Origin of the sequence: Gluconobacter japonicus, assembly GCF_015244665.1 — a bacterium.
Classification (GTDB): domain Bacteria; phylum Pseudomonadota; class Alphaproteobacteria; order Acetobacterales; family Acetobacteraceae; genus Gluconobacter; species Gluconobacter japonicus.
This window is the reverse complement of record NZ_JABCQN010000002.1, coordinates 342,191-399,541: the sequence shown is the minus strand read 5'-3', so window position 1 is coordinate 399,541 and position 57,351 is coordinate 342,191. Positions and strand designations below refer to the sequence as shown.

Sequence of the window (57,351 nt, the reverse complement as noted above, 5' to 3'; positions counted from 1 at the left end):
GGCAGAGTAGAATAGGCGATCGTGGAGATCGGCACGAACAGGAACGCGAGTGAGGCCGTCTGGGTGATGCGATAGAAAACCAGATGTCTGAAATCAATCCCGGCATACAGGTTGGCCGCCTGGAACATGGCCATGCCCATGAAGAAAAATCCAAATGCGATCAAATAACGCAACTGGATGAACTTCATCAGTCGTCCCACAAAGGGGATGAGAATAATGATCGCCACGCCGCCCGGTGCAAGCAGAAGCCCTGACGTTGTCGCCGTGTAGCCCAGAACCTGCTGCGCAAACTGCGGAACAATGATCGCAGAGGAATAAAGCGTCGCACCGACCATCGAGATCAGGAACATGCCTGTCGCGAAGTTACGATCTTTCAAAACCGTCAACTTCACCAGCGGGTCCTTGGCATAACAAAGCCAGACGATCGCACCGAGAACGCCGATCACGCCCAGAACAGCCATGGTGATGATGAAGTTCGATCCGAACCAATCATCATCCTCGCCACGATCGACCATGACTTCGAGACAGCCCAGCCCCAGCGTAATGAGACTGATACCAATCACGTCGATTTTCTCGCGCTTCTGTTTCTCCCATGGCGGATCTTCCACGAAAGCCGTAACCGCCATGACCGTCAGGATACCGAACGGAACGTTGACGAAGAAAATCCAGCGCCAGGAGAAATTGTCCGTCAGATAGCCACCCAACATCGGACCGAGAACCGGACCAACGATGGTCGCAATAGCCGTCATGCCAAACGCTGCGCCGCGTTTTTCGGGCGGGAAGGTATCCAGAATGATGGACTGCTGGCTCGGCTGTAGCCCGCCACCAAAAAATCCCTGCATCAGACGGAAAACGACGAGCATGGGCAGCGATGTCGCCAATCCACACAGGAAGGACGACACCGTGAACATGGTGATACAGATGAGGAAGTATCGTTTCCGCCCGAACAGCCGGGAGAGCCAGCCGGAAATCGTCAGAACGATACCGTTTGCCACCAGATAGGACGTCAGCGCCCAGGTGGCATCGTCATAGGAACTGCCGAGCGATCCCGCGATGTGTGGCAGCGCCACGTTGACGATGGTGGTGTCCAGCACCTCCATGAAGGCCGCCAGCGTGACCGTAATGGCCACAAGCCACGGATTATGACTGGGTTTCCAGTCCTGATGCCCGGCAGTATCGCTCATTTTACGTAGACCGTGGGAACAACAGACATACCAAGAGCCAGCGGCAGATGAGGATCAAGACCACTGTCGATCAGGATCTTCACCGGAATACGCTGAACCGTCTTCACAAAGTTACCCGTCGCATTTTCCGGCGGGAACGTGCTGAAGGATTCACCCGAGCCAAGCTGAATGGAATCCACATGGCCCTGAAGCTTGAGCTGCGGATAGGCATCGACTTCGATATCCACCTTCTGGCCCGGACGCATATGCGTCAGCTGCGTTTCCTTGTAGTTGGCGACAACCCAGACTTCCGGCTCAACAATAGAGAACATCTGCTGCCCGGTCTGGACGAAGTTGCCACGCTCGACGCTACGCTGGGATACCCAGCCATCGTTCGGCGCGCGAACCTGCGTCCATTCCATGTTGAGCTCAGCCTGCTCCAGAGACGCCTGGGCAGACTTAAGATTGGCCTGCTCCTGTGATACGTGAGCATCAGCATTCGCCACATTAGCCTTGACCGGCTCAGCCTGCGTCAACTGGCCCTGAGCCTGAACCACGCGGGCCCGGGCTTCTTCAAGAGCCGCACGCGCATAGTCGATATCCTGCTGGGACGTTGCCGCGCGGGCAACGCTGCGCTGGCGCTTGTAATCCGCTTCGGCTTTCGTCAACTGAGCCTGCGCTGCTGAAAGATTACCCTGTGCCGTCACAAGTTGGCCGGGATAATTCTTGTGCGCGACCTCAACCATCAACTGATAGGCCTGCATGTTGGCTTCGGCCTGCTGGATAGCTGCCTGAGCCTTATGCAGGGATGCCGCGTAGTCGCGGTCATCGATGGTCAGAAGCAGATCGCCACGATGAACATACTGGTTGTCGTTCACCAGAAGCTGGGTGACATACCCGTTCACATGCGGGGCAATGGCAACCTTGCGGCCTGCCGTATAGGCGTCGTCCGTCTCAATATTATTGCGGGTCAGGAAAAGGTAGAGACCAATTCCGACCAGAACCAGAACAACCACCAGAATCAGAATAATCCTGACAAGTGGATTGCGCTTTTTCTGCGGTTTTCCGGACGCTCCGGACTGCTGGTCGGCCTGCGCCTGGTCGCCTTGCGCCATTATCGTCTCTCTCGCTTTAACGGGTCTGTCCGAAGTGACCGGCTGGAAGAGTACCCTGTAACGGGCCCATTGACCGATCGGTTCGGTCATCCATGACATATCGTCTCTCAGCCTTCAAGCCGGAAAAAACTGATGCGTTTCCTTTCTGGAGGGAACGCTTTTTCTTTTTCGTCGCAGCCTCACAAAAAGAAATTTTTCGCTCTTCAAGAAAGGATCAGCGCAATCCTCTGACAATGTGCCTTTCTCAGAGAACACCCCTGATCTTACTCAGTCCGACAATCAGGGCCTGACGCTCCCGCTCCGCCTGGTCTGTCGGTCCGAGACGGAGAATCCACGAAGGGTGGGCCAGAGTGAGATGCGCCCACCCCTCGCCTGCATGCTGTCGCAAGATACCACGCACGTCTTTCAACCGATCTGAGGGACCACTCACCGCTCGCAGAGCCGTTGCCCCAAGTGAGACAATCAGTCTCGGCTTCACCAGGGCAATTTCCCGCTTGAGCCATGGCTGACAGGCAGAAATATGCTCGACCCCAGGTGCCTGGTGGATGCGTCGTCGACCGTTGACCATAAATCGGAAATGCTTGACGGCATTCGTCAGGTAAAGCGCCTCGCGGGCGACGCCGGCTTCTTCCAGACATCCCATTAGAAGCTGCCCGGCTGGTCCCACGAACGGACGACCTGCCAGATCTTCCTGATCTCCAGGCTGCTCCCCTACAATCATCACCTTCGCCGTTTCCGGCCCTTCTCCCACCACTGCCTGTGTAGCGTGACACTGCAAAGAACAGGCCCGGCAGTCCCGAATATCCTGTGCAAGCTCCGTCATACTCCCGGGAACATGGGCCTGAATGGTGATAGCACTCTGTCTAGCCTGAATGACTTGATGAAATTTTGGCGCAGGCAACGCTTCTCTCGCAGCCATTTCCGCAACACGCTTTTCAGCTTCCGCCACGAGCTGAGGAATCAGGGCGGCTTCTGGCAGATTCTTCCAGTACCGGCGTGGCATCTCATTTCGCATGGCTTTTGTGCGAACACGGGCCGGATTGAAAGTCGAGGCATAATAGGTCTGCCACAACTGTTCGACATCATCCTCAAGAGCCTGCTTTTCACACGGCTTGAACGAACAGTTCAGCGTGGTGCCATCCCAACTTATGGAACCTCTCGGCGTCAGGATAAGCCAGTCCATGTCCGCAAAACGCTTGGCAAAAAAGGACGAGACTTTCTCCAGAACATGATGATCCGGCTCAAACCATGACAGGAATCGTCGTCGACCGTTTTCGGTTGGGTCCTGCTCCCGGAAACGGACAAATGCTGTCATTTTATGCGCGGCCCGGCGAACCTGTTGCACCATGCGCCGGGCCTGACCCACGTCCGGGTCAGTGGGAACGGACAGAAGATCCGGATCCTCCTGCAAACGCCAGAGCAGGCGATACGCCAGCGCGAACCGCTCCGGGCTTGAATGGCACAGGACATCTTTCAGAACAGGCAGATTGGCGGCTTTCAACCTGACGTCCCGCTTGATCTCTCCTGCAAAAGACGTCGTCTCCGCACAAGAGAAAAGATCTGCGTCCTTCCCCTGCAACCGCCAGACAATCTGTTCAGGAGGAACATCACGCTGGAGGGCAGCCCGCGCAGTCTGCCGCCAGGGTTCGAACGCGCTGGTGTCTGCCAGAGTAACAACAACAGACATCAGAGAAGGCTCATCTGCTGCGGCGCGGGCAGAAAAAGAGTTCGCAAATCCTGTCGATCTGTCAGGCGCGCCGGACTCCATCCGATTGCCTTCACAAACGGGCGCACCTTTTTAATAGACACGTTCAGGCGCGCCAGGTCTTCCAGACGGATTGCCCTGTGCTTCCGCGCCATCAGAAGAGCCTGAACGGTTTTCACACCTAGACCGGGCACCCGGAGCAGCATTTCTTTGGAAGCCCGATTCAAATCCACAGGAAACTGCGCACGGTTATCCAAAGCCCAGGCAAGCTTTGGGTCGATTTCCAGATCCAGCATTCCACCGGGCCGGAATGCCGTCAGTTCCCCAAACTCAAAACCATAGAACCGAAACAACCAGTCGGCCTGATAAAGCCGATGCTCGCGCTGAAGCGGAGGACTACGAACCGGTAGAATGGCGGATGCGTCCGGAATAGGACTGAACGCCGAGTAATACACCCGGCGCAATCCGTAAGAGCCATACAGACCGGAACTGCTGGCCAGAACGTCCCGATCCGTCGCAGCATCGGCTCCGATAATCATCTGGGTGCTCTGACCGCCGGGTGAAAACCGCGCTGCCCGTCGACCAGTGTGCGTTTTTTCCTTTGCCGCATCGATCTTGAGTCGCATGTCCCCCATAGCGCGACGGATGCCGCCTGCATCCTTTTCAGGCGCATAATTCTTGAGGCCCGTTTCTGTCGGCATCTCGACATTGATGGAAAGGCGATCTGCGTAAAGACCTGCTTCTTCCAAAAGCTTGGGAGACGCATCCGGAATAGTTTTGAGATGAATATATCCCCGGAACCCATGCTTCAATCGTAGATCACGCGCGACCTGAACAAGCTGTTCCATGGTGTGATCGGAGGACTGAATGATTCCCGAGGACAGGAACAGACCCTCGATACAATTGCGCCGATAGAACTCCAACGTCAGCCAGATCACCTCGTCCGGAGTGAAGCGGGCACGTTCCACGTTTGAGGAGGACCGATTGATGCAATAGGCGCAATCATACACACAGAAGTTGGTCAGCAGGATTTTGAGAAGCGAAATGCAGCGGCCGTCTGGCGTATAAGCATGGCAGATTCCGTTACCGGTTGTGGACCCAAGACCACCCGTTTTGGCAGAGTCCCGGCGCGTGGAACCACTGGATGCACAGGACGCATCATACTTCGCGGCATCGGACAGAATCGCGAGACGTTCGGACAGAGATTTCTTCATGCCATGTTCTTATTTCGTTCTTATGCATAAAATGCAAGAACTGCATGAAATTTACCGGTTGTTTGCCATTTTCCCGTCAGACCTCGTCATCGTTTTTTAACGATGCAGATTCAGGTTCCCTTAACCATTCAAAGACTATCGTGAAGGGGCAAAACTGCACCGACGGAGAATATCTCGATGTCCATGTCCATCAATACAAATACAGCCGCCATGTCGGCTCTTCAGGTCCTGAACCAGACGACGGACCAGCTGAGCAAGACGCAGAATGCTGTCTCCACAGGCAAGAGCGTCAGCTCCGCTTCTGACAGCCCGGCCATCTACGCCATTTCCCAGACGATGAACTCCCAGATCTCGGCTCTGTCCGGCGTCTCCACGGGTCTTCAGTTCGCTGGTCAGGTGCTCAGCACCGCCACGAAACAGGCATCCTCTATCTCTGACGTCCTGAGCAGCATGTCCGAAACGGTCACGAATGCTGCCAACAACGGCGAGAACCAGGACACGCTGAACTCCCAGCTCACGAGCTACCTGTCCCAGATCGACGTCGCCACGTCGAACTCCACCTTCCAGGGCGTGAACCTGCTGTCCGGTTCTACCAGCAACAGCGTCAAGTACACGCAGATTTCCGCAGCGCAGGACATCAACGGCAACCTGTTCACGCTGAACGGTGCTGACGCCACGTCGACGGGTCTGGGCCTTCAGGGCCTGAGCACGGACATGAAGGGCGTCACGATTTCCACGAGCGGCATCACGGCGCTGGCTGGCACAGGTGCGACCGCTACGACGCTGACTCTGAAGAACCAGTCTTCCGCCGACAGCGCAAATGCAACCGCTTCCAACCCTGCCATCACGACATCTTTCGTGCTTGATTCCAAGCCGGGTGATGCCACGAATGGCGCCGCAACATCCATTGGAACTGCCATCGCAGCAGGCCTCACAGATAACACGACCTCGGTAACCGTCGGCTCCAACGGAGCACTGACCATTACTGGCGCCACGTCCAAGACGGCTTCTGACGGCACGACAACTTATTCTCTGACCAATGGCGACAGCATTACAGCCAAGGCTGATGCCAGCGGCAACATGACCTACAACATCGCCAAGGTTGGTGATCTGGATGCCAACGGCAATGCCAAGACGCTGACGCAGGTTGTCGATGTTGACGTCTCCGGCGCGTCTTCCACCACCACGAAGAACGATCAGCTCTCCACGCTGGTAACAGCTCTTGGTAACGCTGGTTATGGTGCCCAGATGGCCAATGATGGCACCCTGACGATTGCTGGTGGCAACCTCGACGCAGCAGACGCAACGGCAACCACGCCGTCTGTCAGCCTGACAAACGCCACGGGAACCTCCACTGTTGCCACGACCTCCGGCACGGATGTCGTTCAGCTGGCGGTAACAGGCGCCATCAACAAGATGAGCCGTATTTCTTCCAGCATCGGTGTGGCCTCCAACACCGTTACACAGCTTCAGACGTCCAACAGCACCCTGTCCGACGCCCTGACGACCGGCGTTGGCGCTCTGACGGACGCTGACCTTGCAGCGGAAAGCGCCAAGCTGACCTCCCTACAGACGAAGCAGCAGCTGGCCATCCAGTCCCTGTCGATTGCGAACTCGCAGTCTTCCAACATCATGTCGCTCTTCCGCGGCTGATGATGGTGGGGCATCGGTCCTTCCGATGCCCCTCTTCGGACTGCTTCAGACGTTTTCCGGATGCATTCAGTTCTCTCACCGGGAAACATCTGAAACCGTCCTTTTGAAAAGGAGCCTCTTTTCGTGACCTATGGCATGTCACAGTACCAGAACCAGTCCGGCACTTATCTGCCTCCCCGTGAAGTGGAAGCCATGGCGTTCAGACACGTCAACGATCTGCTTTCCAAAGCCAAGACTCACTCTGACCGGCAGTCTGCCCTCTCTGCAAACCTCAAGCTTTGGGGAATTCTGTTGCAAGGCGTGCAGCGCGTTGATTGCCCTCTGGACGAGATCCTGCGCAAGGACCTGACAACTGTTGGCACCTGGTCCATGCGCTACGCCAACGTAGCTCTGAATTCGGACACGTCTCTCAAGGCACTGATCGACATTAACGAGGACATGATTGAAGGTCTCTCGGCCCCAACACCAATGACGGCCACTCCTTACGGAGCCCCTGTCCCTACCGAAAGGCATATGGCCATTCAAATGGTTGGCTGAACGATCCAAGCACTTTTGTAAAGAAACCCCCTTCGCCATTTGACGAAGGGGGTTTCTTTATTGTGGCCCTGATACGCTTACCACATCAGGGCCTGTCAAACTTCACTTCCGGTTATCAGCCCGGTCGATGTCCGGAATAACGTGATCCGGATCCAGTGTTATGGCCTTCACCGCACCGTGCGGTTCAAACGTCACCTTGAGATCGCTGGTCTGGCGCCATGCTTCCGTCGGGATACGACGGTCCACCACTGTACCATCCTGATATTCAACACGCAGAACAACCGGAAGAGGCAAGGTTCCGTAGTTGAAGACCTGAACGGATACGGGATCATTTCCATGCTGTTCAACCGCCCCTACAGCATAATCTGGGGCCGCATTGGTGAAATACCATCCACGCCAGAACCAGGAGAGATCCTCGCCTGCTTCGCTGCTCATCAGGCGGAAGAAATCTGACGGTGACGGATGATGGTAAGCCCAGACAGCAATATATCGACGAAAGGCCGCATCGAAGCGCACTGGCCCCAAAATCTGCTCGCGCAGCAGTTTCAGACCATATGCGCCTTTGAAATACGTCACGCTGTGGCGGTATTTCTCGGAAATTTCGTCAGCACCCGTCATCAGGTTGGGCGCCCCCGGATCTGTCAGGACAGGAACAATATCCTGCGCAGGGTTACCCGTTTTCGGTGCAAACTCGGGGTCACGCTTGGGCGCAAACTCACCATTATGAAAATGATCTGAGGCGTAAGCGTCAATGAAAGTATTGAAACCTTCATCCATGAACGGATTCCGGCGCTCATCAGACCCGACGATCATCGGGAACCAGTCATGACCCAGCTCGTGCGTCGTGATCCAAAAGAGCTGCGGGTCACGGTCGCTCATGCCATCAAACACGATGCCCGGATATTCCATACCTGCACCGTGACCACCAAGATTGATGGCGTTCGGCCAAGGATATTCATACCATTGGGACGAAAAGTACTCGATGGCGTGTTTCACATAATCCGTCGAACGATCCCAGCCATGCGGACCAATACCTTCACGCGGATAGACGGACATCGCCAGACGCGGAACTGCATGATAATTCGCCCAAGGCACGACGGGCGGAAGGTTGATGCGGGCGGCGTCCCACAGAAACGCGGGAGAGGCCGTAAAAGCCACATCGCGGCTGTTGCGCATGACATAATGCCAGGTCACTTCGCCGGACTGCTTCAGATGACTCTTCGGGTCCGTAACGTCATCAATGGTGCGGATCATGACACGACTGTCACTTTGTGCAGCCTGAGCCAGACGGGAGCGTTCTGTAGCAGTCAGCGTCTGCTCAGGGTTCAGAAGAGCACCTGACCCGACAAGCGTGAAGTTCCATGGCACCGTAACCGAGTAATCGAAGTTCCCATATTCTAAATAAAACTCCTGCCCCAGATATGGCAGCGTGTTCCATCCCGCACGATCATCATAAACGCTCAGCCGCGGATACCACTGGGCGATTTCATAGATTTCACCTTCGCGGGACGGCGTGACAGCCGTGCGGCCACCCCATTCGCCTGGGATGGTGTAATGCCAGTCGATCTTGACGAACGCGACGCCGTGGGAGTCCAGCATCCGGGGCAAACGAAGCTGCATGCGGGTATCGGATACCAGCGGTGTCACGTCGACTTCGCGTCCACCCTGCACAATCGATACATGCTCGATTTCCATCCCGGATGTATGTCCGCCGGACGAAAACCTGCCGGCAAACGAGCCGCGAGCATCTTGCCGGTAAATGTTCTGGTCAAGCTGAACCCACAGGACGTCCAGAGCTTCGGGACTATTGTTTGTGTAGGTGATGGTTTCTGAACCATGCAGGACATGCGCCTGCGTATCGATCCGGGATCGAATCGTATAGTCCGTGCGGTTCTGCCAGTATTGCGGACCCGGCAGACCGGAGCCCGACCGATAGACATTCGGAGCGTCTGGCAGGGTGAGCGGGGCAAAGACTGGAGCTGGATCAGAGAGGGTTTTAGCGGAAAGAGCGGCTGGAACCAGCACGCCTCCCAAAAGCGGCAAGAGGAAAAGGCGTGCGTGCATCCGGGCTATGATCTCCGCTCTCGTTAGTTCTTACCCCGTTATAATATCACTCAGTCCACCCAGATAGGACGCAAGATCAACTTTCAGAGGCATCAGATAAGTATTGTCATTCTTTTCGCGCACCAGCGTCAGCATCTGGCGGGCGAGATGAATGTTGCCTTCCAGCGTGTCATCATAGTCTTTCGGGAACACGACATGGTTAACGCGTTCCCAATATCGGCGGGACCGTTCACCCAGAACGGGTGAAACTCCCCAGAACACCGTGTCATCACGCAACCAGTCCATGGACAACTGAAGCATGTGCAGATCAAACAGGGGCTGCGTGAAGAACCCGCAGGCACCTGCATCTTTCTTGCGCGCAACGTCTTCCAGTTCCTGCCAGGGGGCACGTCGATAAGGATCGAAGACCGCATAGACATCCAGATGCGGTGCTTCGCGACGATACCGTTCGATAATCTGTGCAGACGTGTTTGGATAAGCCACCCGATCGCTTCCGGCAGGGAGCGGATCACCTGCGACAACGAGAACTGCTTTCAGTTCCGGTCGGTCAGCGCCCGGTAGCGGCGCACCGGGGGCAATGTCGATGGCGCGGATATGCGGGATAACGTCCAGACCAGACGCCCGATTGACGCGCGCTGCGGCATCATCACTGCGCAGATCAAACCGGAGCAGGTCCGGAATATTCAGCAGATCAACTGATGGCAGCACCTTGCGGACCACCGACACATCTTCAAACAACGCATCTTCCGAGCGTGGAACAAGTTCAACGGAAACGCGCATCAGAAAACGTTACCCTTTCCCAAACCCTGCGATGCGCGGGCGGCCTGAAGTGTGTTGTGCAGCAGGCAGGCAATGGTCATCGGACCTACACCGCCCGGAACAGGCGTAATATGCCCAGCGATGGGAAGCGCTTCTTCAAACGCGACGTCTCCCACAAGGCGTGTCTTGCCTTCAGGGGTCGGAATACGCGTGATGCCCACGTCGATCACGGTCGCACCCGGCTTGATCCAGTCCCCGCGGACAAGACCATGCTTGCCTGTCGCAACGACGAGAATGTCCGCTTCACGGGCCAGTTCGCGCGTATTGCGTGTATGGATATGGGCGATCGAAACCGTGCAGTTCTCTTTCAGAAGAAGCTGCGCCATGGGCTTACCCACCAGGCTGGACGCCCCGATGACGACTGCATTCATGCCCGTCATGCCTTTGTGCACGGACTGAAGCAGCATCAGGCAGCCAAGCGGTGTGCAGGGAACGATGCCCTCAATGCCTAGCGACAAACGACCTGCGTTCACTTCCCCCAGACCGTCCACATCCTTGTGAGGAGCAATGGCATTCGTCACTACAACCGGATCGATCTGCGGCGGCAACGGAAGCTGCACGAGAATGCCATGGATCTGCGGGTTGGCATTCAGTTGCGCAATTAAATCCAGCAACTCCCCCTGCGACGTGCTCTGCGGAAGCATGTGCATGAAGGACCGCATTCCGGCGCGATGCGTCTGGATAGCCTTGTTCTTCACATAGACTTCCGATGCCGGATCGTTTCCGACCAGCACAACGGCGAGACCTGGGAGGGTATTGCCCTGTTCGATGAAGCTGGACACTTCACGGCCAACGCGATCTGTCAGGGACCGGGCAATACCTTTGCCATCAATGAGTTTGCCGGCCAGTTCAGGGGGAAACGTGCTCATGGGCTCTCCGGATGACAACAGGCTGCGGTTTCAGTTACGCTTTACGCCAGCCCGCGTTGTGCGCAGGAAAAAGGATGGTTTCGTGTCCGAGGAAATACGCAAGAACTTCGCCAGTGACAATGTCACACCGATCTGCCCTGAAGTCATGGTCGCCCTGATCGCGGCCAATGAAGGGAGTGTCGGGTCCTATGGAGAAGACGATCTGACCCGTTCCCTGAACGAACGGTTCGGGGAAGTTTTTGAAACCGAGGTCGCTGTTTTCCCGATCGCTACAGGAACAGCCGCTAACAGTGTGGCCCTGTCAGCACTTGTTTCCCCTTATGGTGCCGTCCTGTGTGATGAAAGCGCGCATATCAATACCGATGAAGGTGGCGCGCCCGAATTTTATACACATGGGGCCAAGCTCGTCTGCATTCCCTCTGCCGAAGGACGAATGGACCCGGCGACATTGACGCCTGCTCTCAAAAGCAATGCGGAAAGCGGAATTCTCAGCCCCGTCATTCAGGCCCTGTCCCTGACGCAGGCCAATGAATGGGGTACCGTTTACAGCACGGATACTCTGGCCAAACTGTCCCGCATCGCACATGACCATGATCTCACGGTACATCTGGATGGGGCCCGTCTGGGCAATGCCCTCGCCCATCTGGACTGCACCCCGGCGGAAGGAACGTGGAAAGCGGGTGTGGACGTTCTCAGCTTCGGGGGCACCAAAGCAGGCGCCATGGCCGCCGAAGCCGTGGTATTTTTCCTCAATGACCGCACCCGACCGCTAGTAAAAAACTTCCTGCGGCGCATCAAGCGTAGCGGAAATCTGTGGTCCAAACATCGCTTCCTGAGCGCCCAGCTTCTGGCACTCTTGCAGAACGATGTCTGGCTGAAGAATGCCGCCCATGCCAACGATATGGCGCAACGGCTCGTAGACGGGCTGCGCCGTCATGCCGCAGCCCAAATGCCTTATGAACGGCAGAGCAACGAAGTGTTCGTCATTCTTCCAGATCTTCTTCTGAAGGATCTGGAAGAGGCAGGGTACGGTTTTTACCGGTGGCCGACGCCGGAAGGGGTTTCCGGCACACTGATCCGTCTGGTGACCAGCTATTACACACGCCCGGAAGACGTAGACGCGCTTCTGGCCGAAATCGCTGCCTGAGCAGAATGGTTGATCCGGTCAAATCCCGGATTAACCCTTTCAATCAGTTGCCAGCCTTGAGAGATGCATCAATCTCCAACGCCAGACGCGCCATCTTCAGGGCCCCTTCACGGCTCCCTGCCCCACAGATGAAACGGGCCGGGTGAGCGAAAACTGCGTCCGGCACGCCGGAAATCTCGGCCAGTGCCTTCTTTTCCAGACCACCCCAGGCCTCCGGCAGGGAAACCCGCTGACCGAAATCCCCGCGCACGGGCGGAATGGCCTTCACATTCCACTGCTCCGGCCCCGCGGGTGACACGACATACACAACCGGAAGATCACGCTCGAAAATAACCTTCTCGGTCGGCATTCCCGTTTCCATAAGCAGGATGCGCTTGTCTTCCGCAGCTTCGTAAGCTTCCACGACACGATTGGCAGCCTTCAGGCTGGCGCGAACGCGATCCACCATGTTGACCAGATGCGCCGCAACAGCCGTGGCAGCGTTCGCAAAGCCGAGAGATTCCTGCTTTTTGGCTTCTTCCGCACCATAAAGTTCGGCTGTATCCCAAGGCGGGCTACAGGCTGACACGATATCGGCCAGCGACAGCTTGCCCATCTTGGCAACGCCATTGTCGTCCTGATCCACCGGGATGATCAGGGACTTGTCCAGAGACTGCCAGATGGCGGTCAGGGTTGCCTCATCCACCGGCGTTTTGACGATATTGCGGACCGCAGCGAGCCCGTAGTCCTTCCACAGCAGACCAGCAGCGCTATACGGCGTTCCGTCTTCACGCAGCGGCTTGTCCTTCATGTGGTGATCGTAGCGACCTTTGGTCGGGTCAAAGATGCCACCTACATCGAAGACGATATCCGCTCCAGCGATACGGTCTGGCGAGCGGGTGCGCACAAATGTCAGACGGTCCGTGCCAGCCTCTCCGAGAACACGTCCACGCAGATCGCCTTCTGGTGCCAGCGCATAATGCAGGATGGCGTAGCCCAGCGTTTCATCAGCATGGAAATTGCCGGAATGAGTGAGCGCCTTGACGGCTCGGGTCTCGTTTTCGAGACCGATAGGAGTGTGTTCTGACATCTGGAAGACCTGCTGACAGCGAAGGAGAGTTTCTGAGTGTGCCCCCTCATGCCGCAGGGACTACGGCCAGACAACACGCTTCCTCAGGAAAATGCAGCCACTTTCTCTTTCTGCCGCCTCTTGATGACGTCCATAAAGCAGGTTTGGTGGCATCCCGCGCAGCCCTGCAGGATTAGCGCGTCACTGCCGGAATTCATGCTATGAGCTGCCGGATGGAAACCGCATCCCCTACCCCGCTCGCCGTCCTTGTCGGCATCCAGACTCCAGACGTCGATGACATCGCCCATGAGGCAAGCCTTGAAGAGCTGGGGCGACTGGTCAAAACGCTTGGATACGAGGTTGTCGGCTCTGTCTCGCAGAAGCGGGAAGGCACTGGCTCGGCCTCCCTTCTGGGCGCTGGCAAGTTGGAAGAACTGGCCGACATCACGGGTGGTCGGGGGATCATCACGCCCATCGTCAAAACACCGATGACGAAAGCGCGGAAACGGTTTGAAGGTGCGGCAAGCTCTCATGAAGACGCTGAGGAAGAGACGGACGATCTCCGCCGTCCTGAGTTCGTCATCGTCGATCATGAGCTGACCCCCAGCCAGATCCGCAATCTGGAGCGGGCGACCGGCGCGCAGGTGCTGGATCGAACGGGCGTCATCGTTGAGATTTTCCACCGTCATGCCAACACCCGTGAGGCAAAGCTTCAGGTCGAGATGGCACGCCTGCGTTATGTCGCGCCACGCCTGCGGGAGTCATCGAATGGCGGCGGCAGGCAGCAGGGACCAGGCGCCGGTGAAAGCAACCTCTCCCTGGACCGCCGCAAGATTCGGGACCGGCTGGCCGAACTCAAAACCCAGCTTGAAGCCGTGCAACGGGACAGCGATCATCGGCGTTCTGCCAGAAAAGACCAGCTTCGCGTTGCGCTCGTCGGCTATACCAATGCAGGCAAATCTTCGCTGATGCGGGCCCTGACAGGCAGTCAGGTTCTCGTTCAGGACAAGCTGTTTGCGACCCTCGACACGACTGTCCGCACGCTCCAGCCGGAAACACGGCCCCGTATTCTGATTTCAGACACGGTGGGCTTCATCAAGCAGCTTCCGCATGATCTGGTTGCATCCTTCCGCTCCACGCTGTCCGAAGCACTGGAAGCCTCCTTGCTGCTGTTCGTCGTGGATGCGTCGGACCCAACATACGAAGCGCAGCTTGAGGTCAGCCGCAGCGTTCTGCACGAAATCGGCGCGGATGTGGTCCCTTCCCGACTTGTTCTGAACAAAATGGATCGCATTGATGAGGTCAGACGGGCCGAGCTTCTGGAAAAACACCCGGATGCCATTCCGCTGTCCGCACATCGCCCGGAAGATGTGAGCGCCCTGCGGGAAACGCTGATTGCGTTCTTCGAGGCAGACATGGTGGAAGACGTTCTGGTGCTGCCCTATGCAAAACAGGGCCTGATTGGCGAAATCTATGAGAGTGCCCGTGTCCTGTCAGAAGATCATGACGAAACGGGCAGGATTCTGACAGTTCGCGGTCTTCCCGGCGCACTTGCCCGCCTGAAGCGCAGTCTGGCCGGTTAAAACGCCATAGAAAATAGCCCGTCATTCCCATTCGGTGAATGACGGGCCCGACTGCTTTTCAGCAGAAATGCTTCAGCGTTACGATGCGAAGACCCTCGAAATCGCGGCCTGCGCCTCGTCCTGAATGGCCTTCAGGTGCTCTGGGCTTTTGAAGCTCTCGGCATAGATCTTGTAAACATCTTCCGTGCCGGACGGACGGGCTGCGAACCAGCCGTTTTCCGTCACAACCTTCAGACCGCCGATCACAGCGCCATTGCCCGGTGCCTTCGTCAGCTTGGCAATGATCTTATCGCCGGCAAGTTCTTCAAGCGGGAACTGCTCCGGCGCCAGCTTGCTGAGCTTGGCCTTCTGCTCCGGGTTCGCTGCCGCGTCGATCCGCGCATAATACGGCGTTCCGAGACGGGCGATGATCTCATGGTAATGCTGGCTCGGGTTCTTGCCCGTCTTGGCGGTGATTTCCGCCGCAAGAAGGCCGAGAATGAGGCCATCCTTGTCGGTCGTCCAGACAGAACCATCACGACGCAGGAAGGTCGCGCCTGCGCTTTCCTCACCGCCAAAGCCCAGCGAGCCATCCATCAGGCCCGGCACGAACCATTTCAGGCCAACCGGCACTTCGACCAGCTTGCGGCCCATATCCGCAACAACACGGTCGATCAGACCACTGCTCACCAGCGTCTTGCCGACACCAAGATCCGGCTTCCAGTCCGGGCGGTTCTGGAACAGATACGACACAGCCACCGCCAGATAGTGGTTCGGGTTCATCAGGCCATCCGGCATGGCAACGATGCCGTGACGGTCTGCGTCCGTGTCATTGGCGAACGCGACGTCAAACTCCTCGCCCATCTTGATAAGTCGCGCCATGGCGTAGGGCGAAGAGCAGTCCATACGGATCTGACCGTCCCAGTCTGCCGTCATGAACGCAAACTGCGGGTCCACAACGTCGCTCACGATCGTAGCGTTCAGGCCGTACTTCTCAACGATGGGCTTCCAGTAACCAACAGCAGCGCCACCCAGCGGATCAATACCAATCTTCACGCCCGCATCACGGATGGCCGCCATGTCGATGACGTTTTCCAGATCGGCCACATACGGCGTGACGTAATCATAACGCTTGATGGACGGTACGTTTCTGGCTTCGTCGTAAGGCAGGCGCTTTACGTCCTTCAGGCCATCCACTAGCAGCTCATTCGCCATGTCCTGAATGGCTTTCGTCACGGCTGTATCCGCCGGACCACCATTTGTCGGATTATACTTGAAGCCACCATCCGTCGGCGGGTTATGGGACGGCGTGACAACCACACCATCGGCCAGACCGGTCGTGCGGCCTTTGTTGTAGGTCAGAATGGCGTGGGAAATGACAGGGGTGGGCGTGTAGCCGTCGTTCTGGTCGATGCGGACGTCAAGGCCATGCGCGGCGAAGACTTCAATGGCGGAGCGCTGTGCCGGAGCGGACAGAGCGTGCGAGTCAATGCCGATGAAGAGCGGGCCATCAATGCCTTCTGCCTTGCGATAACGGCAGATGGCTTCGCAGATGGCGAGGATATGCCCTTCATTGAAGCTCGTATGGAACGAGGAGCCACGATGACCTGAAGTCCCGAACGAAACACGCTGAGTCGGGATGGAGACGTCCGGCTTGCGATCGTAATAGGCGGCTACCAGAGCCGGTATGTCCGTCAGTTGTGACTGATCGAGCGTTTTCCCGGCGAGTGGGCTGATATTGGCCATTGATCTAAAAATCCTTAGACAGATCCGCGTTTTAAGCGACCGTAACGCACGAACGCTTCAGCGGATCACAAAAACTTATCCAGACAGGTCTGTCCAGTTACAGAACTCTTACTTCGCTCCGTAAAGCAGGCATGAAAAAGGCGGAGAGACATCATCTCTCCGCCTTGGCGCTATCAGATCAGGCTGGGATCTTACGGTGCGTCGTCCGAACTGCTGTCATCGGAGCCATCTGGCGAGACTGCGACGAAGAGTTGCTGGCCATCGCGCAGGATCCGCAGAAGTGGCGGCTGCTTGCGGCTCAGAGCCTCCTTAACCTGCGCCACAACGGCCTTGGGTGTTGGTGTAATGTGGTTTCCAACGCCCACGATGATGTCACCCGGACGAATACCTGACTGGTCAGCAGGCGAGCCCTGCGCCACATCCGCGACAACCGCGCCCTGAACACTGTCATCAAGGCCCAGTTCCTGACGGGCACGCGGCGTCAGGGATGCAAGAGACACACCCAGCTTGCCAGCCCCGGCAGACTGGCTGCTATCCGCGCCATCACCGCCATGATCCTGATTGGCGAGATTGCCCACCGTGAACTTCACGTCCATCGGTTTACCATCACGTAGCAGGTTGACCGTAGCGTCAGTGCCCGGTGCGATCGCAACGACCTTGACCGCCAGATCATGACCGTTCTTCACAGGATGACCATTCAGCGTCAGGATCACGTCACCGCTCTTGATGCCAGCTTTTTCAGCCGGGCTTCCCTTGGACACGGACGCCACCAGCGTTCCATGCGGAGGAGCGCCCGGTTCCGGAGACTTCAGGTTAAGAGCCTGCGCCATCGTCGGGGAAATGTCCTGCCCTTCGATGCCGAAATACCCCCGTGTGACGTGACCGGTCTTCTCAAGCTGCTCGACGACAGACTTCACGGTGTTGGACGGAATAGCGAAGCCAATACCAATCGAACCGCCACCGTTTGGCGAGATAATCATGGAGTTGATGCCAACAACCTTGCCGTCCTGTGTGAACAGCGGACCGCCGGAATTGCCATGATTGATCGGCGCATCAACCTGAATGAAGTCGTTATACGCACCAGAATGGAGATCACGCCCCAGAGCGGAGACGATACCTGCCGTGACGGTTCCGCCCAGACCATAGGGGTTACCCACTGCGATAACCCATTCACCCGGCTGAACGTCATCAGAATCGCCCAGATCAATGAACGGCAGCTTGCCGGTCGGCTTCACGCGAAGCAGTGCAACGTCCGTCTTTGGGTCACGGCCAATGATCTTGGCCTGAAGCGTAGTGCCATCGTCCAGTGTGACCGTAACCTTGGTGGCGCCATTCACAACATGGTTGTTGGTGACGACATAGCCATCAGCCGAGATGATAAAGCCGGACCCGCGAGCTTCGACCGTACGGTTCGGCTGCTGTTGCTGCGGCATCATCTGGAACGGGAAGGGGAACGGAAAGGGCGAGCCCTGCATGCCGCCGCCGTCGCCGCCCGGGCCGTTTTCTTCCTGCTCGGCAACGTCGGCCTTGATATGGGCCGTGATGGAAACAACGGCAGGCTTCACCTGCTTCACGAGCGTGACGAAATTTGGCAGCGCCTGAACGTTGGTCTGCGGCTTGATGGCCCCATTGTCCGCCATGGCGGCGGGAGCGGCAACCAGAAAGGTCGTCGCAGCGAGAGCAGCAAGGGAGGCGCGGAAACGTGTGGTCATGTCAGTCCCGATTGTTACAGAGGAACGGTTCGGTCGTTATACGTCAGACTATGAACTGTGTTCCCGTTCACCAAGCTGACCGGGACGTGAAACATCCGTAAGTCTTTGTTTGTTACGCTCTCCTGAGACGCCGAAAAAAAGCCCGGAGTTGCTCCGCCGCCTCCCGTTCCCGTACGCCACCAATGACTTCCGGCCGATGCAGACAATTCGGACGTTCAAACAGGCGAGGGCCATGATCCACGCCACCACCTTTGGGATCGTAAGCCCCGAACACCACACGCTCGCAGCGGAAATGTACGATCGCCCCCGCACACATCGGGCATGGCTCCAGTGTGACGACCAATGTGCATCCGGTCAGCCGAGGGGACCCAAGTTTCCGCGCGGCTTCCCGCATGGCCAGGAGTTCAGCATGCGCTGACCCATCATGGAGTTCTTCCACACGATTACGGGCCACGGCGAGAATCTTTCCCTCCGCATCAAGCACGACAGCTCCCACGGGTACCTCTCCATGACGGGCAGCCTCATCCGCTGCATCAAGCGCCATCTGCATGGCGCGGCTTGTATCGGCCTGAATCATGATGCGATGATGCGGTGCATGACCCTGTCACGTCCATCCCGCTTTCAGAATTCTGCCCCCCTCATCGGCCTGACACTGGATCATGAGCCCGGCGGCGACGGAAAATTCTCGCGTTATCCTTTTCACGCGCTGCGCGAAAATTACCTGACGGCTCTCAGTGAGGCTGGCGGATTACCGGTCTGCCTGGGCTACACGGCCGATGCTGAAGCCATGGTGGCGCGGCTGGATGCGCTGGTCATTACGGGTGGGGCTTTTGACGTTGATCCCGCGCTTTATAACGAAGACCCTCATCCCCTGACGAGCCCGCGCCCCGCCCGGACATCGGCGGAACTCGCGCTCCTGCGGGCCGCATTGAAACGGGATATTCCCATCCTCGGGATCTGTGGAGGCATGCAACTGATGGCCGTAAACGCGGGTGGCACGCTGATCCAGCATCTTCCGCCGGAGCTGGAACACGAACAGCCCAATCCACGACACGAACCGGGCCATGCCGTGTCCATCGTGCCAGACACCCGATTAGCGGAAATTGTCGGCATGCCCACAATGATGGTAAACTCTTCCCACCATCAGGCCGTCCGCAGCTCTGGTGAGGCACGGATTTCGGCTCTCGCACCGGATGGTGTGATCGAAGCGATTGAACTGGACGACCCGAAATTCGCCATTGGTGTACAATGGCATCCCGAATTCACCCTCGACCCCGGCGACCGTCGCCTGTATGCGGCGCTGGTGGAGGCAGCAGCACGATGACCGAAGATTTTACCCCGACCCCTGAAGAAACATCCGACGCACCAAGAGGCGAACGCATTGCCAAGTTCCTGGCCCGCGCTGGCGTAGCAAGTCGCCGGGATGTGGAACGCATGATTGAAGACAATCGCATCAAGCTTGGTGGGCAGCCCGTCACGCATCCGGCGACCTTTGTTCAGCCGGGCGACATTGTGCTGGTGGATGGCAAGCCCGTGGATAACCCGGAGCGCACCCGCCTGTGGCGTTATCACAAGCCGGACGGCCTCCTGACCACGCATCGTGATCCGCAGGAACGCAAGACGGTTTTTGATTCCCTTCCCGAAGGTATGCCCCGCGTCATCAGTGTTGGCCGGCTGGATATCAACTCCGAAGGGCTTCTGCTGCTGACCAATGACGGCGAACTGGCCCGCCGTCTGGAGCTGCCAGGCAATGCCTGGGTGCGCCGTTACCGTGTCCGCGTGTTTGGCGTGGTGGATGAGAAGCGTCTGGCATCGCTGGTGAACGGCTTTGAATATGAGGGCGTGAAATACGGCTCCATCGAAGCGGAACTGGATTCCAAAAAGGGCGATAACTCCTGGCTGACAGTCTCTCTGCGTGAAGGCAAGAACCGTGAGATCCGTCGTGTGATGCAGGGCCTGAACCTGCATGTGAGCCGTTTGATCCGTCTGTCTTACGGACCATTCCAGCTTGGTTCCCTGAAAGCGCGTGAGCTTGAGGAAGTGAACGGCAAGACGCTGCGTGAGCAGATCCCCGACCTGCCTGCCCCTACCCGTAAGCGGACCCGCTGATCCATGCGGATTGTTGGCGGAGAGAACAAGGGCCGCGCGCTCGTAGCCCCAACCGGCGAGCGGACACGCCCAACCTCGGACCGGACGCGTCAGGCCATTTTCGACATGCTGGCCCATGCGCCATGGTACGGTCAGGAAGAGCTGGAACATGCCATCGTGCTGGATGGATATGCTGGAACAGGCGCACTCGGCCTGGAAGCTCTGTCCCGTGGAGCACAGCGTGCGGCCTTCATCGAGCGGGACCGCAACGCGCTGAATGCCCTGCGCACCAATCTGGATATCTGCCGGGCCCGTGACCGTTCACGCGTATTGAGTTGCAGCGTTACGCATCCGCCAAAAGCCGCGGAGCCTCACACGCTGATCTTTCTTGATCCGCCTTACGGGAAAACGCTGGTCGAATCGGGTCTGCGCGCACTGGCCCGAAACGGCTGGATTGCCGAAGGAGCGCTGATCGTTGCCGAGACAGGTGCGACCGAAGATTTTGCCCCGTTTGTGCCACCTTCCGAACACTTTTCACCCACACTTCCGGCCGAACCGCTTTCAATCCGGAAATTCGGCGCGGCGAAGGTGACAATCTGGCGACATTCCTCCACTGTTCCTTAATTTTCCTACTGTATTCAGTGGCCTGTCAGGTATAATTCAGACGTAATCTGAAAGCCGTAATTCAAAAAACCGACGGGGTGACGAGACTTGGCCGTGTTCAGCCGATCGACCAGCACAGTGCGCAACATTGTCCGTGAGGCACACGACCGTCACATGACACCCAAACTCCGGAGCGCGCTGAACGCGCGTCTGCTGGAGTTGCTGGGTCTTGGGTTCCTGATCGCAGCAGTGGCTATCGGCATCGCGCTGTGGAGCTTCAATCCGCACGATCCGTCCTTCAACACCTCGACAGGTACGGAACCCACAAACCTTCTTGGCCGTACGGGCGCAACCATTTCCGATGGTCTGGTGCAGTGGCTTGGCTTGGGTAGTGGTCTGCCGATTGTTGTTCTGCTGGCTTGGGCGTGGCGCATGGTCCGCCATCACGGCATGAGCGCGCCAATCCTCCGCATCGCGGCGGCTCTCCTGCTGCTTCCAGCGGGAGCGACCTTTATTGGTACGCTTCAGTTGCTCATTCCGGGACTTGAAGTCGCATGGCCCACGGCGGCTGGTCTTGGGGGCGAGATGGGCGTTTCCTTTGCTCACCGCCTTCTGGATGCAGCCCATGCCGAAGCCGGGTCCGCCGGAAGCGCACTGGCTGTGTTTCTGGTTCTGCTGTTGATGGGCATTCTGATGCCGCTGGCCATGGGGCTTCAGTGGCGCGAGTGGCGCGCCATGGGTCAGGGTGCAGCGCTTCTGGCCCGTCAGCCCGTGCGTCTGGCACGCCGCATGAATGGCCCGCAGACTTCTGATCGCCCGGCACCTGATCCGCGCCAGTACGAATTTCAACCCGGTAGTGCGGGAGGCGTGCCAGCTCCTGATGCAGCCCCGCTTTCCTTCCTGCGTCGAAGCTTTGGAAAGAGCGATCCGCGAACGCGCCCATCTCCGTTCGTGCCGCAAAATACAGGGTGGATGCAGCCCCCTATGGAGACGACGGAAGACCCGTACGAGCACCCTACGGCACTGCGTAAGGAACCAGCCGCCCCTGCTCCACAGTTGGCGGAAGAAGAAGAGGCGCCGTCCAACCCCTATGCAGAACGGCTGGCGCAGATTGCACGACAGCGGAATGTTCAGACGATCCAGCGCTCGCATGTTGAAGACGATGCGGAAGATGATGTTCCACAGAGCAGCATCGAGCCCCCTGAGCCGGAGCCCGAACAGCGCCGCAGCCTGTTCGGGATGCGCCGCCCGGAGCGCCCGGCACAGCCTCAACCGGTGACACGCCCCATGCCGGCCCGCACTCCTGCCGCGACGGGTTGGGTCCTGCCTCCCCTGTCGCTGCTGAACCCGCCACCGGCCCACGCAACGACAGGTCCTTCACAGGAAACGCTGCAATCCAATGCGCGCCTTCTGGAAAGTGTGCTGGCTGACTATGGTGTTCAGGGCACAATCGGAGACATTCATGCGGGCCCGGTCGTCACCCTGTACGAACTGGAGCCCGCTCCCGGCATCCGCTCGTCCCGCGTTATCGGTCTTGCGGATGACGTAGCACGCTCCCTGTCCGTGCTGAGCGTCCGTATCGCGACTGTACCGGGACGTAATGTCATTGGTATCGAAGTCCCGAACGCCAAGCGCGAAACCGTTTACTTCTCCGAACTCCTGCTGACGCCGGAATGGACCAACGGAACGGGCCGCCTTCAGATTGCGCTCGGCAAGGATATTGCAGGCGTGCCGGTCTATACGGATCTGGCCAAGATGCCGCATCTTCTGGTGGCTGGTACGACAGGCTCCGGTAAGTCGGTCGGCGTGAACGCAATGATCCTGTCACTGCTCTACCGCCTCAGCCCGGAAGAGTGCCGCCTGATCATGATTGATCCGAAGATTCTGGAACTGTCGATCTATGACGGCATTCCGCATCTTCTGACCCCAGTTGTGACGGAGCCAACCAAGGCCGTCAGCGCCCTCAAATGGACGGTACAGGAAATGGACCGCCGTTATCGTCTGATGGCACAGCTTCAGGTCCGTAACATCAACGGCTACAATGAACGCGTCAGCCAGCTTCGGGCCTCCGGCGAGATGGTCACGCGTCGCGTGCAGACCGGCTTTGACCCTGAAACGGGCAAACCCGTCTTCGATGAACAGCAGGTCCCGCTGGAAAACCTGCCGTATATCGTCGTCGTCATCGACGAAATGGCCGACCTGATGATGGTCGCAGGCAAGGAAATCGAGACCGCCGTGCAGCGACTGGCTCAGAAAGCCCGTGCCGCTGGTATTCACGTCATCATGGCAACGCAGCGTCCATCCGTTGACGTCATCACCGGGACCATCAAGGCCAACTTCCCAACCCGTATTTCCTTCCAGGTCATCAGCAAGTTCGACAGTCGCACCATTCTTCAGGAACAGGGCGCCGAGCAGCTTCTGGGCCAGGGTGACATGCTATTCATGCAGGGTGGTGGCCGCATCACGCGTGTCCACGGTCCGTTTGTGGCGGATGAGGAAGTCGAAGAAGTCGTGGCGGATCTGCGCTCCAAGGGCGACCCGATCTACAATGACGATGTGGTGTCTGGTGAAGATGAGGAAGGCGGCTCGTCCGGCGGAAGCATGGGCGGCGGCGGAAGCGGTGGCGACGGAGAAGGCAGCCTGTTCGAGCAGGCTGTGGATATCGTCATGACCGAAGGCCGCGCCTCAACCAGCTTCATCCAGCGTCATCTGTCGATTGGGTATAACCGTGCCGCGAAGCTGATCGACCAGATGGAAAAGGAAGGCATCATCGGGCCGGCCAACCATGTGGGCAAACGCGAAATTCTGGCCCGTCGTCCGTCTTCCCATGAAGACTGATCGACGGCGCCAGCGGCCTGTCAGACAGGACGCGGCCCCCTCCCCTGCCCCACGAGGCCTTTTCTATCTGGGGCAGGATCTTCCGGTCCTGCTGGAAACGCCACGCTTTCTGGTTCTGAACAAGCCCGCGGGGTTGGCGGTTCATCCCGGTCCATCAACGCAGGATTCCGTTGAAACACGCCTGGTCACGCATCCGCGCGGTGGTCCATGGCTGGCCCATCGACTGGATGCGGATACGTCGGGCTGCCTCCTGGTCGCACGCCGCAAAACCGCGCTGCTCGAAGCACAGGCAGCCTTTCAGAACAGGCAGGTTCGAAAACTTTACTGGACCGTTGTTGACGGCACACCAACGGAAGATGAGGGCGAAATTTCCGCCTCCCTTTTGCGCGAGTCCAATCCATCAGGATGGCGGATGATCGTGAATCCGAAAGGCGATGCCGCAATAACCCGCTGGCGCGTTCTTGGTCGCGCAGAGGGGCGGAGTTGGCTGGAACTGGAGCTTCTCACTGGCCGAACGCATCAGGCCCGAATTCATTGTGCATCTCTTGGCACACCGATCGTCGGTGATTGGGTGTATGGCAAAAGCAATGCAAACGGCCTGCACCTTCTGGCACGCAGTCTGCAGGTCACTTTGCCAGAAGGCGACCTGGAAGCCATTGCTCCACCACCCCCTGCTATGGCGGAGGCGCTGAAGCGTCTGGGATGGCAGGATCAGTCCTGAAGAATTCGCACCTTCCCGGAAACACTCTGGATCGTGACATGGTCCCGACCATTTCCAACAGTACCGGTTGCTGTGATTCTCCTGCTTTCGCTGAATAGCAAACCCTGCTTCTCCCAAGGACCAAACTGTACAGTCAGACCGAGAGACTGCTCTAGTGGAACAGCGCTTTGCTGACGGCTCTGACGAAGCGTAATATCGAACGTGCCGCCAAAATCATGCGGCAGATGAAGTGTCACGTCGCCTGAGACGGTTTCAAGAATGATCTTCCGTGCGCTTCCAGTAGAAACCAGCGTGACGTCCTGATCTCCACTGGTGCTTTTAGCCGTCACATCCCCTGCAGCCCCGCCCAACTGCGTGTCGCCACTGACTGTCATAAGGGCCGCTCCACCTGCCGCATGGGCGACGGAAATGTCTCCGCTGACAGTCTTGATCTGCACAGCCCCAAGGCCCTGATCAATCTGGGCATCGCCACTCACTGTCGTCAGAGAGGTTGGTCCCTCGTTTTTTAATATTTTGATATCGCCACTCACCCCACGAATGGAGAGAGGGCCATTGGAGGTCTGGATCTGCACATCACCACTCATGCTGGAGATGACACCCCCTTCTGGCAGCGTGGTATAAGACAGATCATCAGACGTGACGCTCTGGTTGAGCGGTGCCGCCAACGCTCCTGAAGAAGACAGGCAGGTTGCGACCAGAAGGGCGGGAAGGATCATACGAAAAGAAGACATCGGTGGAGCTTTCTCTGACATCAGAATGATGAGGAAGACACAACGGAACGATTCATGAGCGCGGCATGGATGCCTCGGACAATCGCCCAGGCTGTCAGGATCCCCCACGTCAGAGTCAGCCCCCAGGGAATGACCATGAAGACCAGACCCAGACCACCCGTAATCGCGCCCAACCCGGCCACCATGAGATGGATCATCCCAATCGCAGCCAGCGCCAAAAAGCCATACCAGAACAGCCTGATCTGCCAGTCCAACTGGGCTCGCTTGAGACCCGTAGCGGAACGGCGACTCATGTGAGCAAGTGTCACACCGACGAAAGCGGTAATGCCGGTGAAAAACCCGGCCAGATACAACGCATAGATCAGCAGAACGTAATCCCGTCCTGTATCCTGATAAACCCGGCCGTAACCCGGCATTGCTGTAGTGTACATGACTGAACTCCTCTGGAGGAAGACCCTCGACAAAGGAATTCATGCAGAAACCGTGCCATTTTAGGTTTTCAGGACAAATCCGGAAAAACAGGATCGTCAGAAAACGATCAAATGGCGGATTTCACCAGTTTATTCGCCCAATGTACGAAAACGGTCGGGAAGTGGTCCTTTGCCCTGCGTCAGGGAACGCACGCCGTACAGCAACGAGACGAGAAGGGCGATGTTCCAGAGCGCAAAAATGCCGATCGGAATAAGGAACAGAAGCTGACCTGGCCCTGAACTGCCCGGTGGCTCCGTGATGAAACACGCTCCGAACAGAACCGCACACCCAATGATAAAGGCGACGTCATACCAGAACAGGCGAATGAGCCAGCTCAGATGAGACCGCACCAGCCCGGCGCTCGACCCTTTAAGGATATAGGCCAGAATCACCCCGGCCAGCAGGGAAATCCCTGTGAAAAAACGGGCAATATACAGGCCGTAGACCAGAAAAACCCCGCCGCGGCTTGGCCCTTCGGACGAAAGAGAAAAATTGCTCATGACAGCCTCCTTAAGCTGACAGTGTATAACAGAAACGCCCAGCCCAAGGGGCTGGACGCTTTGTCAGACAAAATTCATTCAGATGGGTTAGCGACCGAGTTTACGCAGCTTCACGCCCTGCATCAGACGCTTTTCAATCACATGCAGAGACATGCTCTTTGTCTCGGGAACAAACAGGATGGTGAGCAGCAGAAAGAGTGCGTTCAATCCAGCGAAGAGCCAGAATGTACCGCCTGTCCCGATGGTGTTCATCAAAGAGAGGAAGCTCACACCCACCAGAAGATTGGTTATCCAGTTGGTGAAAGTGGACATGGCAATCCCGAAATCCCGACCACCGAGAGGCTGGATTTCAGCACACAAGACCCACATGAGCGGCCCGGCGGACATCGCAAACCCTGCACAGAAGATCATAAGCAGAAAGACAGCCGCAATCTGCGAAGACTGCGTTGTCATGCCCCCCTGAAGCAGAATGGCAAGAATGCCCATTCCAAGTGCCATAACCGTAAACCCTGCGTAGAGGATGGGTTTACGACCCCAGCGATCCACAAGCCCGACAGCCACAAATGTCGCGAGCATGTTCACAAGGCCAATGATGGCCGTACACCACATCTGGGCGTGAGCATCGAAATGAGCAGCGGCCAGAATGTTTGGTGCGTAGTACATGACGATATTGATACCCGCGAGCTGCTGCATCGCCTGAAGCATGATGCCCAGCGCAACCGAACGGCGGAAATTGCTGTTCGTGCGGAAGAGCTTGAAGCCTTCCTGCTTGGTTTCAAGCTGCTCGCGGATCGCACGGATCTCCTTGGCGGCTTCCAGCGGGTCGTTTCGCAGGTCTACAAGGATTTCACGGGCTTCCTTGTGCCGTCCCTGCATAATCAGCCAGCGTGGGCTGTATGGCAGAAAAAGAACACCGATCAGGAACAGGACTGCAGGAATACCTGCGACACCAAACATCCAGCGCCAGTTTTCGCTATAGGAAAAATAGGTGTCCGACAGGAAAGCCACGAAAATGCCGACTGTCACCATGAGCTGGTAAGTCGAGACCATCGCGCCACGAGACTCTTCGCTGGCGATTTCGGACAGATAAAGCGGCGCGGTAAATGCCGAAATACCAACCGCGATTCCCATGATGACGCGGAAGACAATGATGGATGGAATAGACCACCCCATTGCACAGCCCAGCGTCCCGACGACGAACACCGCCGCACCGAGGATCAGGGACCGCTTGCGCCCTAGGTGATGGGACAGCCACCCCGCGCCCAGAGCGCCAGCCGCCGCACCAGCCATCATGGAACTGACAACCCATTCAAGGGCCAGCGTGGACGCATGATATTCCTTGCCGATCAGGTCCAGCGCTCCAGCCACAACACCAATATCCAGACCGGACATCAATCCCGCGAGGGCCGCGATCACACCGATGGCAATAATCTTGAAGCGTGTTGCGTCAAAAACGGACGTCGCACTGTCATCTGTCTGAGGGGGTTCTACGGTCCTGCCCTGATCTGTCATGCTGGTGCACACTCCTTTCCAAAAAATAACATCCACCTGTCTGGTGGATGTCAGAACTGTAATCTTTATAACACGATCGCACTCAGATCGTGAGGGCAGCCCGGATTTCGCCCACCGTCACGCCCTGCCAGTTCCGCAGCGTCTGACGCGCCGTATCCGTCAGGACGGCATGATCCTGAGGCGTCCGGCAGAGTGCCTCGCCACCAAAATGGTGAAGCAGAGCAGACATCGCGACTTCCGCGGCCCTGTTAGCACCGTCATCCGTCTTGATAGCAAAACCCAGACCCTGCTCCGGCAAGGCCGCGATCATGACGCCTTCGGCGCCCATTTTAATGAACGCACGAGTTTCGAAATTGTTCATGACCGTTGTGTCATATCGTCCCGTCCCCGCGACCATGAACGGATTGGCGGCCACAGCTTCACGCAAACGCTTTGCAGCGCCAGCGCGGCCCGCGGAGAGGCCGACCCCACTTCCGAACCGCGCAAACCCATGCGCCAAAGCCTTAAGCGGGACAGCGTAGGTCGGCATGGAACAGCCATCCGTTCCACGATTAGCGTCCGTATGCGGCGTTCCGGTCATGGCTGCCAGAACATCCGTGACACGACGCTGGATCTCATGCGACGGGTCGATATAGCCCGTCGGGTCCACGCCCTGATCACAGGCGAGGCAGATCAATCCAGCATGTTTGCCCGAACAGTTATTGTGAAGCGGACACGCCGTTTGATGAGCAGCAGCGAGCGCCCGAGCTGCTGGCTCATAGGTAGGCCAGTGTGTTCCGCACTCCAGAGCCTCCACATCACGCCCCGCCGCAGCCAGCATGGAGGCAGCAACTTTTGCATGAGGCTCCTCTCCTCCATGGGAGGCACAGGCCAACGCCAGGGCTTCAGCCGTCAGGCCCAGCCGATCGGCAGCACCACTTTCCACAAGTTCAATGGCCAAAAGGGATTTGACGGTAGACCGTGGGAAAACGGGCGTTTCCACGTCCCCACAGGACCAGACAATCGCACCGTCCGCATCCACAACGACGGCGCGCCCCAGATGTCGCGATTCAACCTGGCTGCCACGCGTCACTTCTGCGAGCAGACCTGAGCCTGTCTGTACTGTCATTCATTTTACCCTTTGCTATCAGCCCGATGAAGGCTGTTTTGAGACCAGCACATAGCATGGCTTCCCGCCGTCGCGATGTGTCTCCAGCCAGGCCTGGATCAACCTGCGGCGTACGCGAAGGATGCCGATTTCCTGTTCTGGCGGCAGTTCCGCAAGTTCATTGACGGCGTCCTTGCCTTCGAGAAAGACCAACTGATCTTCAAGAGGCAAACCCTGTTCCATCAAGGTCTGCGCGTAAGAGAGGTCCAGAAGGGCATAGAGAAACGCTTCCCCCGAAGCCGGACGAAACCCTACAGCCTCCAGAATGTGAGCATCAGTTTCCTGGACAGACAGATGCGTCTGCGGGGGCTGCCAATCCAGCAGATCCGGCTGAACGCTCTCAGGAGAAAGCGTACGATTTCGGCGAGAAGAAAGCGATTTGGCAGCACGCTGCTGCGGAAGATCAGTGAACGGAAGGGCGGGCGGAGGAAAACGTCGCACGCCCATTGCCGTTAGTGCCCGCCGCTAAGAGCAGCTTTCTGGCACCCGGCGCAAACACCTTCAATTTCGACCGTGGCAGCTTCAGCACGGAAGCCAACAGCTTTCGCCGCAAGCATCAGGGCAGGCACAATGGTCTCCTGCTCCAACTCCCAAGCCCGCCCACATGACTTGCAAATCAGGAACTGCGCGCGGTGAACACCCCATTCCCCATGATCACAGCCATGATGGCAATCTGTCGCGTGTGAACAGGCAACGAAAGCGCTCAGTCGCTCCAAACGGTGAATCAAACCCTGTTCGAGAAGAAAATCTATCGCACGATAAACCGTAGGCGGGGCAGCGTTCGGATGCGCCGGTCGCAGACGGGCCAGCAGATCGTAGGCCCCGGAAGGCTTTTCTGAAGAGAGGATCAGCCCCAAAACCTGACGTCGCGTTTCCGTCAGGCGTTGCCCACGGTGGCGACACCAGTCCCCAGCCCGTTCAAGACGGGCTGTAATGGATGGGGAAAAAGACAGGCTCTCCGCGGGGGAGGTCTCATAAGGCGAATCCGGCATGATCTCTCTTATATGGCATCGAGCGGCAGTTTTTTCGAGAGAGACCGTCCAGAACGACTGGTCAGAGCGAGAAATCCCGGATCAGGGACTGAATGGTTGCAGGATCTGTTTCCACCATGATCTGTCGTCGCAAATGATCGCAGTCTTCCATCTTAAGGGTGCGGATCAGGCGTTTTACGCGCGGTAGAGACGCCGAGTTCATGGAAAAAGACCGAAGGCCAAAACCGATCAGAAGTGCAACCACTCTGGGGTCAGACGCCATTTCTCCACAGACGGAGATGGGTCGATGAGTGCGCAAAGCCGCTTCAGCCGTAGCTTCGATGAGTTGAAGAACCGCCGGGTGAAGAGGGCTGTATCGATCAGCCACCATCGAATCCGCCCGATCTACAGCCAGCGTGTACATCGTCAGATCATTGGTGCCGAGCGCCATGAAATCAGCGTGTTGCGCCATCGTGCTTGCCGTCAGAGCGGCTGCCGGCGTTTCCACCATGATCCCGAGAGGGGGAAGCACATCAGGCAGCGGAACCTGTTTGCGTTTGAGACGACGCGCCACCTTCTCGTAAATTTCTCGCGCCTCCAACACTTCGTCCGGAGACGTGACCATCGGAAGAAGAATACGGACCGGACCGATTGCCGTATTGCCCTCTTCGGGCGCAGCAGCCCTTAAAATCGCAGCAAACTGGGTCTCCAGAACATCCGGAACACGGAGGAGAAGACGAATACCCCGCAGGCCAAGGGCTGGGTTATCGCCATCCGCGACCTGTTCCGCCAGACCGAGACGGCGCATACACGCACGGCCTTTTTCGCCCCCCCAGTCCAGAACACGGATCGTGACCTGCCGCCCGTCCATGCCTTCGATAATGGACCGGTAGGTGGCAGTCTGGCCGTCCTCATCAGGCAGATCATCCCGTTCGCCAAACAGGAACTCGCTTCGCAGCAGGCCAATCCCCCTAGCGCCATTGCGAAGCAACATGGGGAGTTCGGCGGGAAGCTCCAGATTGGCCAGAAGTTCAATCGGCTCGCCGCCCTGCAACTGGGCCGGGAGCTTTTTCAGACGGCCAAAAGCGCGCTTTTCCTTGGCTTCCTTCTGGGCAGCCTCACGGGCCAGACGCAGTTCGGTCTCGTTCGGGGAAAGCGTAATCGTGCCAAGATGCCCGTCCACGACGAGCATATCGCCCTCATTCACTTGTGCCATCAGATTGGGCACAGCCAGAATCGCAGGAATATCAAGCGCGCGTAATAGAATAGCGGTGTGATCTGCACCGCCACCGCCCTCGGTTACGACAGCCGCAATCCGCGCCGGATCGATCATTGCGACATCGGCAGGCCGCAACTGTTCAGCAACAAGAACCGAGCCAGGAGGCAGGCTGGAGAATGCCCTGTAAGACACGCCCGTGAGGTTACGGATCAACCGGCGGCCGATTTCCTCAAACTCTCCGGCAAGCCTGAAATTGGCATCCTGTTCCTGTGCGCCATGGTCACCCGCCATGGCTTCAGCAGTCCTAAGGACCTGAAGGGCCAGCGCCTCACTGACGTCTGACACGGCTGCTTCGGCACAGAGTCGGTCTTCGTTGATCCGCGCCCGAACCTGACGCGTCAGGCGGGACGGGCCGAGCATGCGCTCATAAACCGTAAGCAGGGTTGCGATTTCTTCGCGCCCTTCTTCCGGCAAACCCACCAGACGGTCCCGCATTTTCTCGATCTGGCGAAGCGCCCGCGTAATGGCCGCATCCAGCCGGACAAGTTCAGCTTCTGGGCCGATCTTGCTATATCGCTCCGTAATGTCTGGAAGAGGCAGTTCCTCAACACGCCCAGCAGGTCCCAGCCCGATAGACTGGGTGATGGCCTTACCGTGCAGGGTCGTGGAACTGGGAGGCGTCTTGCGTGAACGGGACGCTCTGGGCCGACTGGAACGGGAAGGCTGCTCAGTCACGCTCACCAAATCCGTCCGAAATCAAAGCTTCCACAGCGTCGAGCGCCTCAGCAGCCTGTGGGCCGTGTGAATGCAGGGTCACCGTCTCCCCTTCCCCGGCACCCAGCATCATAAGCCCCATAATCGAAAGGGCAGAAACGACGTTTCCCCCCCGCTCTACCGTCGTTTCTGCATCAAAGCGCTCTGCTGTCGTGACCAGCTTGGCTGCGGCACGAGCATGAAGGCCCAGCCGATTGACGATGGTCAGGGTGCGGGGGGCAAGGGCTGTTTCGCTCATCAGGGGACCGGTATGACACAGGGGCGCGGCCCCCCGTGAAGACAGGGATCAGGAAGCTGGGACGCAACCGCGATATATTTGCGCCCGGCCATTGTTGCTTTTTCAATGCAGCCTTCAAGATCCAGTCCTGCCCGCGTTTTCGCGAGCTTGACCAGCATGGGTACATTCACGCCAGAAACGATTTCAACGTGTCCCGGTTTCCGAAGGGACAGCGCCAGATTGGACGGTGAACTTCCGAAAATATCCGTCAGAACAAGAACACCGTCGCCCGTGTCCAGCTGATGCAATAGTCTATCTGCTTCAGGGTGCAGAAGAGCCGGGTCGTCATCGTCGCCGACACCCACGATTCCAATCTGGGCTTGTGGCCCCACGACATGCACCATGGTTTCAAGCAGGACTTCGCCCAGCCTGCCATGCGTGACCAGCATCAGTCCGATCATGCAGATTTATCCTGCCCGGACAGATTATGCGGCGGAACGGCCCAACGCCAGGAGGAGAGACCTTTCCGGGCCAATTCACGATGCAGCACCATCATCGGGCCGACAGGCGCCGTTTTTGGAAGCAGGCGCGCCAGTTCCTCAATGATGGTGACGGAACGATGACGCCCACCACTGCATCCCACAGCGATGGTGGCGTATTTCTTACCTTCTTCGACAAAGCGCGGAAGCACGAGATCGAGAAGACCATGTACATGATTAAAGAAGGCCGGATAAGCCGGGTCCTGCTTGACGTGTTGCACGACAGCCTGATCAAGGCCCGTCATGGGCTGGAGGGTTGGATCGTAATGAGGGTTCCGCAGGAAGCGTGCGTCGAACACCATGTCCGCTTCTCTGGGCAGGCCAGATGGATAAGCGAAAGACATCAAGGCAACCGTCAACCCATCTTCCGCGCCACTACCAAAGCGCGTCTCGATCAATTGCCGCAGTTCAGGCGCTGGCAGGTCAGACGTATCGATGACGAAATCCGCATGAGCCCGCAAAGGAGCCAGAAGCCGGGTCTCCTGCTCAATTCCGGGCAGAATCGTACCACTGGTCACAAGGGGATGGCGGCGGCGCGTGGCTGTAAAGCGGCGAAGAAGGATTTCCGGCTCTGCCGTGGCATAGAGAAGCTGGACCTGACTGCCAGGCAAAGCTTTCAGCCGGTCCATTTCCTCCAGCACCCGGGACGCCTCGAACCCGCGACTGCGAACATCAATTCCAATCGCAAGACGGGACCCACCTCGTGCAGCCAGAGCTTCAAGAAGATGCAAAGGCGGATTGTCCACGACTTCGTGGCCGAGATCTTCAAGCACTCGTAGAATGGATGATTTTCCGGCGCCGGAAAGCCCTGTAACAATCAGGATCTGTCTGGAACCAGGACCATATCCTGCCGAAAGTTCGGACTCGGGAATATTCGCCGGTGTCATGCACCCTACTCTAGCCCTTTTTCGAGCGATAAGGAACTATTTCGCCGCTTCAGAGTCCCGCCCCCTTACCACCCGCTCCAGCATACCATTCATAGTCCCCGCAGCAGGCTTTGAAGGCGGCAATAATACGGTTCAAATCTCCCGGAAAACCACCATTAAGACGCAGAACGACCACCCCCGTCCGTGGATCTCGTTCGGGTATCGGCAAGCGAGCGCCCTCCTCCCCAAGAAAGACTTTCAGAATGACTCGCGCATTCGTGACAAAAGATGTCCTGAGAATGCCGACGCCCCGCACCTCCAGCAGCCCCGCCAGTTGCGGCGGAGGACTGGCATAAGCCCCTCGCATCACAACGCGATCATCCGCCACAAGAGAAAAACCCGCGTCCATCAACTGCAGAGCCAGAGTCGATTTTCCCGTCCCGGACGCTCCGCAAAGCAGAATGGCTTTTCCGTTCCGGACAACACAGGACGCATAAATATTTTCGCTATCAGGAAACCGTTGCCGAGATGACACGGATTGCGACCCTTCCAAGTCCGGTTTAGAAGGCTGGGGAACGGACTGCGCTGCATCGCCGCCAGCGCCTTTGTCCGGAGAGGAATTTGCAACCTCTGACGACAGATCGGGAATACGGATCATATGGGCGAACTTTCCAGACACGAGACTGTCACTGTCTACGGTGACGAAGTGACATGCACGGATTTTAATGGCCTCGGGCCAGCAGGCGAGCGTCCTCAACGTCTTTCGGAAGAATGCCAGGCCGCGCTAGACGCTATTTCCGAAGAACTGGCCAAGCACGATCTGACACTGGATCAGACACGCCATGTTGCAGCAATGCTTCGGGAAGGTGATGGCTTCAGTCAATGTCAAAGCACACTCGGCGATGCTCTTGCTGGAGCCCGCCCCACGCTCACGCTCCGGATTGTGCAGGGTTTTCCAGATACCAACCAACGTATTGCCTTAAGCCTGATCGCTAGTCCCCACCCATAACAGCGTACTTCACCACAAACTGGCGAAATTGACCGTTTTTATAGGGAAAATTTCGGATCAGCATTTTTCAATCAGAAAAAACTGCTGAAAATCGAGTTTGGCACACCTTCTGCATAACGATGTGCAGGCGACAGGATCGCCGCATCTTTTGGACAGAAAGGCTCTTGCCATGCTTCGCACATTTTTACCCGTCCGCGCCCTGTTCCTGACTGCACTCACGCTTGCACCAGTGTCCCAAAGCATTGCAGCCCCCCTGCTGCTTACAGGTATTCCTCTGACCTCTAGCCAACAGGTGGATGTGACGAACATTGACCTGACAAACGAACAGGGCTGGAAGCAGGCCCAAACCCGTATTGAAGATGCTGCTCAGGCGGTATGCTCTGTCAGCAGTCCCATGGACATGACGACGCTGGACGATATTTCGAATTGCGTTCAGTCCGCCAAAGACAACGCCTTGGCAGATCTGCGCGACATTCGGACCAATCAGCGTCGGGATCATCGGGTCGGACATGTCCTGCTTGCCGCACGACCTGTTGCGTCTCCTCATGGTTAAGGATTGCCTCTCGCCCCTCTGCATTCTGACGCTGGCCATGCCCTTTGCCTCCACACTTCTGTTTCAGGACGCCGGAGGCAAACCGGAGACCAGCATACCAGTCAGTGGATTTGAAGCACTCCACGGAATGCCGCAGAACTATTCCCCGTCTCCATCAGGAAGCCCGAGGAAGCCGCACAACAAAACAGGCACCGGAGACTGCGCCCGAAGCATCGAGAATGTTTTCAGCAAACAAACTCCCACGCAGCGCGTGAATAATCTGACGACTAATGGCCAGACCCAACCCGGAATGCTGCCCGAAATGCTCAGTCTGCGGCCGCTCTGAATAGAAGCGGTCGAAGATGCTTTCGAGCTTTCCGGGAGGGATTCCCGGCCCCTGATCACTGATGGTAATTTCCACCACACTCCCTGTTCCAGGGCCATTTCCCGCAATATCCCGGGCGCTGGCATGCAGGGCAATCACACCATGTGGCGGGGAAAATGACACCGCATTCCCAATCAGATTCCGCAGAACCTGAACCAACCGGTCTTCCACGGCAAAGGCGCGCAGCGGCGGTTCCTGATCGCGCACATCCAGACGCAGGATCGGCGCATCTTCCTTGCGTGTTGTCTGATGCATTTCTGCGAGAATGGAGAGAAGTGCGACCACAGAGACAGGCTCGGGCCGAACGCGCGACAATTCAGCATCAATACGACTGGCATCCGAAATATCGGTAATCAGTCGGTCAAGCCGCTTCACATCACTGTTGATGATTCCCAGTAGCCGGTCACGTCGTTCAGGGATGGCGATTCTTGGAAGCGTTTCAATAGCAGACCGGATCGACGACAGCGGATTCTTGATCTCATGACTCACATCGGCCGCGAACCGCTCGATATCATCCATACGCGCCCAAAGCGCGAGCGCACTTCCTCGCAGGGAGCGTGCCAGAACACCAATTTCGTCCCGCCGCGCCAGAAGACGCTCCGGTACCAGATCCTTACGCCCGTCCGACTCCCGCATTTCATGCGAAGCCCGGGCAAGTGTCAGCAATGGCCGTGCGATCGTCAGGGACAGATACCAGGACAGCAGAATGGTAACGACAAGCGCAGCCAGCACCAGTGACAGAATGGAAGAGCGCACAGCAAAGAGCGAACGGTCCACTTCCGGAGCATGACGGGTAAGCTGGATTTCCCCAACCGTCAGACCTTCATGCACCACAGGCTCAACAACCGTGACCACAAGCTGATGATCTTTGGTGCGGCGGATAAAGGGCGGAAGCTCCGACTGGGCCCGCAAAGGCTGCGCATCATGTGGGCCATCGGTTGCTGAATCCGGCGTATCCAGCGTGACGATCCCCTCGCTGGACGTCAGCGGCAGCAGGGACAGAAGCCAGTCGTAAAATGTTTCCAGTGCATTGTTGCGAGGAGGCTCCCAGGGAACCCCATCCGTTGCCGCATCCGGAGCAATCGCTTTCGGCGGATGCCGAGGCTCCGTCCTGCTATCGGCTACCAGCTTTCCATCTGGATCGAACAGCAGCGCATGGGCATTCGGACTGGGCTCGGTCAGACGCGCCAGCAACGGACGGGCCTGCGATGGGTCCAGCACGAACTCTCCGCCCGGAGCAGGCTTTCCAGCAACTTTTGGCGCGGGAATGACGGCGGACTGTCCCACGGCGGCGGCGTAGATATGCGCCTGCTCACGCAGGGCGTTAACGTCCGTCTCCAGCAGGCTGTTCTGAAACTGGTCAAGAAACAGAAGCGTCACCGCCAGAAGCGCCAGCGGCAGGATATTCAGCAGAAGGATTCGCCCCAGCAGCGGAGAAGCGAGCTTCCGCCGTGGATCAGACGGCCCTTTCCGGCTGATCAGTCTGCGCAGGGAGAACAGAATCCCACGCCGTGCCGCAGCGGCATGACGGCGATCACGCCCCTGTTCAAGACGATCCGAATCAAGATCATAAGCCAGTACGGAAGACGGATCGGCCTTAGGCACGCAGCTTTTCTTTCCGGAAAGGGGTCACGCTGCGTCACTCATCCCGGTAACGGTATCCGATACCATACAGCGTTTCGATCTGATTGAAGCTGTCATCGACCTGACGGAACTTCTTGCGGACACGCTTGATGTGGCTGTCGATCGTCCGGTCATCGACGTAGATATTATCCCCATAAGCCGCATCAATAAGCTGATCGCGGGACTTCACCATTCCGGGACGCATGGCCAGAGCCTTGACCAGCAGGAACTCCGTGACCGTCAGGGCAATATCCTGTCCGCCCCAGAGGCACTGGTGCCGGGTTTCATCAAGCGAAAGCTGCCCACGCACGATGGCCGAGCCTGTTGCCGTGACGCCGGAAGCTTCAGCGCGGCTTGCATCCTGACGGCGCAGCAGGGCGCGAATACGCTCGATGAGCAGCCGCTGGGAGAACGGCTTGGTGATGTAATCATCTGCACCGAGGCGCAGACCCATGAGTTGGTCCAGCTCTTCGTCTTTCGACGTCAGGAAAATGACAGGCAGGTTGGACCGGGCACGGAGACGCTGAAGAAGCTCCATACCGTCCATGCGCGGCATCTTCACATCCAGCACAGCCAGACTGACCGGGCGGCTGATAATTCCCTGCAGGGCACTTTCGCCATCCGTATAGGTATGAACAGTAAAGCCCTCGGATTCGAGGGTCATCTGAACGGAAGCAAGAATGTTCCGGTCATCATCCACCAGCGCAATAATCGGCGTCGTAGCAACGCCGGATGGCGGCTGGCTACTGGCCGGCTGGGGCGCGTAAGGCGAGTGTGGCGTCTCCATATGGGGTCCGTCTGCTGAAATCTGATGACAGGATTATCTATAACGCATGGCGCACCATGGCAGAAAATAGGCATTTCAATGACATCGTACCACGTTGCAACCCTTGTCTTTGAGACAATCCGCGTTATCTCCTGAAAGAGAACGGGGCCAAAGGATGGCCCGTCCCACAAGATAAGGTCGTGACATGCCAGACCAGAAGACTACGCCGGAAACCGTGAACGACGCGCCTGAGCAGGGCGTCGAGACACCCGGCATGAATGAAACCGGCGGCGAAACGCTGGAAGACACCACCCCGGAAGCCCGTATCGAGGCCCTTGAAGCAGAAGTTGCGGAATACAAGGATCGCTGGGTCCGTTCCGAAGCGGAAAACCAGAATATCCGCGCCCGCGCCAAGCGGGACGTGGAAGACGCACGTCAGTACGCGATCCAGAAATTTGCGAAGGATGTGGTGGAAGCGGCTGAAAATCTTCAGCGCGGCCTCGCCTCTCTCCCTGCAAAGACCGAAGGCGAAGAGACGCTCATCACCAAACTGCGTGAAGGAATTGAAGGCACCGAGCGGTCCTTCATCAACATTCTGGAACGCCACGGCATCACCTGCGAAGATCCGACAGGCAAGCCGTTCGATGCCAATCTGCATCAGGCAATGGCTGAACAGCCGTCCGACCAGCACAGCCCGGGCCATGTCATGCAGTCCTGGACGCCGGCATGGCTTCTCAAGGGTCGCCTTCTGAAGCCGGCCATGGTCGTCGTCGCCAAGGGAACGCCGGAAGCCGATGCGGCCAAGGCCTCTCCAGGGCTCGATACCACGGCCTGATAGGCAGACCCAATCCTGATACAAACAGGATTTCTTTTGCGGAACGTTAGCTCTGGGAGTTGGCGTTCCGTCAGACCCTGCTAGAAATCAGGGTATGAGTCGTATTCTCGTCATCAAGCTCGGCGCTCTGGGCGATTTCGTTCAGGCTTTTGGAGCCTTCTCTTCCATTCGGGCTGCGTTCCCGGATGATCACATCACGTTGCTGACCACACCGCCTTTTGTGGATTTTGCCAAAGCAGCACCATGGTTTGATGATGTGACGACAGACCAGCGCCCTTCCCTGAAACACCCTATCGCGTTATTCCGGCTCTCCCGGACGCTGCGGGGATTTGATCGTATTTTCGATCTTCAGACATCTGGCCGCTCAAAAACCTATTTCCGGCTGGCAGGTCGCCCAAGAAACTGGTCCGGGATTTCCAGTGGCTGTTGCCACCCCCACGCCAATCCTTCCCGCAACGACATGCACACGCTCGCCCGTCTGGATGATCAGCTTCGTGCCGCCGGTGTACCGCCGCTCCCGCGTATCGTCCCAGAATGGCTGCAAGGTCACGGACCGAAGATTCAGGGACGGTATGTTGTTCTGGTGCCTGGCGCGGCCCCGCATCGTCCTCAGAAACGCTGGCCTGTCACACGATTTGCCGAAGTCGCCCAAGCCCTGTTTCAGCGCGGGATCACACCCATTATTGCGGGAAGTGCGGCTGAGACACTTCTGGCCGAGCAAATCCGAACCGTTTGCCCACAGGCCATAGATCTGACGGGAAAAACCAGTCTGATCGAGTTAGCTGGCGTACTGGACCGCGCCGAACAGGTCATTGGCAACGACACCGGCCCGATGCATCTGGCCGCCGCCATGGACCGGCCGGTCATCGCCCTGTTCTCGCAGGATAGCGACCCCCGCCTGACAGCCCCACTGACCCTGACCCCAGGGCGCACAACCATTCTGGACGTTCCGGATCTGGCGTTGTTGCCCGCTTTCAGGATAGAGGCCCTCCTCCCGGCATGACCGTCATCCGTTGCATCACGATGCAGAAGAACGAGGCCACGCTTCTTGAGCCGTGGATTCTCTGGCATGGGGCCATTTTCGGCCTTTCCAATCTGACCGTGATCGACAACGGCTCGACGGACCCGCACGTCAAGGCCGTGCAGAAGCGCTACGAAGCGCAGGGCGTTCAGATTATCCGCAAGTACCGGTCTCACAGGGATTTCCTGCGGAAAGGAGATATCTTCGCGGACGTTATCCGTGGATGGGATGCAGACAATGCCTGCAATTTCGTCCTTCCTATGGATTGCGACGAGTTTCTCGCATTCTTTCTGGATCGGCTATCCGTCGATCCAGCAGAAATCCGAGCACAGTTCGAACTTCTGAAAGACGAGCAGGGCACGCTGATTACAGACCGGCTGCTCCTGAATGTGCCGGACGCACCTGGTTATTACCGTCCGCAATCCGTACCGCGCGCCCTGTTCAGAGCCCATACGATTGTCGGGCTGGACCGTGGACTTCATGCGCCGCAAACCATTTATCCTGAACGCTGCGTTCGCACGCCCTTTGTGCATATTCATCTGCACAACCGACCGGATTATGAAGAGATTCGCCGCTTTGCACGACAAAAACTCTCCCATATCGCGGGCGCCATTCCTGGCGAGAAACCAAAAGCAGGCCAGATCACGCCACAAAACCCGCAGGAAGGGTATCATCTCCGGTATTATTTTCAGGCAAGTCGGGAAGATTTTCTCCGGAGCTATCTGCACACACCCGATATCTACGCACCTGCCATCGCACAACATTTCCGCGCTCTGGGTATAGATCCCGCTCCCCTTCTGGGTGACGCTCCGGCTCCACAGTTTCCGATCCATATTCCACAGAATTTTTTAGCGCACCGCCGGATTGAAGGTGGATCACAGCACGAATACGTTCTGTTTGATCCGCTGTTTTACGCTCATGAAAACGCGGATGTGGTGAAGGATGCGTTCTACGGCATCTGGCCCCTGATCCATTATATGGAAGCTGGATGGCGCGAGGGCCGCCTTCCAAATGGGGCCGGACTGGCGCCTTTTACCCTCCAGACAGCCACAACCGACCGATAAATCCGACTTCCCGCCGGTGCAGGGCTTGCGGCCCATGCCTGATTGGGGCCATTTACGCGTGTCTTTTTTCCCGGCAGAGGGCTGCCGGGAGCCATCGCAGAGGAGCGATCCCATGCCCGCCATCACACTCCCCGACGGAAGCGTCCGCACGTTCGACGGGACCGTGACGGGCACGACTATCGCCGCCTCCATCGGTCCGGGGCTGGCAAAAGCCGCCCTGGCCATGGAGGTGAACGGCAAGCTCGTCGATCTCGCTACCGAAATTGCAGACGATGCGGCCGTCAAGTTCGTCACAAAGAAGGACGACGCCTCCCTTGAAATGATCCGCCACGATGCGGCCCATGTTCTGGCAGAAGCCGTACAGTCGCTCTGGCCGGAAACGCAGGTCACGATCGGTCCGAGCATCAAGGACGGCTTCTATTACGACTTCTCCCGTGAGAAGCCGTTCACGCCGGATGACTTCGAAGCCATCGAAGCCAAGATGCGCGAAATTGTTGCTGCCAACGCCCCTTTCACCCGTGAAGTGTGGGATCGTGACGAAGCCATCCGCTTCTTTGAAGAGAAGGGTGAGGACTTCAAGGCCGAGCTGATCCGTGATCTGCCGGAAAACGAACAGATTTCGATCTACCGTCAGGGCGAATGGCTCGATCTCTGTCGCGGCCCGCATCTACGCGGCACAGCAGACGTTGGCACGGCTTTCAAGCTCATGCGTGTGGCCGGTGCTTACTGGCGCGGTGACCATCGGAACCCCATGCTGACCCGCATTTACGGCACAGCCTGGCGCGACAAGAAGGAGCTGGACGCTCATCTGACGCGTCTGGAAGAAGCCGAGAAGCGCGATCATCGCCGCATTGGCCGTGAGATGGACCTCTTCCACATTCAGGAAGAAGCCGTCGGGCAGATTTTCTGGCACCACAAGGGCTGGCGTCTGTACACGGTCCTTCAGGACTACATGCGCCGCGCGCAAGAGCGGAACAACTACGAGGAAGTCCGCACCCCGCAGCTTGTGGACCGCGCCCTCTGGGAAGCTTCCGGTCACTGGGACAAGTACCGCGAGAACATGTTCATCGCGCAGGTTGAAGATGAGGACAAAACCCTCGCCCTAAAGCCGATGAACTGCCCGTGCCATGTGCAGATTTTCCGTCATGGCCTGCGATCCTACCGTGAACTGCCACTGCGTATGGCCGAATTCGGCGCCTGCCATCGTTATGAGCCGTCCGGCTCGCTACATGGCATCATGCGCGTTCGTGGCTTCACGCAGGATGATGCCCATATCTTCTGCACGGACGACCAGATTGCGGATGAAACCGCAAAATTCGTGAAGATGCTGGCCGAGGTTTACACGGATCTGGGCTTCGAGAGCTTCCGCGTGAAGTTCTCAGACCGCCCCGAGACGCGTGCTGGCTCTGACGACGTCTGGGATCGCGCCGAAGGATCGCTCAAGAAAGCCTGTGAGATTGCTGGCGTTGAGTACGAATACAATCCAGGTGAAGGCGCCTTCTACGGCCCGAAACTGGAGTTCGTCCTGACGGACGCGATCGGTCGTGACTGGCAATGCGGTACGCTTCAGGTGGATTATGTTCTGCCGGAACGTCTGGATGCGTCCTATATTGGTGAAGACAGCCAGCGTCATCGCCCAGTCATGCTGCACCGTGCGATCCTGGGCAGCTTCGAGCGCTTCATCGGCATTCTGATTGAGCAGTATGCAGGCAAGTTCCCGCTTTGGCTGGCACCGACGCAGGTTGTCGTGGCCTCTATCGTGTCCGACGCGGCGGATTATGCCACGGAAGTTGCCGCGAAGCTGAAGGCCGCTGGTCTTCAGGTTGAGACTGACGTTCGCAACGACAAGATCAACGCCAAGATCCGCGAACACAGCCTGGCTCGTGTCCCGGTCATTCTGGTCGTCGGACGCCGCGAGGCGGAAGAGCGCAAGGTTGCCATGCGTCGCCTTGGCGGGGCGCAGCAGGAAATCCTTGGACTCGACGAAGCCGTCAAAGCCCTCTCAACTGAAGCAACTCCGCCGGATATTGCGCGCTTTTCTGAGGATTGTGCTTAATCCTCTTGCACCCGGAAGGGCGCGGGACTATGTGCAGAAGGAACGGGATCGGTAAAGACCGCATCCCGCCCTTTTTCGTGAAGGGCGGGTCGTAAGGTCAGTGCTGATTCTTGTATGAGAATTACGACAGGAGCTGACCATAGCTAGACCGCCGATGCAGGCCGCGCCCACACGTGAAGGACCGCGCGTCAACGAGGAAATCCGTGTTCCGCAGGTTCGTCTGATTGACGAAGAAGGCGAAATGCAGGGTGTCATGTCGACCCGCGATGCCCTGATGCGTGCTTTCTCGGTTGGCCTTGACCTGCTGGAAATCAGCCCGACGGCTGTCCCGCCTGTTGTGAAGATTCTGGACTACGGCAAGTTCAAATACGAACAGCAGAAGAAGAAGAACGAAGCTCGCAAGAAGCAGAAGGTCATTGAGATCAAGGAAGTGAAGGTTCGTCCGGGTACGGGTGAGCATGACTTCCAGACGAAACTCAAGGCCATCAATTCGTTCCTTGATGACGGCGACAAGGTGAAGGTTTCCCTGCGCTTCAAGGGCCGTGAAATGGCTCACCAGGAGCTTGGCGCCAAGATGATGGAGCGTATCCGCGCAGAAGTCGAAGAAAAGGCCAAGGTTGAGCAGATGCCACGCATGGAAAACCGTCAGATGCTGATGGTCATTGCACCGCGCTAAAGCTGTTCTCCGCTCTGAATTACGGAAAAGCAGTCACCTTTGGGTGGCTGCTTTTTTGTATCTGACCTTCAGATGATTGACGGTTTTTCCTGACAGGAACGATAAACGCTCATCAGGCGCTCAAGAGTTCCGCGCACGTCTTCTACGACACTTCCCCATTCACCTGATTCTGGCTGGCGGAAAATTCGCATTGTTGGATACCAGCCAGTCTGGCTACTGCTTTCTCCCCATCGCCAGCACGCATCTGCACGGGATAGCATCCACACGGGCAACCCAAGTCCGCCCGCAAGATGGGCGATGGATGTGTCAACCGTAATCAACAGATCCACACCGTACAGCCGCGCTCCAGTATCCTGAAAATCCAGAATACCGTCCGTCCCCTCCACCAGAGGCAGTCCTGAAGCTTCAATCTGATGCCTTGGCAGCCCCATCTGGAAACTGACAAAGCGTATGCCCTGAACCGAGAAAAGAGGCGCCAGATTTTCCAGCCGGATGCTTCGGCGGCGATCCGTTTGTGTCGCTCGCAGATCGTGAGAACGGGGATCTCCTCCCCAGACAAGCCCGACAATGAAATCTGGCTGTTCTGGATTTCCCTGCGCCAAACTCCGCAGAAGATTTCCCTGTCGTACACTCTCGTCGGCCGGCACGGAAAGATAGGGCACCGGTCCAACACAATCAGACTCCAGCCTGAGCCGGGCCGGAAGACTCATCAGCGGGCAGTGATAGTCAAAACGCTCTTCAGGTGGGATCACAGAAAAAACCCGGTCCACACCCTCAACGCGTTCCATCAGACGAACAAGTGGAACTGGTACCTGCATCACAACACAGGCGCCTGCGGCTGCCAGCAGGGAAACAAGACGCACAAAATGCAGCGTGTCCCCATAACCCTGCTCATGATGCACAAGGATCGTCTTGCCCTGGAGGTCTTCCCCTTCCCAGACGGGGGCCTTGATGTCTGCCCTGACCGTGCGGGAAGACTGCCAGCGCCATTCGTATTCCTGCCATCCTTCCCGAAAGACGCCTGCTTTCAACAGCGCTGCCGCACGTCCAAAACGGATAACAGGATGAGACGGAGCCTGCAGAAGCGCGGTATCATAAAAGGCGATAGCTTCCGCAGACCGGTTGAGACATTGCAGGACATGGCCTGCATTATTAAGCGCATGGATATCGTCTGGCCGGAGGGTCAAGGCCAAACGTACCAGACAAAGCGCCTCCTCGAATCGTCCCATTCTGGAGAGGACCATACTCAGATCCGTGGCATAGTCAGGAACATCCGGGACCTGAGACACCGCATGCTCCAAAGCATCCAGCGCTTCCGGCAAATCTCCCGCATGAAGACGCACGATGCCAAGCCTGTGCCACACGCGCGATGCATTTGGCCTGGACTGAAGGGCTTTCTCATAAAACGCTGCGGCTTTTCCCCAATACTGGAACCGCTCATACAGTCCACCCAGAAGGAAAGCGCTTTCCGAACGATCGGGTAAAAGGCCTTCAGCCTCTTGCAAAGCCTCCAGAGCATCCCCTCTACGTCCGGCCTCATCCAGACTGACGGCAGCACGAAGAGAGGCCGTAAAATTATGAACATCAGGAGAAAACGGGTCGGGGGCAAAGAGGGTCATGCGGGCTCCTACCGCCCCATCTCTAGGAACTCTCCCTTAAAAACTTCCTAAAAACCTCAGATTAGCCTTCTGTTATGCGCGGCCTTGTTCTCAACCATGATGAGCCAGACCGAAGCTAAACCCTTCCCAAAAGTATGGAAACATTACCCAGATGTACGGCCATGGCTCCACTTCCATCAGGGATGCAAACTGGCTGTAACATCAGAGGCAATTTTCTGCGTCTCTTCCCGACCGTCTTCTGCCCGGTCATTCGTATAGAATTCGCGAACCACAGCATCATCCAGATCCGTCATGGCAAAATCGCCTGACTGTGGTTTCCTGTGCTTCACGAAGCTGCCGAGTATCGTCTCGGACGTGTCGTAATCCTTGAGCTGCGGATTGGTTAGCGCCACCATGGAGACATATTCGAACAAGGATGGCCAGGAAACACCTTCCATTTTGGAAAGGTCCACGGTGATGGCCATGTACTTGATATCTTCATGCCGGATCGCCCCAAGAAACGACGTCATCGGAATTTCGCCAATATATAGCGCCGTTGCTCTTCCTCCCCCAAAACGTGGAGGCAGGTTTCCATTCAGGAGATGCGTTCCTGTTTGTCCGTTGTATTCGATCCCCACATCAGAAAACCAGCGGACAGGATAATCCTGTCGAATAGCATGACGGACGTCTGCGGGCGGCAGACGGAAATTGTCTGCAAAAGCTGTCGAAACACGGAAATTATCTATGACGCCCGGTGCAACGTCGATCCCCTGCATCAGATAGGGGTCGCGCTCCAGAATATGATCGATAAGATCATCTTCATGAACCGTGGCCAGAATGAAAAGCTGCGGGATTGGACAGTGCGCTTTGACCGGAATCCCGTATCTCGCAAACCGGTCTTCCAGATGGGCCTCGAACTGCTTTTCCACATCCGCAGGAAAGCCGACAAATTGCGGGCAAACCATCTGGTTCCAGCGGGCAATCTGGCGATCGGTCCTTGGTTGGACGATCTCCTCAACCGCATGACTGGTCTGGTCTGAGGAATATCCTTTAACGACCAGATGCTCCTGCGCATAAGCGCCAGAGCTTGCGAGCCATAAAAAAACGACAACAGCAGAAAGCCAGACCCGCATGACACATCCCCTACCGGTTAATCATGTCAAAATATGTCTGAAAGTTTCTACCAGCAAACCGTTTCTGAGAGAAAATGGAATTTAATGCCCGATTTTTCGCATAATCTTTTGAAGGACGGGCCGCACCCTCAGGAAATGGCCATACAGATACTCAAGTCCCCGAAGCATAAGCGGAAACCGCGCGATTTCGCCCAGTAGTCTCAGGGGTGGAATGGCGCGCCACATGGCGGCAAAAGCCGCGGCACCGTCATATATCTGCTCCCCTTCTCTCGCATGGAATCGCTCCAGAAGCTCATGCCGGCTTAAAGGACAGTCTGCTGTCTCGCTGGTCGCATCAATGAACTGGATATTTCCACGCCAATCCAACCGACGCATCAAAGCAATTTCTTTCTGGCACAAGGGACAGTTGCCATCGTGCCAGACAGTGACCTGTGGCACGTCAGGGAGCCAGTTCAGCCTGAACACTCACGGTTACGCGCAAGGTCTGCTCCTGGGGTGTGCCCTGCGGAGGCGTAAAAGAATCCCCTGACGCACGCGCAGCCATCAGCATGACCGGACGAGGTCCAGGTTCCATGGAAGAAACGCGCACCTGCTTCAGGCGAACAACATGCAGCCCGAGCGTTCTGGCGCTCTCCTCCGCTTCCTTACGGACTTTTTGAAGAGCCTGTGTGCGGGCCTGCGCAAGGAGTGTCTCACGGGTTTCGGAATCCAGAGACCACTCCAGACCATCCATCATCAAGCCATGGCTCTGCAGCTTGCCCGACAGATCCAGAATCGCCACGGCTTCCTTGCCGCTCAGACTCAGGTCCTGACGCGCCGTCCAGCGCGTCGGACCACGCTCGGGTATCTGGTCAGACAGGGAATAGCTGCCCGCCTGAGCCTCAATCCCCGCTTGACCGGACGCCATCTTCATCGCATCGGCCATATGCGCATTCAGGGTCTTCTGAGCTTCAATCGCAGACGTGCTGTCAGCCCGCCCAAAGAGGCGCACCGTCAGAAGCGTAGGAGCCGCATGGGCTTCTCCCGTCACCGTGAAATCAAGCTGGGTTCCGTTGGGGCTGTCCTCGGCACGGGCCTGACAGAAGGCGGCCAGAGATAAAACGGCCAAGGGCGTGACCAGACGGAATAAGCGCTTCATGAATGCTCCTGACTATGTTCCAGCAGAACCAACGCACGACGCAGCCTTGCGATCCCAGCGCGAAGATGGCGATGCTTGCAGAGCGTATCTCCTTCCGCCCGCAGCCGCTTTGCATCATCCATTGCACCAACCGGAATCCCATGCGGCATGGCCAAGAGCTGATCCACATTCCGGGTAAGTTGCGTACAGTATTCGGCACTGTCCGATGTCACGGAAATTGCGCCATCCTCTTTCCCGACGGTAGGGCGGGAAACCAGCGAATGAGACGGCCCATGCCCGGCGGGAGCAGCCGCAAGGCTTCCCATCAGGCCAAGACCCAGAAGACAGACAGTGGTGGGGGACAAAAGGCGCATCTCGCCTTCTTTAAGCTTTTTCACCTAAGCCAAGTGTGAGGGAGGAATGAAACTTCCGTCATGCTGGCAATGTGCTTTTTTTCTGAGCAACAGGTAGGTGCAGCATCACCCGTAACCCCGGATGACCATTCGCCAGCTCCATAGTGCCGCCGTGCAGGTGCACAACAGCCTGAACCAAAGACAGGCCCAAGCCTGCCCCCGGCGTATTACGAGCAGCCTCAGCCCGAAAAAAGCGTTCCGAGGCCCGCATCATATCCTGCTCCTCCATTCCTGGTCCCTGATCGGCCACCGAAATCGCAACGCTGCCATTCTGCATGGCGGCGGACAGGGTGATGGTTGAGTTGGCCGGAGCAAACTTGATCGCATTATCCAGCAAGTTGGCGACCGCCTGCTGTAAAAGATGCGGATCGCCGTTTACGGGACCAATCTGGCCCAGCTTCAGGTCCAGCGTCAGACCAGCCTCCTCCATGGAGGCCTCATAAAGCTCGGTCAGGCCTTCGAGGAGAGGGCCGATGTCCAACACCGTGAAGGCGGCGCGCCGTGCGCCCGCCTCAAGCTGGGCAATGCGGAGCAGTGCCTCGAAAATGGAGGTTACGCGATCCAGATCCAGCACAGCGCGGTCAATCGCTGCACGGAGTTCGTCTTCGGACGTCGCGGTCAGGCTCGCATCTTCCAGCCGGGCACGGGCACGGGCGATGGGGGTGCGCAGATCATGCGCAATGGCATTCGACACCTGTCGCACACCGTCCATAAGACGATTGATACGCTCCAGCATGGTGTTGACCGTCTGCGCCACAAGATCGGTTTCATTCCCCGTCAAGGGAATGCGACGGCTCAGATCACCCTGCGCCACGGCGGAGGTTGTGCGGGCAATCGAATGGACCACCTGTCGGAAAATCCGACGGATGGCCAATGTTCCGCCTGCCGCCAGCAGAGACACCATGACCCACGCCCAGATGAGCGTATCGGTCAGAACATGCCGGACAACCTGACGTCCCCGGACGTCCCGGCCAACAATCAGGCGGAACCCTTCTGAAAGCGGGTAAGCATGCATTTTGGCCTGTGTGCGAAAGCCATCCCGCCGGATGGAGAGTTCATAAAACTCGTCCATCTGTGTGATGACGACCGGCCATCCGGGGAGGTTACCGGCATATTTCCGACCGTCCGGACCGACCAGAAGATAGAGTTCGTCATCCTCGACGTTCTGATCCAGCCGATCCTGAATGGCGAGGGCCAGAGCAGCAGGGCCACCATGAACCCAGCGTTGGGCCAGATCATGCGCGTCAACCTGAACGGCGGCCTCGACCTGCCGATCAAGCTGGCCAGTCGTGTTCCACCAGATGAAAGACAGGAACACACCGGCCGAGATGATAAACACCAGCCCGTAAGCGAGCGCAAAGTTCAGCCCAGCAGACCGGATCGGCCAGCGTAAACGCTTTCCCAGCCGCTTGAGCCCACGCCAAATGTTCACGGATCAGTCCGCGCGCAGGATGTAGCCGGCGTTCCGGATCGTATGGATGAGGGGAGTCGCAAACGGCTTGTCCACCTTCTGGCGAAGGCGGGACACATGCACGTCGATCACATTCGTCTGTGGGTCGAAGTGATAATCCCACACGCGCTCCAGCAGCATGGTACGGGTCACGACCTGTCCCGCATGGCGGATCAGGAATTCCAGCAGACGAAATTCGCGGGGTTGAAGATCAATCTTTTCATTGCCACGCTTCACCGTCCGGGACAGCAGATCCATTTCCAGATCACCGACCGTCAGACGCGTCTGGGGAGCAGATTCCGGGCGGCCACGGCGACCAAGAGCTTCCACGCGAGCCAGCAGTTCGGAGAACGCAAACGGCTTCGTCATGTAATCGTCGCCGCCAGCCTTCAGACCGGCAACACGTTCATCGACATCCGCGAGAGCCGAGAGGAGCAGGACGGGTGTGGCGTTCTGCTGGCCGCGCAGCGTTTCCAGAATACGCAGACCATCAATGCCGCCCGGCAACATGCGATCCAGGATGACAACGTCGTAATTTTCGCTAACCGCCAGAAACAGACCGTCCTTACCGTTATCCGCTTCATCAACGACATGCCCGGCCTCGCGCAACCCCTTGAGAACAAAGGCGCGGACTGTGGAATCGTCCTCGACAAGCAGGATACGCATGGATGTTACTCTCTTTTTTCCAGACAACTGAACGCAGCGTCAGGCCTACAGAATACCGGCTTGTTTGCGTGGGTCAAAGTGAAGCGTTGTTCAGTTATCTGCATTCTTCGGGCGCGGGCCGATATGAACAGGAAGTGTCAGGTCCTTATCTCCACGACGGACCCCAAAATTCAGCACCATGCCCGGCTTGGCCGCAGCAATACTGCGCAGCAGCATTCGGGCGCTGATCACTGGCGTTCCATCCACCTGACGGACGATATCGCCACGGCGAAGGCCACTTTTCTGGGCCGGACCACCGTTATCGACCCCCGCGATACCTACGTCCGTGTCACTGTCATCCAGCGTGATCCCGAGCCAACCATGTTCGGCGTGACCGGTGGCTTCGATTTCCGCAACAATGGGCGCCACGATTTCGGACGGGATGCCAAAACCAATCCCCACCGAGCCACCCGCAGGCGTCACGATCGCCGCATTCACGGCCACAACCTGTCCACGCATATTGAAAGCTGGACCACCGGAATTACCCGGATTGATCGGCGCATCGAGCTGGATGAAATCATCCAGGGAACCAATCCCGAGATCACGCCCAACGGCTGAAACGATACCCGCCGTGACGGAAGATCCGAAACCGAACGGATTACCCGCTACGAGAATCCAGTCTCCGATATCCGTCTGTCGGCTGTCACCCCACGTGACGTGCGGAAGAGGCTCAGGGCTATCGACCTTGATGACGGCAATATCCGTCAGCGGGTCAGCCCCCAGAAGCCGGGCTGGCATTTCGTGGCCATTGGAGAGGGACACGACCACCTTGTCAGCGCCACCAACAACGTGGCGGTTCGTGACGATGATGCCTGTCGCATCTACAATAAAGCCAGACCCCGCGCCAACCATTTCATCCTGCTGGCGCTTCATACGATCATGATAACGCTTTTCCAGCGGTGTTCCCTTGATTTGCGGGGGAACGTGGTCGTGGCCGTCGGGACTGTTCTGGGTAATGGCGATATTGACGACAGCCGGAATGACCTGTCGGACGAGCGGCGCAAAACTCAGGGGGCCGTATTTGACCAGAAGTGGTGGAAGAGCGGGCGCTGCTGCGGGGACCGGGGGCTGCGTCGGGATACCGTGTGCATCCGTGCTTTCACCGGCTAAAGGACCGCCAGAAACAACGGATGGCAGCGATTTGGCCACGGACGGCTGAACCGTTGCAGAAGAGACCTGTGGTGAGGTTGAAGAAGTCCGTGAACTGCTGTCATGCGCGCGCCATGCAAGCATGAGCCCTACTGTCACGACAGTCGCTGTCCCTGCCCCGATTACTGCGGCCTGAAGAGAGCGATTCATAGGAAACAGGTCACGAACATCGTCATATTTCAGCTGCTAACACAAAATAGCCGAAGCTCCTAAAAGAAGCGCTACACGGGCGTTTTTGAGCGTCCAGGCATTGTGCTCATATGCTATATAATGACGTTTTTGGAAATCAAACAATTCTATGATTTCTATTTTTCGATTTTTTAAACTCACCTATCTTTCAGGCAGTTCTTCTCCTCCCTGAAAGATCATCCAATGTTCGCTTCCCTTCTTCCCCGTGATGCCCTCCTTCTTGCTGGCCGTCTTCTGATGGCCATCCTGTTCCTTGTCATGGGATGGGGAAAGCTGACCGACTTTCAAGCCGCAGTCGGCTATATGGTGCAGACAGGTGCGCCCGTGCCGACCCTTTCTGCCGCTCTGGCCATCATCGTTGAACTGGGTGCCGGACTGGCGTTGGTGAGCGGTTTTCTGATTGAGCCCGTAGCCATCATTCTCGCCCTGTATACGATTATTACAGGGCTGATCGGCCATCATTTCTGGACCATGTCCGGAATGCTCCGCTACGACATGATGATCCATTTCTACAAGAACATCAGCATTGCCGGTGGTCTTCTGATCCTTGCCTCTGCCGGAGCTGGACGCTTCGCCCTTCGACTGCGCTGAACGCTTGCGGCAGACAGGTCATTCCCGGATAGTAACGGTCACTTCAATCCGCAAGGATCCGCCATGAGCCTGTCCCGCCGCTCTCTGCTCGCCCACTCCGCGGGATTGGCATCCCTTGCGGCCTTACCGATACAGGTTCAGGCACAGGCGCCCGGCCGCAAGATCATTCTGGATACCGATCCGGGGGTCGACGATGCCATGGCGCTTCTACTACTCCATGGCACGCCTGGTATTTCAATCGTCGGGATCACCACAGCAGCCGGCAATGGCCTGATCGAAACCACGACACGCAATGCGCTGTATCTGGCAGACAGGTTCGGCATAACCGCTCCTGTCGCAAAAGGTCAGGGGGCGTCTCTGGATGGCGTAACATCCTCACCGCCTGTCACCATTCATGGACGGAACGCACTGGGTGACATCCCTCTTCCCGCAATCCGGGGAAAACTTGATCCCCGTCCCGCTCATGACCTGATTATCGACCTTGTGCGAGCCAACCCGCACGAGATCACGCTGGTTGCAACGGGACATATGACCAATCTGGCCCTCGCCCTGCGAAAAGCGCCGGAGATTGCCGGGCTGGTTCGAGACGTGGTGCTCATGGGCGGGGCGTTCGGGTATCATGGAGCGCGAGGGAACGTCACACCCGCTGCGGAAGCCAATTTTCATGGTGATCCCCGTGCGGCAGACGAAATCTGTGCGGCAGGTTGGCCCCTGACGATTGTGGGGCTGGATGTCACGACGCAGACCATCATGACGAATGCGTATTTCGCCGATATGCGCCAACACGGCGGTAAAGCCGGGCAGTTCCTGTGGGACATCACCCGCGTTTACATGACTTTCCATCATAGGCTCGGCCTGAACGGTATTTACGTCAATGACGCCTCCGCCGCTGCCTACGTCATCGCCCCCGAACTCTTCAAAACCCAGAAAGGGGCGGTCCGGGTTGCCACGGAAAGCGTCGCTTTGGGAGAATCCATTCTGAAAGCTGATGGACGCGTCTATCCGCTAGGCGACTGGGATCATCGCCCTTCCGTTCAGGTCTGTACGGACGTGAATGCGGAAGGTGTTCGGACCCTTTTCCGCAACGCTATCCTGCGATTGGATTAACGCTTTGGCCTAGGCTTCGGTGGCTCAGCCGTGGCCGGATCTTCCGGCCAGTCATGCCGAGGGTAACGGCCTCGCATGTCCTTACGCATATCCAACCAGCTTCCTTTCCAGAAGCCTGCCAGATCGGCTGTAATCGCCTGCGGACGACCCGCAGGTGAGAGAAGCGCACATTGAAGCGCGACCTGACCGTCAGCCAGCACAGGCGTAGAGGCTGTTCCATAGAAAGCCTGCGCACGAGCAGAAACTGTTGGAATCGCACCCGTATAATCAATCTCGTGCGTGCTGGCTTTCAGCGTCAAACGTGGCGGTAATTTGCGATCCAACGCCGACAGATCAGCGTAATCCAGTTGCGCACGCAGGATGGACAGAAGATCCAGCGCCTTGACCTGCGTTAAACGGTCACACCCCGCCAGATAGGGTTCGAGCCATTCCAGATTTTGCGCCAGAGCTTCCAAAGACAGGTCCGGCAGATGAGGCGCATAGGCTGTCCGGGCATGAGCGACACGCGCCTGAAACTGTCGGGTCGCGTCGGACCAGTCGAGAACTCGTGGCAGATCGAACTGGATCTGCTGGAGAAGGAGCGCCTGCGCTTCCTCAGGAGTTACTTCCGTATTGCGGTCTCGCAGGATCAGCGCGCCAAGACGAAGGCGACGCCGGGCAATGATGCGTCCGGAAGTCCCATCCAGACTGGTCTCCACCTGTTCGGTGGTCCGGTCCAGCAGCATTTGGGGCAGGTTTTCCGCATCCAGAGGCGCGGCAAGAGTGATTTCCGTGGACGTCCGGGTATGAAAGGCCGCAGCAGCCAGCAGCTTTTCCCGTGCCAGACCATCATTAGCCGAGACGCGCGCACTTCCTCCGCCTGCAAGACGAAAGCGCCCCAATTCGCCAGCCGCCTGCGCCACACGGTCTGGAAAACCGGCCGCCAGAAGTGGTCCGGCATGTGCAGGCATTGGGCTAAGAGGAAGATCCTTGCCACCCATCCGGCGCAGGAAGCGCTTGGCAGATTGGCGCATGTGAAACAGGCTGGCCCGGTCGGCACGAGGGTCATCGCGTTCGAAAAGAGCCAGACGCGTGCGGATGTCCGCTCCAGCCGATGCACCTACAGGTGTGTTCGGCCTTGGACGAAGGGGATCACGCTCTTCCAGAAGTGCTGCAAGGCACGCGCCTGTGACACGTTCAGGAATGGTCTTTGCCGCACAGAGCATCGCGGCCAAACGCGGATGAGTTCCCAATCCCGCCATCCGTTTCCCGAGCGGTGTGATGTGCCCCGCTGCGTCGATGGCGCCAAGGTCACGGAGCAATTCGCGGCCTCCTTTCAGAACCCCGGCAGGCGGCGCATCCAGCAGAGGCAGATCATCGGGAGACGTGCCCATGACGTCCTGCCAGGCCGCAGTTACAAGGGCAAAATCCGTCAGGTCTGCGACAAGAATTTCAGGCGCATCCTGTGGACGAAGCGCACGCTGCGTGGCTTCAGACCAGAGACGAATTGCGACACCGGGAGACTGTCGCCCAGCGCGCCCGGCCCGCTGGGTTGCTGTCGCACGGGAGATCTTCAGCGTTTCCAGCCGAGACAGACCCGTATTCGGGTCCAGACGGGGCGCCCGTCGAAGGCCACCATCCACGACAATCCTGACGCCCGAAACCGTCACGGATGTTTCCGCAATGGACGTCGCCAGCACGACGCGACGGACGCCCGATGGTGCAATCGCACGGTCCTGATCGTCCGTTGTCTGTTCACCATGAAGCGGGAAAACAGGCACGGACTCCCCAAGGAGTGTCTGCGTGCGGCGAATTTCACCAACACCCGGCAGGAAGGCGAGAATATCGCCCTCTTCTTCCGACCAGGCCTGTCGGATGGCCCGGGCACAGGCCTCCGGCAGATCTCGGGGATGCGGGATATCACGGGTATGCCGGACATCAATCGGGTATTGCCGCCCTTCACTCTCAATGAGAGGCGCATTCATCAGTGTTGTAAAAGCGCGACCGTCCGGCGTTGCGGACATCGCCAGAATACGCAGATCAGGCCGCAGTTCGCGCTGAAGATCCAGACAGAAGGCTAGTGCGGCATCCAGATCCAGCGACCGTTCATGAACTTCATCGAACAGGACAGCCCCGACACCATCCAATGTCGGGTCGGCCAGAAGACGGCGAACAAGCAGGCCTTCCGTCACGACTTCGATGCGCGTTTTGCTGGACACGGCAGAATCCGTGCGGGTTCGAAAGCCAACGGTCTCGCCGGGACGCTCCCCGAGTGTGCTGGCCATCCGGGACGCGGCACCACGCACGGCAACACGGCGCGGTTCGACAAGAATGATTTTCTGCCCAGAAAGCCATGGCGCATCAAGCAGCGCCAGTGGCGTCAGCGTCGTCTTACCGGCGCCCGGGGGAGCCACCAGAACAGCATTCGGCTGCTGTTCAAGTACGCTCAGAAGCTCTGGAAGAATGGCCGTGACCGGGAGGTCCGGAGAAAGAAACGCGCTCAGGACGGAACTCCCGTGGAAAACAGATGGATAGCCAGAGAACCGGTTATTTCAACGCAAAGCCCATCCGGTTCAGAACTGCCTTCATGACGTGCCGTCCACTCAAACCGCGATAGCTGTCCACACGGGCCGCAACAGTCTCGGACCATGCACGGGACGGCAGCCCCTGTTCCTGCTGGTAGGCATCGGCAACGCGATCGTACGCGGCAATACCTGCCGGTTCCTGCGTCGCATCATACCGTTCCCGGTGAACAACCACATCCTGACCGAGACGGGGCTTGTATCCGTTCTGATAGGCGGGATCGGGGCGCCCCACACACATGCCGACAACCGCAACGGTTTTGGGAGGAAGGTTGAGCAGTTTGGCGACGTCTTCCGGATGATTCCGCAAACCGCCGATATAAACAGTGCCCAGCCCCATGGACTCAAAGGCCGTCACGGCATTCTGGGCAGCGATGCCGACATCCAGCGTGCTCATGAGGAAGATTTCCTCATAATCCAGCGCTTCACTACCCTTGCCTGCCCGTTCCGCAATCCGTTCCAGACGGGCCAGATCGACGATCCAGGCCAGAAACAGCGGCGCGACTTCGATGTGCTTCTGGTTACCGCAGAGTTCGGCCAGTTTCGCGCGCGTCTCGGGATTTTCAACCGCGACGACAGACCAGACCTGAAGGTTGCTGGAGGTAGCCGCCGAAGAGGCCGCCGCGATTCCGGCTTCCAGCGTGCCGGGAGGCAACGCATCCGGGAGATAGGCCCGAACCGAATGGTGTTTCAGAAGGGTTTCGAGAACCGGATTGTCCGGCAGGTCTTTTGGGGCGTCAGTGCGATAGCGGGTCTGCCACAGGGAAGAAATGCCGGACATGGGTGTTCCTCAGTCTTCGTAAGTGATGAGTGCGTTCAGCGGAACGTCCAGTTTGTCACGTCCCTTGAGACCTGCAAGTTCGATCAGCACGCTGGCGCCAACAACTTCTGCACCAGCCTTGCGCAGCAGATCGATCGAGGCTGCAAGAGTGCCGCCCGTAGCCAGAAGATCATCGAGAACGACAATGCGCTGGCCCGGCTTGATGGCGTCTGCCTGAATGTGCAGTTCGTCTTCGCCGTATTCGAGACCGTATTTCAGGGAAATCGTCTTGCCCGGCAGCTTGCCCGGCTTGCGCAGCATGGTGAAACCACAACCAAGACGCTGTGCCAGCGGAGCAGCCGTCAGGAAGCCGCGGCTTTCGATTCCGGCCAGAAGATCCGGCTGCCATGCAGAAATGATACGGGCCAGACGGCCTGTAGCAACCTGCCAGGCTTCGGCGGAACGGATCAGCGTGGAGATGTCGTAGAACAGGATCCCCGGCTTCGGGAAATCCGGAACCTCACTGATATAGTCCTTGAGGTTGAGCGGCTGGGGTTCCTTGAACGACATGGCGGCACTGCTTTCTTCTGAGCATGACAAACAGCGCGCCATGTAGGGGACTCTTCCCCTACAACTCAAGCCCGGATTGCATTCCGGGCCTGATCGATGGCTTCCAGAAGGGCGTTTCTGCGAAACGGCTTTGGCAGAACAGCTACGCTTTCGCCCATCAACTGGCCTTCCTCAAAGTCTCCCGACATGAGAACGACAGCCAGCAAGGCATTCTGTTCCCGCAGTTTCCGGGCGAGCAGCAGACCATTCAGAATGCCGGGCAGATTATAGTCCGTCACCAAAAGGTCGGCCGTTCCGCCCCACGCCAAGGCAGCTTCCGCGTCCTCAACCTGATGAACGTCCCAGCCTTCACGCTGCAGAACCGTTTTCACCACCAGGGCAACGGCAACATCATCTTCAACCAGTAGAACCTGCATCGCTTTCAACTCCGCTCAAGACGCCGAAGGGGGAAGCTTTGGCCTCAGCAGGGCAAAGAACGTTGCCGCACAGA

Annotated in this window: 56 protein-coding genes (2 of these 56 only partly in view); 18 read left to right on the top strand and 38 right to left on the bottom strand. The window is 57.8% G+C overall.

Annotation, left to right across the window (positions count from 1 at the left end):
- The 4 genes from HKD32_RS05270 to HKD32_RS05255 all read right to left on the bottom strand — a co-directional run.
- Positions 1–1,184: the 5' portion of a DHA2 family efflux MFS transporter permease subunit gene (locus tag HKD32_RS05270; protein ID WP_023943943.1), read on the bottom strand. It extends 391 nt beyond the left edge of the window; 1,184 of the gene's 1,575 nt are visible here — the first part of the coding sequence; its start codon is at positions 1,182–1,184; the stop codon falls past the left edge of the window.
- Entirely contained in the window at positions 1,181–2,278 is a 1,098-nt protein-coding gene (locus HKD32_RS05265) for an HlyD family secretion protein (protein WP_061931855.1), read from the bottom strand. The genes HKD32_RS05270 and HKD32_RS05265 overlap by 4 nt, the downstream gene beginning before the upstream one ends.
- Before the next feature lie 244 nt (positions 2,279–2,522).
- A complete protein-coding gene (locus HKD32_RS05260; protein WP_194257638.1) occupies positions 2,523–3,965 on the bottom strand; it encodes a UdgX family uracil-DNA binding protein in 1,443 nt (480 codons plus the stop codon).
- Positions 3,965–5,197 (bottom strand): putative DNA modification/repair radical SAM protein, encoded by a 1,233-nt coding sequence (locus HKD32_RS05255; protein WP_194257637.1) that lies wholly within the window; start codon positions 5,195–5,197, stop codon positions 3,965–3,967. The genes HKD32_RS05260 and HKD32_RS05255 overlap by 1 nt, the downstream gene beginning before the upstream one ends.
- Before the next feature lie 183 nt (positions 5,198–5,380).
- Between HKD32_RS05255 and HKD32_RS05250 the strand changes: the two genes are divergently transcribed.
- Positions 5,381–6,850 carry a flagellin gene (locus HKD32_RS05250; RefSeq protein ID WP_228118783.1) on the top strand — a complete coding sequence of 490 codons (1,470 nt, stop codon included), beginning with the start codon at positions 5,381–5,383 and terminating at the stop codon, positions 6,848–6,850.
- A gap of 123 nt (positions 6,851–6,973) precedes the next feature.
- Positions 6,974–7,387, top strand: a complete 414-nt coding sequence (locus HKD32_RS05245; RefSeq protein ID WP_194257635.1) for a flagellar biosynthesis regulator FlaF — start codon at positions 6,974–6,976, stop codon at positions 7,385–7,387.
- A 102-nt stretch (positions 7,388–7,489) separates the two neighbouring features.
- Here the strand turns inward: HKD32_RS05245 and HKD32_RS05240 are convergent, their stop codons facing one another.
- Genes HKD32_RS05240 through folD form a run of 3 tightly spaced genes read right to left on the bottom strand, consistent with a single transcriptional unit; the run spans position 7,490 to position 11,139 of the window.
- Positions 7,490–9,451 carry a M1 family metallopeptidase gene (locus HKD32_RS05240; protein ID WP_194257634.1) on the bottom strand — a complete coding sequence of 654 codons (1,962 nt, stop codon included), beginning with the start codon at positions 9,449–9,451 and terminating at the stop codon, positions 7,490–7,492.
- A 30-nt stretch (positions 9,452–9,481) separates the two neighbouring features.
- Positions 9,482–10,231: a methylenetetrahydrofolate reductase gene (locus HKD32_RS05235; protein ID WP_010503526.1), complete on the bottom strand. Its 750-nt coding sequence runs from the start codon at positions 10,229–10,231 to the stop codon at positions 9,482–9,484.
- Positions 10,231–11,139: a bifunctional methylenetetrahydrofolate dehydrogenase/methenyltetrahydrofolate cyclohydrolase FolD gene (gene folD, locus HKD32_RS05230; protein WP_010503525.1), complete on the bottom strand. Its 909-nt coding sequence runs from the start codon at positions 11,137–11,139 to the stop codon at positions 10,231–10,233. Before folD ends, HKD32_RS05235 begins: the two co-directional genes overlap by 1 nt.
- Here folD and HKD32_RS05225 point away from each other — a divergent pair.
- Entirely contained in the window at positions 11,138–12,286 is a 1,149-nt protein-coding gene (locus HKD32_RS05225; RefSeq protein ID WP_061931841.1) for a threonine aldolase family protein, read from the top strand. The genes folD and HKD32_RS05225 overlap by 2 nt on opposite strands.
- 43 nt (positions 12,287–12,329) lie before the next feature.
- Here the strand turns inward: HKD32_RS05225 and HKD32_RS05220 are convergent, their stop codons facing one another.
- On the bottom strand, positions 12,330–13,355 hold the full coding sequence (locus HKD32_RS05220; RefSeq protein ID WP_194257633.1) for an MYG1 family protein: 1,026 nt from the start codon (positions 13,353–13,355) through the stop codon (positions 12,330–12,332).
- Positions 13,356–13,567: 212 nt separating this feature from the next.
- Here HKD32_RS05220 and hflX point away from each other — a divergent pair, with 212 nt between their 5' ends.
- The gene (gene hflX, locus HKD32_RS05215; RefSeq protein ID WP_228118782.1) at positions 13,568–14,917 is read left to right on the top strand and encodes a GTPase HflX; all 1,350 of its coding nucleotides are present in this window, start codon (positions 13,568–13,570) and stop codon (positions 14,915–14,917) included.
- Positions 14,918–14,995: 78 nt separating this feature from the next.
- On the opposite strand, the gene pgm is transcribed toward hflX, so the two are convergent.
- From pgm to HKD32_RS05200, 3 genes are all read right to left on the bottom strand, one after another.
- The gene (gene pgm, locus HKD32_RS05210) at positions 14,996–16,642 is read right to left on the bottom strand and encodes a phosphoglucomutase (alpha-D-glucose-1,6-bisphosphate-dependent) (protein WP_194257631.1); all 1,647 of its coding nucleotides are present in this window, start codon (positions 16,640–16,642) and stop codon (positions 14,996–14,998) included.
- 191 nt (positions 16,643–16,833) lie between these two features.
- Positions 16,834–18,354, bottom strand: a complete 1,521-nt coding sequence (locus HKD32_RS05205; RefSeq protein WP_061931834.1) for a Do family serine endopeptidase — start codon at positions 18,352–18,354, stop codon at positions 16,834–16,836.
- Between the two features lie 112 nt (positions 18,355–18,466).
- Positions 18,467–18,931 carry a nucleoside deaminase gene (locus HKD32_RS05200; protein ID WP_061931832.1) on the bottom strand — a complete coding sequence of 155 codons (465 nt, stop codon included), beginning with the start codon at positions 18,929–18,931 and terminating at the stop codon, positions 18,467–18,469.
- A 6-nt stretch (positions 18,932–18,937) separates the two neighbouring features.
- On the opposite strand from HKD32_RS05200, the gene HKD32_RS05195 reads away from it, so the two are divergent.
- The 5 genes from HKD32_RS05195 (at position 18,938) to HKD32_RS05175 (ending at position 24,604) form a co-directional block, all read left to right on the top strand.
- Positions 18,938–19,678, top strand: coding sequence for a gamma-glutamyl-gamma-aminobutyrate hydrolase family protein (locus HKD32_RS05195; protein WP_194257630.1), 741 nt, complete (start codon positions 18,938–18,940; stop codon positions 19,676–19,678).
- Complete coding sequence (locus HKD32_RS05190; protein WP_010503516.1) at positions 19,675–20,463, top strand: pseudouridine synthase; 789 nt, start codon at positions 19,675–19,677, stop codon at positions 20,461–20,463. Before HKD32_RS05195 ends, HKD32_RS05190 begins: the two co-directional genes overlap by 4 nt.
- Before the next feature lie 3 nt (positions 20,464–20,466).
- Positions 20,467–21,066 carry a 16S rRNA (guanine(966)-N(2))-methyltransferase RsmD gene (gene rsmD / locus HKD32_RS05185; protein ID WP_194257629.1) on the top strand — a complete coding sequence of 200 codons (600 nt, stop codon included), beginning with the start codon at positions 20,467–20,469 and terminating at the stop codon, positions 21,064–21,066.
- 117 nt (positions 21,067–21,183) lie between these two features.
- The gene (locus HKD32_RS05180) at positions 21,184–23,883 is read left to right on the top strand and encodes a DNA translocase FtsK 4TM domain-containing protein (RefSeq protein WP_194257740.1); all 2,700 of its coding nucleotides are present in this window, start codon (positions 21,184–21,186) and stop codon (positions 23,881–23,883) included.
- Positions 23,873–24,604 carry an RluA family pseudouridine synthase gene (locus tag HKD32_RS05175; protein ID WP_194257628.1) on the top strand — a complete coding sequence of 244 codons (732 nt, stop codon included), beginning with the start codon at positions 23,873–23,875 and terminating at the stop codon, positions 24,602–24,604. The genes HKD32_RS05180 and HKD32_RS05175 overlap by 11 nt, the downstream gene beginning before the upstream one ends.
- Here the strand turns inward: HKD32_RS05175 and HKD32_RS05170 are convergent.
- From HKD32_RS05170 to HKD32_RS05115, 12 genes are all read right to left on the bottom strand, one after another.
- The gene (locus HKD32_RS05170; RefSeq protein WP_061929885.1) at positions 24,595–25,335 is read right to left on the bottom strand and encodes a DUF4097 family beta strand repeat-containing protein; all 741 of its coding nucleotides are present in this window, start codon (positions 25,333–25,335) and stop codon (positions 24,595–24,597) included. The genes HKD32_RS05175 and HKD32_RS05170 overlap by 10 nt on opposite strands.
- 20 nt (positions 25,336–25,355) lie before the next feature.
- Positions 25,356–25,766, bottom strand: coding sequence for a hypothetical protein (locus tag HKD32_RS05165; protein ID WP_023943980.1), 411 nt, complete (start codon positions 25,764–25,766; stop codon positions 25,356–25,358).
- A 129-nt stretch (positions 25,767–25,895) separates the two neighbouring features.
- A complete protein-coding gene (locus tag HKD32_RS05160) occupies positions 25,896–26,306 on the bottom strand; it encodes a hypothetical protein (protein WP_023943982.1) in 411 nt (136 codons plus the stop codon).
- An 87-nt stretch (positions 26,307–26,393) separates the two neighbouring features.
- Positions 26,394–27,818 (bottom strand): sugar porter family MFS transporter, encoded by a 1,425-nt coding sequence (locus HKD32_RS05155; protein WP_061929667.1) that lies wholly within the window; start codon positions 27,816–27,818, stop codon positions 26,394–26,396.
- Positions 27,819–27,900: 82 nt separating this feature from the next.
- Positions 27,901–28,926: an asparaginase gene (locus tag HKD32_RS05150; protein ID WP_061929670.1), complete on the bottom strand. Its 1,026-nt coding sequence runs from the start codon at positions 28,924–28,926 to the stop codon at positions 27,901–27,903.
- Positions 28,927–28,944: 18 nt separating this feature from the next.
- Entirely contained in the window at positions 28,945–29,412 is a 468-nt protein-coding gene (locus HKD32_RS05145) for a magnesium transporter CorA family protein (RefSeq protein ID WP_061929673.1), read from the bottom strand.
- Between the two features lie 5 nt (positions 29,413–29,417).
- Complete coding sequence (locus tag HKD32_RS05140) at positions 29,418–29,957, bottom strand: Fur family transcriptional regulator (protein WP_010503497.1); 540 nt, start codon at positions 29,955–29,957, stop codon at positions 29,418–29,420.
- Between the two features lie 61 nt (positions 29,958–30,018).
- Positions 30,019–31,890, bottom strand: a complete 1,872-nt coding sequence (ptsP, locus tag HKD32_RS05135) for a phosphoenolpyruvate--protein phosphotransferase (protein WP_061929676.1) — start codon at positions 31,888–31,890, stop codon at positions 30,019–30,021.
- On the bottom strand, positions 31,883–32,167 hold the full coding sequence (locus HKD32_RS05130; protein ID WP_061929679.1) for an HPr family phosphocarrier protein: 285 nt from the start codon (positions 32,165–32,167) through the stop codon (positions 31,883–31,885). The genes ptsP and HKD32_RS05130 overlap by 8 nt, the downstream gene beginning before the upstream one ends.
- Positions 32,167–32,607, bottom strand: coding sequence for a PTS sugar transporter subunit IIA (locus HKD32_RS05125; protein ID WP_010503494.1), 441 nt, complete (start codon positions 32,605–32,607; stop codon positions 32,167–32,169). Before HKD32_RS05125 ends, HKD32_RS05130 begins: the two co-directional genes overlap by 1 nt.
- On the bottom strand, positions 32,604–33,572 hold the full coding sequence (rapZ, locus tag HKD32_RS05120; protein ID WP_010503493.1) for an RNase adapter RapZ: 969 nt from the start codon (positions 33,570–33,572) through the stop codon (positions 32,604–32,606). The genes HKD32_RS05125 and rapZ overlap by 4 nt, the downstream gene beginning before the upstream one ends.
- A 49-nt stretch (positions 33,573–33,621) precedes the next feature.
- Entirely contained in the window at positions 33,622–34,209 is a 588-nt protein-coding gene (locus HKD32_RS05115) for an HPr kinase/phosphorylase (protein ID WP_061929685.1), read from the bottom strand.
- On the opposite strand from HKD32_RS05115, the gene HKD32_RS05110 reads away from it, so the two are divergent.
- Positions 34,210–34,560: a hypothetical protein gene (locus tag HKD32_RS05110; protein ID WP_061929689.1), complete on the top strand. Its 351-nt coding sequence runs from the start codon at positions 34,210–34,212 to the stop codon at positions 34,558–34,560.
- Between the two features lie 97 nt (positions 34,561–34,657).
- Positions 34,658–35,113, top strand: coding sequence for a UrcA family protein (locus HKD32_RS05105; RefSeq protein WP_228118780.1), 456 nt, complete (start codon positions 34,658–34,660; stop codon positions 35,111–35,113).
- Positions 35,114–35,267: 154 nt separating this feature from the next.
- Here the strand turns inward: HKD32_RS05105 and HKD32_RS05100 are convergent, their stop codons facing one another.
- Positions 35,268–37,082 (bottom strand): stimulus-sensing domain-containing protein, encoded by a 1,815-nt coding sequence (locus tag HKD32_RS05100; RefSeq protein WP_061929692.1) that lies wholly within the window; start codon positions 37,080–37,082, stop codon positions 35,268–35,270.
- A gap of 34 nt (positions 37,083–37,116) precedes the next feature.
- Positions 37,117–37,887, bottom strand: coding sequence for a response regulator transcription factor (locus HKD32_RS05095; RefSeq protein WP_061929694.1), 771 nt, complete (start codon positions 37,885–37,887; stop codon positions 37,117–37,119).
- A gap of 184 nt (positions 37,888–38,071) precedes the next feature.
- Here HKD32_RS05095 and HKD32_RS05090 point away from each other — a divergent pair, with 184 nt between their 5' ends.
- The 5 genes from HKD32_RS05090 to infC all read left to right on the top strand — a co-directional run bounded on the left by HKD32_RS05090 (position 38,072) and on the right by infC (position 43,518).
- Positions 38,072–38,701 carry a nucleotide exchange factor GrpE gene (locus HKD32_RS05090; RefSeq protein WP_010503482.1) on the top strand — a complete coding sequence of 210 codons (630 nt, stop codon included), beginning with the start codon at positions 38,072–38,074 and terminating at the stop codon, positions 38,699–38,701.
- A gap of 94 nt (positions 38,702–38,795) precedes the next feature.
- Entirely contained in the window at positions 38,796–39,704 is a 909-nt protein-coding gene (locus HKD32_RS05085) for a glycosyltransferase family 9 protein (RefSeq protein WP_194257627.1), read from the top strand.
- Complete coding sequence (locus tag HKD32_RS05080) at positions 39,701–40,786, top strand: glycosyltransferase family 2 protein (RefSeq protein ID WP_194257626.1); 1,086 nt, start codon at positions 39,701–39,703, stop codon at positions 40,784–40,786. The genes HKD32_RS05085 and HKD32_RS05080 overlap by 4 nt, the downstream gene beginning before the upstream one ends.
- A gap of 112 nt (positions 40,787–40,898) precedes the next feature.
- A complete protein-coding gene (gene thrS / locus HKD32_RS05075; RefSeq protein ID WP_194257625.1) occupies positions 40,899–42,842 on the top strand; it encodes a threonine--tRNA ligase in 1,944 nt (647 codons plus the stop codon).
- A gap of 154 nt (positions 42,843–42,996) precedes the next feature.
- Entirely contained in the window at positions 42,997–43,518 is a 522-nt protein-coding gene (gene infC / locus HKD32_RS05070) for a translation initiation factor IF-3 (RefSeq protein WP_010503474.1), read from the top strand.
- Positions 43,519–43,586: 68 nt separating this feature from the next.
- On the opposite strand, the gene HKD32_RS05065 is transcribed toward infC, so the two are convergent.
- From HKD32_RS05065 to HKD32_RS05030, 8 genes are all read right to left on the bottom strand, one after another.
- Positions 43,587–45,137 carry a tetratricopeptide repeat protein gene (locus HKD32_RS05065; protein WP_194257624.1) on the bottom strand — a complete coding sequence of 517 codons (1,551 nt, stop codon included), beginning with the start codon at positions 45,135–45,137 and terminating at the stop codon, positions 43,587–43,589.
- 176 nt (positions 45,138–45,313) lie between these two features.
- Positions 45,314–46,249 (bottom strand): hypothetical protein, encoded by a 936-nt coding sequence (locus HKD32_RS05060; protein WP_194257623.1) that lies wholly within the window; start codon positions 46,247–46,249, stop codon positions 45,314–45,316.
- A gap of 81 nt (positions 46,250–46,330) precedes the next feature.
- Complete coding sequence (locus HKD32_RS05055; RefSeq protein WP_026017557.1) at positions 46,331–46,687, bottom strand: thiol-disulfide oxidoreductase DCC family protein; 357 nt, start codon at positions 46,685–46,687, stop codon at positions 46,331–46,333.
- Between the two features lies 1 nt (position 46,688).
- Positions 46,689–47,387: an SIMPL domain-containing protein gene (locus HKD32_RS05050; protein ID WP_194257622.1), complete on the bottom strand. Its 699-nt coding sequence runs from the start codon at positions 47,385–47,387 to the stop codon at positions 46,689–46,691.
- Complete coding sequence (locus tag HKD32_RS05045) at positions 47,384–47,740, bottom strand: hypothetical protein (protein WP_194257621.1); 357 nt, start codon at positions 47,738–47,740, stop codon at positions 47,384–47,386. The genes HKD32_RS05050 and HKD32_RS05045 overlap by 4 nt, the downstream gene beginning before the upstream one ends.
- 58 nt (positions 47,741–47,798) lie before the next feature.
- Positions 47,799–49,211, bottom strand: coding sequence for an ATP-binding protein (locus HKD32_RS05040; RefSeq protein ID WP_194257620.1), 1,413 nt, complete (start codon positions 49,209–49,211; stop codon positions 47,799–47,801).
- Positions 49,212–49,214: 3 nt separating this feature from the next.
- Positions 49,215–49,895, bottom strand: a complete 681-nt coding sequence (locus HKD32_RS05035) for a winged helix-turn-helix domain-containing protein (protein WP_010503464.1) — start codon at positions 49,893–49,895, stop codon at positions 49,215–49,217.
- 90 nt (positions 49,896–49,985) lie between these two features.
- Positions 49,986–51,233, bottom strand: coding sequence for a S1C family serine protease (locus HKD32_RS05030; protein ID WP_062025613.1), 1,248 nt, complete (start codon positions 51,231–51,233; stop codon positions 49,986–49,988).
- A gap of 222 nt (positions 51,234–51,455) precedes the next feature.
- On the opposite strand from HKD32_RS05030, the gene HKD32_RS05025 reads away from it, so the two are divergent.
- A complete protein-coding gene (locus HKD32_RS05025; RefSeq protein WP_061929724.1) occupies positions 51,456–51,863 on the top strand; it encodes a DoxX family protein in 408 nt (135 codons plus the stop codon).
- Positions 51,864–51,926: 63 nt separating this feature from the next.
- Complete coding sequence (locus HKD32_RS05020) at positions 51,927–52,970, top strand: nucleoside hydrolase (protein WP_194257619.1); 1,044 nt, start codon at positions 51,927–51,929, stop codon at positions 52,968–52,970.
- Here the strand turns inward: HKD32_RS05020 and hrpB are convergent.
- The 5 genes from hrpB to HKD32_RS04995 all read right to left on the bottom strand — a co-directional run.
- Positions 52,967–55,453, bottom strand: coding sequence for an ATP-dependent helicase HrpB (gene hrpB / locus HKD32_RS05015; RefSeq protein ID WP_194257738.1), 2,487 nt, complete (start codon positions 55,451–55,453; stop codon positions 52,967–52,969). The two genes, HKD32_RS05020 and hrpB, sit on opposite strands and share 4 nt — an antisense overlap.
- 43 nt (positions 55,454–55,496) lie before the next feature.
- Entirely contained in the window at positions 55,497–56,312 is an 816-nt protein-coding gene (locus HKD32_RS05010; RefSeq protein ID WP_194257618.1) for an NADPH-dependent oxidoreductase, read from the bottom strand.
- Between the two features lie 9 nt (positions 56,313–56,321).
- Entirely contained in the window at positions 56,322–56,861 is a 540-nt protein-coding gene (locus tag HKD32_RS05005; RefSeq protein WP_023944037.1) for an adenine phosphoribosyltransferase, read from the bottom strand.
- Positions 56,862–56,926: 65 nt separating this feature from the next.
- Positions 56,927–57,277, bottom strand: a complete 351-nt coding sequence (locus HKD32_RS05000) for a response regulator (RefSeq protein WP_194257617.1) — start codon at positions 57,275–57,277, stop codon at positions 56,927–56,929.
- A 15-nt stretch (positions 57,278–57,292) separates the two neighbouring features.
- Positions 57,293–57,351, bottom strand: partial view of a multidrug effflux MFS transporter gene (locus HKD32_RS04995; protein ID WP_010503454.1) — the 3' end only. Its footprint extends 1,195 nt past the window's final position; 59 of the gene's 1,254 nt are visible here — the last part of the coding sequence; its start codon lies off the right edge, out of view; the stop codon is at positions 57,293–57,295.

Excerpts from the sequence above, each read along its gene's own strand:
- HKD32_RS05255 (WP_194257637.1), bottom strand. The coding sequence starts at position 5,197 with ATGAAGAAATCTCTGTCCGAACGTCTCGCGATTCTGTCCGATGCCGCG.
- rapZ (WP_010503493.1), bottom strand. The coding sequence starts at position 33,572 with ATGACACCGGCGAATATTCCCGAGTCCGAACTTTCGGCAGGATATGGT.
- HKD32_RS05190 (WP_010503516.1), top strand. The coding sequence starts at position 19,675 with ATGACCGAAGATTTTACCCCGACCCCTGAAGAAACATCCGACGCACCA.
- HKD32_RS05115 (WP_061929685.1), bottom strand. The coding sequence starts at position 34,209 with ATGATCCGTATTCCCGATCTGTCGTCAGAGGTTGCAAATTCCTCTCCG.
- HKD32_RS05250 (WP_228118783.1), top strand. The coding sequence starts at position 5,381 with ATGTCCATCAATACAAATACAGCCGCCATGTCGGCTCTTCAGGTCCTG.
- HKD32_RS05130 (WP_061929679.1), bottom strand. The coding sequence starts at position 32,167 with ATGAGCGAAACAGCCCTTGCCCCCCGCACCCTGACCATCGTCAATCGG.
- HKD32_RS05030 (WP_062025613.1), bottom strand. The coding sequence starts at position 51,233 with ATGAATCGCTCTCTTCAGGCCGCAGTAATCGGGGCAGGGACAGCGACT.
- HKD32_RS05085 (WP_194257627.1), top strand. The coding sequence starts at position 38,796 with ATGAGTCGTATTCTCGTCATCAAGCTCGGCGCTCTGGGCGATTTCGTT.
- HKD32_RS05045 (WP_194257621.1), bottom strand. The coding sequence starts at position 47,740 with ATGCGCCTTTTGTCCCCCACCACTGTCTGTCTTCTGGGTCTTGGCCTG.
- HKD32_RS05195 (WP_194257630.1), top strand. The coding sequence starts at position 18,938 with ATGATGCGGTGCATGACCCTGTCACGTCCATCCCGCTTTCAGAATTCT.
- HKD32_RS05020 (WP_194257619.1), top strand. The coding sequence starts at position 51,927 with ATGAGCCTGTCCCGCCGCTCTCTGCTCGCCCACTCCGCGGGATTGGCA.
- HKD32_RS05200 (WP_061931832.1), bottom strand. The coding sequence starts at position 18,931 with ATGATTCAGGCCGATACAAGCCGCGCCATGCAGATGGCGCTTGATGCA.
- hflX (WP_228118782.1), top strand. The coding sequence starts at position 13,568 with ATGGAAACCGCATCCCCTACCCCGCTCGCCGTCCTTGTCGGCATCCAG.
- HKD32_RS05080 (WP_194257626.1), top strand. The coding sequence starts at position 39,701 with ATGACCGTCATCCGTTGCATCACGATGCAGAAGAACGAGGCCACGCTT.
- HKD32_RS05035 (WP_010503464.1), bottom strand. The coding sequence starts at position 49,895 with ATGCGTATCCTGCTTGTCGAGGACGATTCCACAGTCCGCGCCTTTGTT.
- HKD32_RS05095 (WP_061929694.1), bottom strand. The coding sequence starts at position 37,887 with ATGGAGACGCCACACTCGCCTTACGCGCCCCAGCCGGCCAGTAGCCAG.
- HKD32_RS05165 (WP_023943980.1), bottom strand. The coding sequence starts at position 25,766 with ATGTACACTACAGCAATGCCGGGTTACGGCCGGGTTTATCAGGATACA.
- HKD32_RS05060 (WP_194257623.1), bottom strand. The coding sequence starts at position 46,249 with ATGCGGGTCTGGCTTTCTGCTGTTGTCGTTTTTTTATGGCTCGCAAGC.
- HKD32_RS05090 (WP_010503482.1), top strand. The coding sequence starts at position 38,072 with ATGCCAGACCAGAAGACTACGCCGGAAACCGTGAACGACGCGCCTGAG.
- HKD32_RS05125 (WP_010503494.1), bottom strand. The coding sequence starts at position 32,607 with ATGATCGGACTGATGCTGGTCACGCATGGCAGGCTGGGCGAAGTCCTG.
- rsmD (WP_194257629.1), top strand. The coding sequence starts at position 20,467 with ATGCGGATTGTTGGCGGAGAGAACAAGGGCCGCGCGCTCGTAGCCCCA.
- HKD32_RS05150 (WP_061929670.1), bottom strand. The coding sequence starts at position 28,926 with ATGACAGTACAGACAGGCTCAGGTCTGCTCGCAGAAGTGACGCGTGGC.
- HKD32_RS05220 (WP_194257633.1), bottom strand. The coding sequence starts at position 13,355 with ATGTCAGAACACACTCCTATCGGTCTCGAAAACGAGACCCGAGCCGTC.
- HKD32_RS05025 (WP_061929724.1), top strand. The coding sequence starts at position 51,456 with ATGTTCGCTTCCCTTCTTCCCCGTGATGCCCTCCTTCTTGCTGGCCGT.
- HKD32_RS05155 (WP_061929667.1), bottom strand. The coding sequence starts at position 27,818 with ATGACAGATCAGGGCAGGACCGTAGAACCCCCTCAGACAGATGACAGT.
- HKD32_RS05010 (WP_194257618.1), bottom strand. The coding sequence starts at position 56,312 with ATGTCCGGCATTTCTTCCCTGTGGCAGACCCGCTATCGCACTGACGCC.
- HKD32_RS05005 (WP_023944037.1), bottom strand. The coding sequence starts at position 56,861 with ATGTCGTTCAAGGAACCCCAGCCGCTCAACCTCAAGGACTATATCAGT.
- HKD32_RS05235 (WP_010503526.1), bottom strand. The coding sequence starts at position 10,231 with ATGCGCGTTTCCGTTGAACTTGTTCCACGCTCGGAAGATGCGTTGTTT.
- HKD32_RS05160 (WP_023943982.1), bottom strand. The coding sequence starts at position 26,306 with ATGAGCAATTTTTCTCTTTCGTCCGAAGGGCCAAGCCGCGGCGGGGTT.
- HKD32_RS05240 (WP_194257634.1), bottom strand. The coding sequence starts at position 9,451 with ATGCACGCACGCCTTTTCCTCTTGCCGCTTTTGGGAGGCGTGCTGGTT.
- HKD32_RS05225 (WP_061931841.1), top strand. The coding sequence starts at position 11,138 with ATGGGCTCTCCGGATGACAACAGGCTGCGGTTTCAGTTACGCTTTACG.
- infC (WP_010503474.1), top strand. The coding sequence starts at position 42,997 with ATGCAGGCCGCGCCCACACGTGAAGGACCGCGCGTCAACGAGGAAATC.
- HKD32_RS05175 (WP_194257628.1), top strand. The coding sequence starts at position 23,873 with ATGAAGACTGATCGACGGCGCCAGCGGCCTGTCAGACAGGACGCGGCC.
- HKD32_RS05145 (WP_061929673.1), bottom strand. The coding sequence starts at position 29,412 with ATGGGCGTGCGACGTTTTCCTCCGCCCGCCCTTCCGTTCACTGATCTT.
- pgm (WP_194257631.1), bottom strand. The coding sequence starts at position 16,642 with ATGGCCAATATCAGCCCACTCGCCGGGAAAACGCTCGATCAGTCACAA.
- HKD32_RS05140 (WP_010503497.1), bottom strand. The coding sequence starts at position 29,957 with ATGCCGGATTCGCCTTATGAGACCTCCCCCGCGGAGAGCCTGTCTTTT.
- folD (WP_010503525.1), bottom strand. The coding sequence starts at position 11,139 with ATGAGCACGTTTCCCCCTGAACTGGCCGGCAAACTCATTGATGGCAAA.
- HKD32_RS05260 (WP_194257638.1), bottom strand. The coding sequence starts at position 3,965 with ATGTCTGTTGTTGTTACTCTGGCAGACACCAGCGCGTTCGAACCCTGG.
- HKD32_RS05265 (WP_061931855.1), bottom strand. The coding sequence starts at position 2,278 with ATGGCGCAAGGCGACCAGGCGCAGGCCGACCAGCAGTCCGGAGCGTCC.
- HKD32_RS05000 (WP_194257617.1), bottom strand. The coding sequence starts at position 57,277 with ATGCAGGTTCTACTGGTTGAAGATGATGTTGCCGTTGCCCTGGTGGTG.
- HKD32_RS05170 (WP_061929885.1), bottom strand. The coding sequence starts at position 25,335 with ATGTCTTCTTTTCGTATGATCCTTCCCGCCCTTCTGGTCGCAACCTGC.
- HKD32_RS05065 (WP_194257624.1), bottom strand. The coding sequence starts at position 45,137 with ATGACCCTCTTTGCCCCCGACCCGTTTTCTCCTGATGTTCATAATTTT.
- HKD32_RS05050 (WP_194257622.1), bottom strand. The coding sequence starts at position 47,387 with ATGAAGCGCTTATTCCGTCTGGTCACGCCCTTGGCCGTTTTATCTCTG.
- thrS (WP_194257625.1), top strand. The coding sequence starts at position 40,899 with ATGCCCGCCATCACACTCCCCGACGGAAGCGTCCGCACGTTCGACGGG.
- HKD32_RS05205 (WP_061931834.1), bottom strand. The coding sequence starts at position 18,354 with ATGACCACACGTTTCCGCGCCTCCCTTGCTGCTCTCGCTGCGACGACC.
- HKD32_RS05110 (WP_061929689.1), top strand. The coding sequence starts at position 34,210 with ATGGGCGAACTTTCCAGACACGAGACTGTCACTGTCTACGGTGACGAA.